Source organism: Terribacillus sp. AE2B 122, from assembly GCF_902497585.1.
Classification (GTDB): Bacteria; Bacillota; Bacilli; order Bacillales; family Amphibacillaceae; genus Terribacillus; species Terribacillus saccharophilus_A.
On record NZ_LR700942.1, the window covers coordinates 599,261 to 656,931 of the forward strand.

At 42.7% G+C, this 57,671-nt stretch carries 49 protein-coding genes and 2 pseudogenes (1 of these 51 cut by a window edge); 19 read left to right on the top strand and 32 right to left on the bottom strand.

The window, feature by feature from the left end:
• The 5 genes from msrA (AE2B122_RS03150) to AE2B122_RS03170 form a co-directional block, all read left to right on the top strand.
• Positions 1 to 928, top strand: a 928-nt coding sequence (gene msrA, locus AE2B122_RS03150; RefSeq protein WP_175073289.1) for a peptide-methionine (S)-S-oxide reductase MsrA, incomplete at its 5' end; no start/stop codon positions are given.
• Positions 929 to 1,004: 76 nt separating this feature from the next.
• Positions 1,005 to 1,763 (top strand): TerC family protein, encoded by a 759-nt coding sequence (locus tag AE2B122_RS03155; RefSeq protein WP_175073059.1) that lies wholly within the window; start codon positions 1,005 to 1,007, stop codon positions 1,761 to 1,763.
• Positions 1,764 to 1,768: 5 nt separating this feature from the next.
• Positions 1,769 to 2,839 carry an AbrB family transcriptional regulator gene (locus tag AE2B122_RS03160; RefSeq protein WP_175073060.1) on the top strand — a complete coding sequence of 357 codons (1,071 nt, stop codon included), beginning with the start codon at positions 1,769 to 1,771 and terminating at the stop codon, positions 2,837 to 2,839.
• Positions 2,839 to 3,042, top strand: a complete 204-nt coding sequence (locus tag AE2B122_RS03165) for a DUF6501 family protein (RefSeq protein WP_095217854.1) — start codon at positions 2,839 to 2,841, stop codon at positions 3,040 to 3,042. Before AE2B122_RS03160 ends, AE2B122_RS03165 begins: the two co-directional genes overlap by 1 nt.
• Positions 3,043 to 3,173: 131 nt before the next feature.
• Complete coding sequence (locus tag AE2B122_RS03170; protein WP_095217853.1) at positions 3,174 to 3,725, top strand: histidine phosphatase family protein; 552 nt, start codon at positions 3,174 to 3,176, stop codon at positions 3,723 to 3,725.
• On the opposite strand, the gene AE2B122_RS03175 is transcribed toward AE2B122_RS03170, so the two are convergent.
• Positions 3,722 to 4,909, bottom strand: a complete 1,188-nt coding sequence (locus AE2B122_RS03175; RefSeq protein ID WP_175073061.1) for a M14 family metallocarboxypeptidase — start codon at positions 4,907 to 4,909, stop codon at positions 3,722 to 3,724. The two genes, AE2B122_RS03170 and AE2B122_RS03175, sit on opposite strands and share 4 nt — an antisense overlap.
• A gap of 232 nt (positions 4,910 to 5,141) precedes the next feature.
• On the opposite strand from AE2B122_RS03175, the gene AE2B122_RS03180 reads away from it, so the two are divergent.
• Positions 5,142 to 5,381 (top strand): ferredoxin family protein, encoded by a 240-nt coding sequence (locus tag AE2B122_RS03180; RefSeq protein ID WP_095218085.1) that lies wholly within the window; start codon positions 5,142 to 5,144, stop codon positions 5,379 to 5,381.
• An 88-nt stretch (positions 5,382 to 5,469) separates the two neighbouring features.
• Entirely contained in the window at positions 5,470 to 6,981 is a 1,512-nt protein-coding gene (locus AE2B122_RS03185) for an FAD-dependent oxidoreductase (protein ID WP_175073062.1), read from the top strand.
• A gap of 36 nt (positions 6,982 to 7,017) precedes the next feature.
• Here the strand turns inward: AE2B122_RS03185 and AE2B122_RS03190 are convergent, their stop codons facing one another.
• A complete protein-coding gene (locus tag AE2B122_RS03190) occupies positions 7,018 to 7,290 on the bottom strand; it encodes an acylphosphatase (protein WP_095217850.1) in 273 nt (90 codons plus the stop codon).
• Positions 7,291 to 7,405: 115 nt separating this feature from the next.
• On the opposite strand from AE2B122_RS03190, the gene AE2B122_RS03195 reads away from it, so the two are divergent.
• The 4 genes from AE2B122_RS03195 (at position 7,406) to AE2B122_RS03210 (ending at position 12,530) form a co-directional block, all read left to right on the top strand.
• A complete protein-coding gene (locus AE2B122_RS03195) occupies positions 7,406 to 8,923 on the top strand; it encodes an FAD-dependent oxidoreductase (protein WP_175073063.1) in 1,518 nt (505 codons plus the stop codon).
• 120 nt (positions 8,924 to 9,043) lie between these two features.
• Positions 9,044 to 10,192: an NAD-dependent epimerase/dehydratase family protein gene (locus AE2B122_RS03200; RefSeq protein ID WP_175073064.1), complete on the top strand. Its 1,149-nt coding sequence runs from the start codon at positions 9,044 to 9,046 to the stop codon at positions 10,190 to 10,192.
• Between the two features lie 9 nt (positions 10,193 to 10,201).
• Complete coding sequence (locus AE2B122_RS03205; protein WP_175073065.1) at positions 10,202 to 11,356, top strand: glycosyltransferase family 1 protein; 1,155 nt, start codon at positions 10,202 to 10,204, stop codon at positions 11,354 to 11,356.
• Positions 11,357 to 11,558: 202 nt separating this feature from the next.
• Positions 11,559 to 12,530: an NAD(P)H-quinone oxidoreductase gene (locus AE2B122_RS03210; protein ID WP_175073066.1), complete on the top strand. Its 972-nt coding sequence runs from the start codon at positions 11,559 to 11,561 to the stop codon at positions 12,528 to 12,530.
• A gap of 501 nt (positions 12,531 to 13,031) precedes the next feature.
• On the opposite strand, the gene AE2B122_RS03215 is transcribed toward AE2B122_RS03210, so the two are convergent.
• The 9 genes and pseudogenes from AE2B122_RS03215 to AE2B122_RS03255 all read right to left on the bottom strand — a co-directional run bounded on the left by AE2B122_RS03215 (position 13,032) and on the right by AE2B122_RS03255 (position 24,260).
• Positions 13,032 to 13,664, bottom strand: coding sequence for a type 1 glutamine amidotransferase family protein (locus tag AE2B122_RS03215; protein ID WP_175073067.1), 633 nt, complete (start codon positions 13,662 to 13,664; stop codon positions 13,032 to 13,034).
• Between the two features lie 75 nt (positions 13,665 to 13,739).
• Positions 13,740 to 14,701: pseudogene (locus AE2B122_RS03220) on the bottom strand (helix-turn-helix transcriptional regulator).
• A 63-nt stretch (positions 14,702 to 14,764) separates the two neighbouring features.
• Positions 14,765 to 15,111, bottom strand: a pseudogene (locus tag AE2B122_RS03225) (helix-turn-helix domain-containing protein); the annotation flags it as partial.
• Positions 15,112 to 15,359: 248 nt separating this feature from the next.
• Positions 15,360 to 16,568, bottom strand: a complete 1,209-nt coding sequence (locus AE2B122_RS03230) for an exo-beta-N-acetylmuramidase NamZ domain-containing protein (protein WP_371809497.1) — start codon at positions 16,566 to 16,568, stop codon at positions 15,360 to 15,362.
• A gap of 58 nt (positions 16,569 to 16,626) precedes the next feature.
• On the bottom strand, positions 16,627 to 18,546 hold the full coding sequence (locus tag AE2B122_RS03235) for a glycoside hydrolase family 3 protein (RefSeq protein WP_175073068.1): 1,920 nt from the start codon (positions 18,544 to 18,546) through the stop codon (positions 16,627 to 16,629).
• Positions 18,547 to 19,486: 940 nt separating this feature from the next.
• Positions 19,487 to 21,121: a ribosomal protection-like ABC-F family protein gene (gene abc-f / locus AE2B122_RS03240; RefSeq protein WP_175073069.1), complete on the bottom strand. Its 1,635-nt coding sequence runs from the start codon at positions 21,119 to 21,121 to the stop codon at positions 19,487 to 19,489.
• 270 nt (positions 21,122 to 21,391) lie between these two features.
• Complete coding sequence (locus tag AE2B122_RS03245; RefSeq protein ID WP_175073070.1) at positions 21,392 to 22,810, bottom strand: amidohydrolase; 1,419 nt, start codon at positions 22,808 to 22,810, stop codon at positions 21,392 to 21,394.
• Positions 22,803 to 23,537, bottom strand: a complete 735-nt coding sequence (locus tag AE2B122_RS03250) for a small-conductance mechanosensitive channel (protein ID WP_175073071.1) — start codon at positions 23,535 to 23,537, stop codon at positions 22,803 to 22,805. Before AE2B122_RS03250 ends, AE2B122_RS03245 begins: the two co-directional genes overlap by 8 nt.
• An 18-nt stretch (positions 23,538 to 23,555) precedes the next feature.
• Positions 23,556 to 24,260, bottom strand: coding sequence for a DUF5058 family protein (locus AE2B122_RS03255; protein ID WP_254593401.1), 705 nt, complete (start codon positions 24,258 to 24,260; stop codon positions 23,556 to 23,558).
• Between the two features lie 414 nt (positions 24,261 to 24,674).
• On the opposite strand from AE2B122_RS03255, the gene spoVB reads away from it, so the two are divergent.
• Together spoVB and AE2B122_RS03265 are read left to right on the top strand one after the other, a co-directional pair.
• Positions 24,675 to 26,201, top strand: coding sequence for a stage V sporulation protein B (gene spoVB / locus AE2B122_RS03260; RefSeq protein WP_175073072.1), 1,527 nt, complete (start codon positions 24,675 to 24,677; stop codon positions 26,199 to 26,201).
• 65 nt (positions 26,202 to 26,266) lie between these two features.
• Positions 26,267 to 27,487, top strand: a complete 1,221-nt coding sequence (locus AE2B122_RS03265; RefSeq protein ID WP_175073073.1) for a DHH family phosphoesterase — start codon at positions 26,267 to 26,269, stop codon at positions 27,485 to 27,487.
• A gap of 39 nt (positions 27,488 to 27,526) precedes the next feature.
• On the opposite strand, the gene AE2B122_RS03270 is transcribed toward AE2B122_RS03265, so the two are convergent.
• Positions 27,527 to 27,676 (bottom strand): hypothetical protein, encoded by a 150-nt coding sequence (locus AE2B122_RS03270; protein WP_175073074.1) that lies wholly within the window; start codon positions 27,674 to 27,676, stop codon positions 27,527 to 27,529.
• Between the two features lie 199 nt (positions 27,677 to 27,875).
• On the opposite strand from AE2B122_RS03270, the gene brnQ reads away from it, so the two are divergent.
• Positions 27,876 to 29,225: a branched-chain amino acid transport system II carrier protein gene (gene brnQ, locus AE2B122_RS03275; protein WP_175073075.1), complete on the top strand. Its 1,350-nt coding sequence runs from the start codon at positions 27,876 to 27,878 to the stop codon at positions 29,223 to 29,225.
• Between the two features lie 217 nt (positions 29,226 to 29,442).
• On the opposite strand, the gene AE2B122_RS03280 is transcribed toward brnQ, so the two are convergent.
• A complete protein-coding gene (locus AE2B122_RS03280) occupies positions 29,443 to 30,573 on the bottom strand; it encodes an HD-GYP domain-containing protein (protein ID WP_175073076.1) in 1,131 nt (376 codons plus the stop codon).
• Between the two features lie 234 nt (positions 30,574 to 30,807).
• On the opposite strand from AE2B122_RS03280, the gene AE2B122_RS03285 reads away from it, so the two are divergent.
• Positions 30,808 to 31,650, top strand: coding sequence for an aldo/keto reductase (locus AE2B122_RS03285; protein ID WP_175073077.1), 843 nt, complete (start codon positions 30,808 to 30,810; stop codon positions 31,648 to 31,650).
• 123 nt (positions 31,651 to 31,773) lie between these two features.
• On the opposite strand, the gene AE2B122_RS03290 is transcribed toward AE2B122_RS03285, so the two are convergent.
• The 10 genes from AE2B122_RS03290 to AE2B122_RS03335 form a co-directional block, all read right to left on the bottom strand.
• Positions 31,774 to 31,944 carry a hypothetical protein gene (locus AE2B122_RS03290; protein ID WP_175073078.1) on the bottom strand — a complete coding sequence of 57 codons (171 nt, stop codon included), beginning with the start codon at positions 31,942 to 31,944 and terminating at the stop codon, positions 31,774 to 31,776.
• 207 nt (positions 31,945 to 32,151) lie between these two features.
• Positions 32,152 to 34,299, bottom strand: a complete 2,148-nt coding sequence (locus AE2B122_RS03295) for a type IA DNA topoisomerase (RefSeq protein ID WP_175073291.1) — start codon at positions 34,297 to 34,299, stop codon at positions 32,152 to 32,154.
• A gap of 100 nt (positions 34,300 to 34,399) precedes the next feature.
• Entirely contained in the window at positions 34,400 to 34,861 is a 462-nt protein-coding gene (locus tag AE2B122_RS03300; protein WP_095217834.1) for a CBS domain-containing protein, read from the bottom strand.
• Between the two features lie 106 nt (positions 34,862 to 34,967).
• Positions 34,968 to 35,945: a ring-cleaving dioxygenase gene (locus tag AE2B122_RS03305; protein WP_175073079.1), complete on the bottom strand. Its 978-nt coding sequence runs from the start codon at positions 35,943 to 35,945 to the stop codon at positions 34,968 to 34,970.
• Positions 35,946 to 36,247: 302 nt separating this feature from the next.
• Positions 36,248 to 36,769 (bottom strand): DUF2812 domain-containing protein, encoded by a 522-nt coding sequence (locus tag AE2B122_RS03310; protein ID WP_175073080.1) that lies wholly within the window; start codon positions 36,767 to 36,769, stop codon positions 36,248 to 36,250.
• Positions 36,766 to 37,089: a PadR family transcriptional regulator gene (locus tag AE2B122_RS03315; protein WP_095218081.1), complete on the bottom strand. Its 324-nt coding sequence runs from the start codon at positions 37,087 to 37,089 to the stop codon at positions 36,766 to 36,768. Before AE2B122_RS03315 ends, AE2B122_RS03310 begins: the two co-directional genes overlap by 4 nt.
• Positions 37,090 to 37,409: 320 nt before the next feature.
• Entirely contained in the window at positions 37,410 to 37,751 is a 342-nt protein-coding gene (locus AE2B122_RS03320) for a bh protein (RefSeq protein ID WP_095217831.1), read from the bottom strand.
• A 190-nt stretch (positions 37,752 to 37,941) separates the two neighbouring features.
• Positions 37,942 to 39,423 (bottom strand): D-alanyl-D-alanine carboxypeptidase/D-alanyl-D-alanine-endopeptidase, encoded by a 1,482-nt coding sequence (dacB, locus tag AE2B122_RS03325; RefSeq protein WP_175073081.1) that lies wholly within the window; start codon positions 39,421 to 39,423, stop codon positions 37,942 to 37,944.
• 127 nt (positions 39,424 to 39,550) lie between these two features.
• Positions 39,551 to 40,318: an exodeoxyribonuclease III gene (locus tag AE2B122_RS03330; protein WP_095268864.1), complete on the bottom strand. Its 768-nt coding sequence runs from the start codon at positions 40,316 to 40,318 to the stop codon at positions 39,551 to 39,553.
• Between the two features lie 27 nt (positions 40,319 to 40,345).
• Positions 40,346 to 41,317: a zinc-binding dehydrogenase gene (locus AE2B122_RS03335; protein ID WP_175073082.1), complete on the bottom strand. Its 972-nt coding sequence runs from the start codon at positions 41,315 to 41,317 to the stop codon at positions 40,346 to 40,348.
• 119 nt (positions 41,318 to 41,436) lie between these two features.
• Here AE2B122_RS03335 and shc point away from each other — a divergent pair, with 119 nt between their 5' ends.
• Positions 41,437 to 43,299, top strand: a complete 1,863-nt coding sequence (shc, locus tag AE2B122_RS03340; protein WP_175073083.1) for a squalene--hopene cyclase — start codon at positions 41,437 to 41,439, stop codon at positions 43,297 to 43,299.
• On the opposite strand, the gene AE2B122_RS03345 is transcribed toward shc, so the two are convergent.
• The 4 genes from AE2B122_RS03345 to AE2B122_RS03355 form a co-directional block, all read right to left on the bottom strand.
• Positions 43,296 to 44,090, bottom strand: coding sequence for an SDR family oxidoreductase (locus AE2B122_RS03345; protein ID WP_175073084.1), 795 nt, complete (start codon positions 44,088 to 44,090; stop codon positions 43,296 to 43,298). The genes shc and AE2B122_RS03345 overlap by 4 nt on opposite strands.
• An 11-nt stretch (positions 44,091 to 44,101) precedes the next feature.
• Positions 44,102 to 44,230, bottom strand: coding sequence for a hypothetical protein (locus AE2B122_RS19355; protein WP_255212160.1), 129 nt, complete (start codon positions 44,228 to 44,230; stop codon positions 44,102 to 44,104).
• Positions 44,231 to 44,296: 66 nt separating this feature from the next.
• Positions 44,297 to 45,388, bottom strand: coding sequence for a glutamate 5-kinase (proB, locus tag AE2B122_RS03350; protein WP_095268868.1), 1,092 nt, complete (start codon positions 45,386 to 45,388; stop codon positions 44,297 to 44,299).
• 116 nt (positions 45,389 to 45,504) lie between these two features.
• Positions 45,505 to 46,578 (bottom strand): branched-chain amino acid aminotransferase, encoded by a 1,074-nt coding sequence (locus tag AE2B122_RS03355; protein WP_095217825.1) that lies wholly within the window; start codon positions 46,576 to 46,578, stop codon positions 45,505 to 45,507.
• Positions 46,579 to 46,791: 213 nt separating this feature from the next.
• Here AE2B122_RS03355 and AE2B122_RS03360 point away from each other — a divergent pair, with 213 nt between their 5' ends.
• On the top strand, positions 46,792 to 47,109 hold the full coding sequence (locus AE2B122_RS03360; protein WP_095217824.1) for a hypothetical protein: 318 nt from the start codon (positions 46,792 to 46,794) through the stop codon (positions 47,107 to 47,109).
• 34 nt (positions 47,110 to 47,143) lie between these two features.
• Here AE2B122_RS03360 and AE2B122_RS03365 read toward each other — a convergent pair whose 3' ends face one another.
• The 3 genes from AE2B122_RS03365 to gltB form a co-directional block, all read right to left on the bottom strand.
• On the bottom strand, positions 47,144 to 48,433 hold the full coding sequence (locus AE2B122_RS03365) for a globin-coupled sensor protein (protein ID WP_175073085.1): 1,290 nt from the start codon (positions 48,431 to 48,433) through the stop codon (positions 47,144 to 47,146).
• 171 nt (positions 48,434 to 48,604) lie between these two features.
• On the bottom strand, positions 48,605 to 50,089 hold the full coding sequence (gene gltD, locus AE2B122_RS03370) for a glutamate synthase small subunit (protein ID WP_175073086.1): 1,485 nt from the start codon (positions 50,087 to 50,089) through the stop codon (positions 48,605 to 48,607).
• Positions 50,090 to 50,104: 15 nt separating this feature from the next.
• A complete protein-coding gene (gltB, locus tag AE2B122_RS03375) occupies positions 50,105 to 54,652 on the bottom strand; it encodes a glutamate synthase large subunit (protein ID WP_175073087.1) in 4,548 nt (1,515 codons plus the stop codon).
• Between the two features lie 132 nt (positions 54,653 to 54,784).
• Between gltB and AE2B122_RS03380 the strand changes: the two genes are divergently transcribed.
• Entirely contained in the window at positions 54,785 to 55,687 is a 903-nt protein-coding gene (locus tag AE2B122_RS03380; RefSeq protein WP_095217820.1) for a LysR family transcriptional regulator, read from the top strand.
• Between the two features lie 33 nt (positions 55,688 to 55,720).
• Here the strand turns inward: AE2B122_RS03380 and AE2B122_RS03385 are convergent, their stop codons facing one another.
• Positions 55,721 to 56,608: a 5'-3' exonuclease H3TH domain-containing protein gene (locus tag AE2B122_RS03385; protein WP_095217819.1), complete on the bottom strand. Its 888-nt coding sequence runs from the start codon at positions 56,606 to 56,608 to the stop codon at positions 55,721 to 55,723.
• Between the two features lie 113 nt (positions 56,609 to 56,721).
• On the opposite strand from AE2B122_RS03385, the gene msrA (AE2B122_RS03390) reads away from it, so the two are divergent.
• Positions 56,722 to 57,252, top strand: a complete 531-nt coding sequence (gene msrA / locus AE2B122_RS03390) for a peptide-methionine (S)-S-oxide reductase MsrA (protein ID WP_175073088.1) — start codon at positions 56,722 to 56,724, stop codon at positions 57,250 to 57,252.
• Between the two features lie 251 nt (positions 57,253 to 57,503).
• Here the strand turns inward: msrA (AE2B122_RS03390) and AE2B122_RS03395 are convergent, their stop codons facing one another.
• On the bottom strand, positions 57,504 to 57,671 hold the end of the coding sequence (locus AE2B122_RS03395) for an LLM class flavin-dependent oxidoreductase (protein WP_175073089.1). It continues 837 nt past the right edge of the window; only the last 168 of its 1,005 coding nucleotides appear in the window; the start codon falls outside the window, past its right edge; the stop codon is at positions 57,504 to 57,506.

A 57,671-nucleotide genomic window follows, 5' to 3' on the forward strand; every position in this document is an offset into this window, starting at 1 on the left:
AGGAGGCTGTTTCTGGTGCATGGTCGAACCATTTACGGAGCGCCCTGGGATCGAAGCAGTAGTTTCCGGTTACACAGGCGGCGACAAACCAAATCCCACATACGAGGAAGTGTGCTCGAACACAACTGGTCATGTCGAGGCCGTTCAGATTACTTTCGATCCAGATGTTTTCTCTTATGAGAAACTGGTGGAAACGTTTTGGCAGCAGATCGACCCGACAGATGCTGGCGGTCAGTTCCACGACCGTGGCGAATCTTACAAAACTGCGATCTTTTACCATGATGAACAGCAGCGGCAAGTGGCAGAGGCATCCAAAGCGAAGCTGCAGGAGAGCGGACGTTTCCAGAAGGATATCGTGACCCCGATCCTGCCTGCCAAGCCGTTTTATCCGGCAGAAGAGAAACACCAGGATTATTACAAGAAGAATAAGTACCATTATAAGATGTACAAGCGTGGTTCCGGTCGGGAGGATTTCATCAAGAAGAACTGGGCTCCTAAAAAGGACAAAGCGAAGCTGAGAGAAACATTGACTCCGATCCAGTATCACGTTACGCAGGAGAATGGAACAGAACGTCCTTTCGAGAACGAGTATTGGAACAATACCAAGGAAGGAATCTACGTGGATGTCGTATCCGGCAAAGCATTGTTTTCTTCCAAGGACCAATATGACGCTGGCTGTGGTTGGCCAAGCTTTACTAGACCGCTTGATTCATACGAAGTGAAGGAGAATATGGATCTTTCACACGGAATGGTTCGGACGGAGGTAAGATCGGCTGAGAGTGATTCCCATCTCGGTCATGTTTTCGATGACGGTCCGAAAGCGACAGGCGGATTGCGGTACTGCATGAACTCTGCAGCAATGAAATTCATTTCTGTCACCGATATGGAAAAAGAAGGTTATGGAGAGTATTTGTATCTCTTCAAGTAAATAAATACAGTAACAACAATGCTCTTGTTCGCTACACAATGGAACAAGAGCATTGTTTTGGACAAGGGGTAGGAGAATGGATTCTTCATTATTAATTGAATATGGCTGGATTTTGCTAGTCCTGATTGGACTGGAAGGATTACTAGCAGCCGATAATGCGCTTGTAATGGCGCTTATCGTAAAACATCTGCCTGCTGAACAGCAGCGCAAAGCTCTATTGTACGGTCTTGGAGGGGCGTTCATCTTCCGTTTCGCTTCCTTGTTCTTTGTCAGCTTCTTAGTGAACATTTGGCAAATCCAGGCTTTAGGTGCTCTTTATCTACTTTATATTTGTGTATCGAACCTTATTAAACTGAAGAAAAACAGCGGCGAGGAAGATGGCGAAAGTCCGTTCAGCAAGAAAAACTCCGGATTCTGGATGACAGTATTAAAAGTCGAATTAGCGGATATCGCTTTTGCGGTGGATTCTATTCTTACTGCAGTAGCACTTGCAGCTTCCCTATCAGCTACACCACTTCCTCATATTGGTGGAATGGATGGCGGTCAATTCCTTGTTGTATTAGCAGGCGGCATGATAGGCCTAATTCTAATCAGAATTGCGGCTTCTTATATCGTAAAAATCCTGGACAAGCGTCCTGGCCTTGAGGCAGCTGCATATCTAATCATCGGCTGGGTAGCAATCAAATTGGCTATCCACACATTGGCGCACCCTGCATTAGAGATCATTTCAGAACAATTCCCTGAATCTACGGGCTGGAATGCTACATTCTGGATTGTGATGGCTGTTATTGCCATTACCGGCTGGTTCTATAAACCTAAAAGCGAAAGAGCCTGACTTTGATGGGGGAAAACGGTCAATTACGTTCCATCGTAAAGTCTTATCTGATTGCCTTGATAGGCAGCGGCCTTTTCACTTTGCTGCATTTGCCGCTTCCTTGGATACTTGGTCCGGTAACGGGCCTTTTGCTTTCCAAAATCTTCTGGAATAACCGGACAGCTGCATCACAGCCGCTTCGTAAAGTGAGCTATTGGCTGCTTGGTATCCAGATTGGTAACACATTTACGGTGCATACATTCCATAATGTACAGCCTTATCTTTTGATCTATACACTTTTGACATTACTATTGATTGCAATTTGCATGGTCAATGCTTATATGGTGAGTAAATGGGTGAACGTGGATATGAAAACAAGCATGCTCGGCAGTATACCTGGCGGTTTGTCTGCTGTAACGGCACTGAGCGAGTCCATGAAGGCAAATACCGGCCTTGTGACCATATTCCAGACAATTCGTCTTGTCAGCATTCTATTCATCATTCCGTTTGCCGCTACGCATCTGTTCATGGATGCAGGGAGTCAAGGACCAGTACAGCTGCCACAGACAGAGCAAGGAGCTTGGTGGACAATCGGGTTATATGTCATCATGTACATAATCGCTCGTCTGACAAACAGAGTCATTCCATCATCGCTTGTTATCGTCCCGATGCTGCTTACAGCAATACTGCAAGTAAGCGGGATGCATTTGTATCAGTTTCCGCATCTGTTTTTTGTCGCGGCACAGTTGACAATCGGCGTCTACTTAGGTCATTCTATTTCTATAAGAGATTTAAAAAAAGCTGGCAGACTTTGTCTCTATTATACTGGTCTGTCTATACTACTTATTTTACTTTGCTTTGGACTAGGGCTTTTGTTCAGTAAGTTAACATCATTGAACATGGCTACCTCCGTGCTAAGCATGGCACCAGGAGGACTAGTTGAAATGGCGCTCACAGCACAGACAACTGGCGGAGACCCATCTATTGTCAGTTCTTTGCAGACGATCAGGCTACTTCTGGTCGTACTTATATTGCCGCTTCTGCTGCAATGGACGCTACCGAAGCTTGAGAAACATCAACGAAAGGAAGAAACGTAATGATCCATAAAAACTGGCAAGATACAGAAACAATCAAACAAGTGGAATGCATCCACACTAACGCAAAAAAATATGTTGTTAATACAACTCTGACACCAGGAAAGATCTACGATGTTAAAAATGAAACAGAAGAATTCATCTTCATCATCGACAACACGAACCGCGTTGGAGCTTTCAGGAAAGATTATTTCAAGGAAGTGTAATAAATTGACAGAGTAAAGGCTAACCTAGTAGAGGTTAGCCTTTTTTTGTTGGCTAGTTTTTTCCTATGCTTGTAATTGTCTAATGGTTAACCGATAATAAGGCTAAGCATAGCTAGAAGGAGATGGGGCTTGTGAAAAGGATTATTCTTGTTCGTCATTGCAATGCACAAGGACAGCATAAAGACTCGCCGCTAACGTATGAAGGAATCAATGAAGCCCGATTGCTTGCTGCTTTTCTAAAAAGGTTGGATTATCCAATTCAACGCATCCTCTCCAGTCCCTTCTTCCGGGCCGTCGAGACAATTAAACCTTTCGCCGATGCAGCAGATGTACCAATAGAGCTAGACCGGCGGTTGCAGGAGCGCATATTGAGCGAAGAACCTGTTGACGATTGGCTGGAAGTATTGGAAGAGTCGTTCGCTGACTTTGATATGCGGCTGCCTGGCGGTGAATCATCAAATGATGCCAGAGTCAGGGTACGTGCCCTGCTCGATGAACTGGAAGCAGAAGACAAACTGGAAAATGTAGTTCTAGTCACACATGGAAATCTTCTGGCAATCCTTATGAAGGAATTCCAGACTGATATAGGTTTTTCCCATTGGAAAGGTTTTTCTAATCCGGATGTATTTCTCGTGCAGCGCACTGGTGGCAGTTATATGGTCGAACGTATCTGGAATGCTTAAATAGTATCACTTGCGAGTATGACCATTAAAATGGTACACAGCTTTTCATAAATTGTATCAACTTGTTCAAGGGGCAAGGGATTTTGTCCTTTGCCCAGTTCAATCGTAAAGCCAGATCGCTGATAGGAACCAATGAACCAATCCTTGAATCCCGCATAATTATCAAGTTCCTTAACAGCTCTGTATCCGCTGATATGCTCCATTTGAGTCACTAAATCTTCCGTTGAAGGCGGCTCTTTTTCCTCAAAGCTCCAATAGATTTCCTCTCCTTGCGTATGCAGCGCCACAACAGAATCAAAATCTTCTGATACAACGAGCTCATACATACCGATTGATTCCGCTTCTGTCAAAGGCGTAAGGCCCGGAAAGTCGCGAGGTCCAGGCAATTTCGGTTTCCTCAGCTGCTCATATTCCCACTTGGCGGGATATTGTTTATTCAAATCCACACCTGCTATGTTTGCCTTCCACCCTTGAAAGTCATAAGAACCTTCGTTTAGGAAGTGGACAAGTTCTTCATAATCATACGCAGCCTTACTTCCGTGAATAACAAGATCAACACCATCCGGGTTAACCATTGGTACAATAGAGAGCGTCACATCACGATATAATTTGCTTGCAGGGTGCCCGAAAATCTTTTTGTCATGGGTGACTGCAAGCAAGTACTCATTTACGAACCGCATAAGAGCCAAAGAAGTGATCCATTCATTGCCGTGGAAACTCGCATTTATATGAATCTTTTTCTTTCCTTTGCCAATTTGGAGTTCCGTTACTGGTTTTCCCAGTATCGATTTGTATACTGTACGCATACGAAAAAATGGAAAAAGCTGATGAAGCGCTCTTATATCGTGAAGGCAAGTGGCATAATCATAGTGCTGACGGAAGCAAGTTACTGGATAGGTCACCCGCTGGGGGAGTACGAGCTCAGCACCTGCTGGGAAATAGGATGCGTTATACAATAGATGAACTAGTCGAAGCGGAAGCTTATAAGCAGATGCAAACACAGAATCTGTCATCTCCTTATCGAGTGTAACTGACTTGGGAGCATAGCCAGGGACCTGAATAGGGTGCTGTGATTTTACATGCGTGGAAAGAAACGGATTTGCAGCGAACAGGACATACGTCGGGAGGTGGAATAGTGTTGCCACCGTGCTTAACTGACAGCTTTCCTGTAGTGTTATTTCCATCTGAATCGCCTCCTTTGCTACAGTGTATGTCAAGTATGAAGTATTTAGGCAGAACGGGCAAGCTGTCAAATATTGAGTACGCCCGTTGTTATTATCGAATATTGTTGTTATAATTTGAATCGATAGGGTATAAATACATATAGTTCGTTGTATTTTGCGAAGTCGCAGTATACCTGGATAAAAACCGCGTCGAATGATCGGTTCATTTATAGTAGTAGAGGAGGCTGTACACATGGCTTTTGTCATTACTTCTCCATGTGAAGTGGAGAAAGCCGGCGAATGTATGGAAGTTTGCCCGGTTGACTGTATCGCGGAAGGCAAAGATATGTTCTATATCGATCCTGACATCTGCATCGATTGTGGTGCATGTGAAGCGGTATGCCCAGTTGAAGCGATCTTCATGGAAGATGAAGTTCCAGCGGAAGAAAGTAAGTATATTGAAATCAACCGCAAGTTCTTCCAGGAAAACTAAGCAAATCCACTGCCAAGAGGCAGTGGATTTTTTTGTTTATCTTTTCCTCAAATAGGTTAAGTGTAACAAAAAAAGGAGTTGTCGCTATATGTCGACTGGCAAGCATGAATCTTATTGGATTGAAACAAGCGCGTTTCAGAACTACGAGAAGCTGCAAGAGGATACGGAAACAGAGGTATGCGTAGTCGGCGGTGGCATCGCAGGAATCACGACTGCTTATTTACTTACAAAAAAGGGCTACAAAGTCACTTTAATTGAAGCCTTGAAACTTGGCCATGGAACAACTGGTTATACAACCGCCAAACTGACAGCTCAGCATGACTTGATCTATGATCAGCTTATCAGCAAGTTTGGAGAAGAAACTGCCAGGATCCATTATGAAGCAGCAATGGAAACAATCGACTTCGTAAGGGAAACAGAAAAGGAATTGCAAGCAGACTTTCAATTGAGTGTAGAGCCAGCTTACGTCTTCACTGATGAAGAAAAAAATGTCCGCCAAATTGAGAAGGAATGGAACGCATATAAGAAGCTCGGAATACCAGGAGCTTTAGAAGATGAAATGCCGCTTCCTGTTTCCGTACAAAAGGCAGTAAGGATGGAAAATCAGGCGCAATTCCATCCGCTTCGTTTCCTTCAAGCAATGACAGCGTACATCAGCTCCCACGGAGGCCGTATCTACGAAGACACTCGTGCAGAGACGATTGAAGAAGGTGAACTAGCTACTGTTAAGCTGAAGGATGGCGGGAGTGTAACAGCCAAGCATGTGGTAATAGCTACTCACTTCCCATTTTATGATTTCAAAGGAGCTTACTTTGCACGTTTGGATTTTGCACGATCTTATATTGTTGCAGGTAAAAGTCCACTTGCTTATCCAGGCGGCATGTATATCTCTATTGATAGCCCGTCCAGATCTGTGCGAAGTGCCCAGGATGAAAATGGAGATACAATTTGGCTGATAGGCGGTGAGGGACATCGCACTGGTAAAGGGAGCAGCATGAAGGAGCATTATAGCAATCTTCGTAGTTGGGGACACTCTGAATTTGATATAGGTGAGTATGAGTATAATTGGTCCTCTGAGGACTTTATGAGCTTGGATCAGCTTTTCTATATCGGTCGTATAACAAAACGAACACAAAATCTGTATGTTGCAACCGCCTTCCGTAAATGGGGAATGTCCGGGGGGATTACAGCAGCGAAGGAAATCACTTCCTTGATTGAAAAAGGCAAGAGCTTGTACAACGATATCTATGATCCAGCGCGGCAGGACGCGTTAAAAGGAATCGGCTCACTAGCTAAAAACATGGTTGAAGTAGGTAAGGAGCTCGTGTCTGGTAAGCTCGAGAAAACAGAGAAGACCATTGAAGAGCTGGATCGTGGAGAAGCAGGGAAAATCCGGCAGAGCGGAAGGCTTATAGGTATTTATAAAGATAACGAAGGTACTGTCCATAAAGTAGACACCACATGTACCCATATGGGGTGTGAAGTGCACTGGAATGATGCGGAAACGACATGGGATTGTCCTTGCCATGGCTCCCGCTTCAGAGCAAGCGGCGAAGTCATTGAAGGACCAGCAGTAAAAGACTTGAAAAAAGTAGATTGAAAGAAACGCTCGGCATAATAGCCGGGCGTTTTTAGGTTATCTTACTTCAAAACGTTTGAAGCCTTGTTGTTTTTCTAAGTATTTCAAATCTACTTGTTTCACTTTTACAAAAGTATTCGGACCTTTGCGGATCTGCTGGATGAATTGTTCCACTCGGTCTGGATCTCCCTCAGCATCAACTCGAACAGTACCATCTGCTTCGTTACGGACAAAACCTACTAATTCAAGATTTCGGGCTATTTCTGCAGCAGAAAGCCGAAAACCGACACCTTGAACCTTTCCGCCGACTATCATCTGTACACATTTCATCTCTATACCGCCTCCTTGCAGAAAGTCTTCCCTGATAGCGTATACAAAAAACGTCTGATTAACACATCATTTCTTTGGCAAAAATGGTGCTATTACAACAGATGGAGTGATAATCATGACACATAATAAAAGCTATTGGCGGGAGAAGACGGAGATTCCCCAATTTGAACCACTCCGTTACGACACAGAAAGTGACATCGTCATTGTTGGAGGTGGTATTACCGGTGTTGTCACAGGCTATATGCTTGCCAAGGAAGGTCGGCAGGTTACCATACTGGAAGCAGACAGTCTCTATAGCGGAACAACTGGCTATACGACAGCAAAGCTAACTGCACAGCATGGAATCATTTATGATGAATATATCCAGCATTTTAATACCGATACAGCTAAAACACATTATGAAGCTTGCATGAATGCGATCGAATTTGTCAAAGAGTCAACAAAGGACCATAACATTGACTGTCATTTAGCGGAACAGGACGCTTATATCTATACTAAGGAAAAGCAGAACATCAATAAGCTGGAGAAAGAATACGAAGCATATCAGAAGCTCGGAATCCAAGGAGAACTAACTGATTCGATTCCACTTGGCTTTGACATAGAGAAAGCATTGACTATGAAGGGACAGTATCAATATCATCCGCTGAAATTTCTTAATGGCCTGCTGCAAGTGTTTCTGGATAATGGAGGTAAGGTATATACAGATACTCCAGTCGACACTATTGAAGAAGGACAAGACCCCGTCGTCGTTACTAAGAGCGGATTGAAGCTAAACTGTAAAAAGGTAGTCGTTGCTTCTCATTTTCCATTCTACGATGGTAAAGGCTTGTACTTTGCCAGATTGTATCAAGATAGATCTTACGTAGTAGCTGCTAAGCCAAAAACGGCTTATCCAGGCGGCATGTATATCAATGCAGATACACCTTCCCGGTCTATACGCAGCATTGAAACAGAAGAACACGGCACCTTGCTTCTCATAGGCGGGGAATCCCACCGTACAGGCGAAGGTCATCCGGAAGAAACATACTATAAGGAACTAACGGACTTTGCTGCGTATATGGGTACCGAGACTCCTATCTATATGTGGTCCGCACAAGATATTGTCACACTAGATAATCTTCCTTATATAGGACATATCAGCAAAGGCAACGATAATATCTTCGTCGCAACAGGATATCGCAAATGGGGAATGACAAGCGGTATCGTTGCCGGATTGGAAATCACGTCGCTTATTACAGCAGGTACCAGCCGTTACAAAAATATTTATCAGCCATCGAGGTTTCAGGCTGACCCGGATTTGGGTAGTGTAACTAAGAATGTTATGGAAGTGGCGAAGGAATTTGTGATAGGTAAACTGGAACAGCCTTATGAGTATGTCCCTAACCTGAAGCGGGGCGAAGCGACCAAAGTACGGTTTAATGGCCTTCTGCTAGGTGTCTATAAGGACGAAAGTGGAGAAATTCACCAAGTCGATACAACTTGTACCCATATGAAATGCGAAGTCAATTGGAATAGTGCTGAATCCAGCTGGGATTGTCCTTGTCACGGATCACGTTTTTCTGGAACAGGAGAAGTTCTCGAAGGTCCAGCGAAAAAACCACTAAAAAAATTGGACCGTGGGCTAAACAGTTAACAACTTGTTTACAAATTCTCAAATCTTCCTTAACACCATATTGTTTTTCATTGCAGCATCGTTAGCATATAATTGTTAACGAACGTACCAAGAAATGTTGATGTCACAGGAGGATGAGTCATGAAAATTGTTGTAGCTGGTGGAGATGGTTTCTGTGGATGGCCGACAGCGCTTTATCTGTCCAAGCAAGGTCATGAAGTAGCAATCGTCGATAACTTAGTAAGACGTAAGTATGATGAAGAATTACGATCCAATTCCGTAACACCAATCTATTCCTTGGAAGAGCGGGTCGCGAAGTGGAAAGAGAAGACTGGCAAGGAAATCAAGACATACATAGGCGACTTAAATCATTATGATTTTCTAGCGGAAGTATTCCGTCAGACACAGCCTGACGCATTCGTTCACTTTGCGGAACAGCGGTCAGCTCCGTACAGCATGATCGATCGTGAGCATGCTGTCTATACGCAGCAGAATAATGTGATCGGCAACTTGAATGTACTTTATGCAATCAAGGAATTCGCTCCATCTTGTCATCTGATCAAGCTTGGTACGATGGGAGAGTACGGTACCCCTAATATCGATATTGAAGAAGGCTATATTGAAATCGAACATAAAGGCAGGAAGGATAAACTGCCATTCCCGAAACAGCCGGGATCTTTCTATCACTTATCCAAAGTGCATGACAGTCATAACATCATGCTTGCTTGTAGAATCTGGGGCATTCGTGCAACAGATTTGAACCAAGGTGTCGTATATGGTCTTCACACAGAAGAAACAAAACTCGATCCGGTTCTAGCAAACCGATTTGATTATGACGGTGTCTTCGGTACAGCATTGAATAGATTCCTCATTCAGTCTGCTACCGGCCATGACATCACTGTTTACGGCAGCGGCGGTCAGACACGAGGCTTCTTGAATATTACCGATACGATCCGCTGTGTGGAAATCGCTACAGAGAATCCAGCAGATGCAGGGGAATTCCGTGTATTCAACCAATTCACGGAGAGCTTCTCTGTGAAGGAGCTTGCTGAGAAGGTGCAGAAAGTCAGCCGGGAGAAAGGTCTTGATCCAGAGATCAAATCTATCGAAAATCCGAGGGTGGAAGCAGAGGATCATTACTATAACGCGGTAAATACAAAGCTGCGTGATCTTGGTCTCGAGCCTAATCTGCTTACTGACGATGTGCTACGCGAGATTTTGGAGACGGCTCTTGAACATAAAGATCGCGTCATTAAAGAAAATGTGCTTCCTACGGTTACGTGGAAATAGGAGTACACTTTGAAAATCGTCATTATCACCGAGACATTTCTGCCATCGACTGACGGTGTCGTCACCCGGCTCACCGAAGCGATTAAGTACCTGCGCAGCCAGAAGCATGAAGTCGTCGTCATTGCTCCGGATTTAGGTGTAACTGAATATGAAGGTGCGCTTGTGGAAGGGGTTGGGACAGTAACAATGCCATTTTACCGTTCCAAGAAATTCTCCATGCCGACAAGACGTATTAAAACTCTGCTGGAGAAGCACAAGCCGGATCTCGTGCATGTAGCGAATCCGGCCTTAGTCGGAGTAGCAGGAATCCATTATGCACATAAGAAAGGACTGCCGCTTTTGGCATCCTATCATACGCATGTACCGAAATACCTTGATTACTACAAGCTTTATAAACCTTTGAAACCATTATTCTGGTGGCATTTCCGAAGGCTGCATAATACAGCTGACATCAATCTGTGTACGTCTGCTGCTATAAAGCAAGAGCTTGATGCGCATGGCTTTGAGCGAATGCATGTGTTGCGCAGAGGTGTCGATGTAGAGAAGCGTCATCCGGGTTTTTATTCAGAAAGAATGCGTGAGCGGCTTTTGCAAGGAGACCATAGTAAGAAACTGCTCATCTTTGTCGGCAGACTGGCAATTGAGAAGGAAATCCATAAGATTCGTCCTTTATTGGATGAACGGGATGACTTAGCATTAGCTATTATCGGAGACGGTCCAGCACGTAAAGAATTGGAGAAGATATTTGCGGGGACAAACACGCTATTTACAGGCTTTCTTCATGGAGAAGAGCTATCCCAGGCGTTTGCTTCTGCTGATGCTTTTCTGTTTCCGTCTATTACCGAGACACTAGGTCTAGTCATACTAGAAGCAATGGCTTCCGGAATTCCTGTCATTGCTGCTAAAAGCGGACCGACATTGGAACAAATCGAGGAAGGTAAGACAGGGTTCCTCTTTGAGAATGAAGATGTAGCGAGTATGAGTAAAGCGGTTGGTAAACTTGATAATCAAGATTTAACAGCTAAAATGAAACAGAATGTACGAATTGAAGCTGAGAAGCATTCCTGGACGAATGCTTCTAGTGAATTATTCGATTACTATTTAGAGACTATTCAAGCAAGATCCCCCGTATATCAAGCAGTGCAAAACCCGAGCTCCAGATAACGGAGCCGGGTTTTTGCATGTTTAAGCTTTTTATCATATGGTTAACAATAAGAAAAAGCACACGAAATGAGGTGCAGCAGCATGAAATTCTTCAAAGGACTGCTAATCGGGATCTTGTTAGCTATACCATTCTGGATAGTGCTGATTTATTTACTTTTCTTCCGTAAAGGTTGAGAATGAAGAGTGAAAGGGAGTAATAACTATGAAAGCAATCACATTACAAGGTTTCGGCGGCACAGAGAAACTAAAACTGGAAGAAGCCGATAAACCCAAAATAAAACCAGACGAAATTCTTGTCTCCGTAAAGGCTTCAGCAATTAACCGTGCAGATATAGAAAAAAGAAAAGGAAATTACCCTTCAAGTGAATTTGATCCAATTTTAGGATTGGAAATTGCTGGTGTTGTGGAAGAAGCAGGAGAGGAAGCATACGGATGGGAAAAGGGAGAACGTATATTCGGACTCATTCCATCCGGCGGCTACGCAGAATACGCTGTACTTAACAGCAAGCTTGCAATGCCCATTCCGGAGCATTTGAGCTACGAAGAGGCAGCGGCGGTGCCAGAAGTGTTTATGACAGCTTATCAGACGCTACATTGGCTCGGTGAGCTTAAACAAGGTGAAACTGTCTTAATTCATGCTGGTGCTAGCGGCGTCGGAACAGCTGCCATTCAATTAGCTAAACAAGCAGGTGCAACAGTTGCAGTTACAGCCGGATCTAAAGAAAAGCTTGATTTCTGCAAAGAACTAGGCGCTGACATCACCATTAACTATAAAGAAGAAGATTTTGCTGAAAAACTTGCCGATACAGGTGCTGATGTTATATTGGATTTCATTGGAGCAACATACTGGGATCAGAATATAAAAACGCTCAAAACAGACGGCAGATTGATCTTAATTGGTTTCCTAGGTGGTACAAAGCTTGAAAATGCGAATATCACGCCATTACTTGCAAAACGCTTACATGTAAAAGGAACATTATTAAGTACAAGAAGCATTGATTACAAAGCCAGATTAACAGCTGATCTGATTGATAATGTATTGCCATTATTTGAATCTCAAGCAATCAAACCAATTGTCGACAAAGTATTTCCGTTAGCAGAAGTTGCAGATTCGCATGAGTATATGGAAAGCAACAAGAATACAGGCAAAATTGTATTACATGTAGCAGATTGATAAAAAAATCAGATTGTGCAGTAAACTCGTTGCGCAGTCTGATTTTTTATTTTGTCTCACTATCTTAAGAATACTTGGATTATGAGATGTGAAACAGCATTTTTCTATAACTTCCGATAATATATATTATGTAAACTAATTTATTTAAAATAACGATTACTAATAGTTAACTTACTTCGGCTTACTCCTTCATATCAAATATCAATGATTTGCAGTTGTGGATTCACCTGTACTTATTATAAATTTTCTTTCTCACAGTATTATCGAGCTCTGTTCTTTGATATCCCTTTAATTTCAGCTGTCGATAGCTACTGTGTTTCCAGATGATATTTCTTCACTTGTTCTGGATCAGAACTAATGTTCATCGTTACCTGCGTTAGTTTTATTAAACACTATTGTTCTTACTCCATAAGCATTATATTCAAATACCATGCTTTGACATTGTCTAAAGCATGGTATTTATTTAAACTAATATAAATCTGCTAAGTTGCTTTTTTTAGCTCATCTATTTATTGAATCCATTAACTGGAAGAAGTATTCGGGTTTATGAGTCTTATTTAGGTTATACCATGAATGTAATGCATCTGGTGCAAATACATCTATTTTTTTCAGTACCTCCATTGCAAATTCCAGAGGAGCTATTCCTGATGCAGTAACTAAATTCGCATCAGATACCGCAGATTCTAACTTATAGAACTTTTCTCCTTTATAGTTAGGACATACCATTTTAGTATATTCTAAGTTATTACTTGTATGCTTTCTAGTATCTAAGTATCCCATATTCGCAAGGCCTTCAGTTGCACCACAAATTGCAGCAACAATAGTGCCAAGCTTTAAAGCTTGGCCAATTCTATCCAAGATAGGTTGATGAATTTCTTCACTCCAAGAATTCCCTCCTGGTAAAATTAAAAGATCTGTATTATCAAGAGTACATTCTTCAAGGGAAATATCTGGTTCTATGCTCAGTCCTCCCATAGTAGTAATAATTTCTTTATTAGCTCCTACTGTAATTACTTTTAAAGGTGCTAAATCTTTTTTGAAATATCTTCCTGAGTTTAGTTCAGCAATTAAATATCCATATTCCCAGTCCGACATTGTATTAAATACATATAGAAAAACTTTTTTTGTTTGCATCCAATAACACTCCAATCACAATTGATATAGCCAAATATAACAATACTTCCCTGACATCTAGCGTCAGGGAAGTATTCAAATTTGATGAAATTTTATTAATTCCGACAAAACTTCAATCATTCTTTTCTTAAGGCTGATTGGCTCAATAACTCGAATAGATTTACCGTACGTTAAAAGTAAATAAGGTACATATGTATGTATCATATCTTTCTCAAGAAGAAATACTGCTTGATTTGAAGTCCACTCTTGTAAATAATGTCCTAAAAACCAATGTTGGCTGATATCTGCCAATACACTTTTATCCCCTTTAATAACCAAAGAAATAATCCCTTCTTTATTTTCGATAGTTGGAAGAAGATTTTTCATGAAAAAGTCACGTGCTGAAAAATTTTCTGGCCGGTTAAACTTATTTTCGGTTAGCATTAGATTTTCAATTCGATCTACTCTAAAACTACGGATATCATTCCTAAGATGACAAAATCCAATTACATACCACTTATTATTCCAATAGATAATTCTGTACGGATCGACCAATCTATAATTTAATTGCTTTTCGCCACTTTTACGGTAAAGAATTTTTACTGAGTACCCGTCAGCTACGACCTGCTCCAACTCCTTCAAAAAAGTTTCCATAGAGAGTGAACTTAATCGACTTATTACTTCAAGACTAGTTAAATGTTGGTTTATCTTTGTTTCCTGCTCTTGATTTGAGTAATTGCTTAGTTTTGAAATGGCCCTATTTAGTGCTTCACCTCCATAATATCCGGCTTCTTCTGCAAAAACAGCAGCGTGAAATAGTGAAGTTTGCTCCTCAAAATCAAAAAAAGAGGAGCCTCAATAAAATTGTTCAGTAAAGTGTATCCACCGTTATGTCCTGGTTCTGAAATTATAGGTACGCCACTTGTTGAAATTGTATCAATATAACGATACACAGTCCTTATATTCATCTCTAACTTTTCTGAAATTTGTTTTGCAGTAATTTTTTCACCTGAACGAAGCATCCATAGAATTGCTAACATATTGTCAATTTTAGCCATATAATTCCACCTCTATATGAAATTTATTTTCCATTTTATATTTCCGATTTTTGGTATAACTGATCAACTGTTCTTTTCCGATAGCTTTCTATATAATGAGTCCTAGACACATTTGTAATTTCACAAATTTGATTTACAGTCATATCTCCCTCTTTATAAAGCTTTACTGCACTATTCATTCCTGCATGATTTTTATGGTACTTCTTTAACCGACCTTTAAACTTTCCATCTTTCTTAGCCAGTTCAATCCATTCACGCTGCCGCATACGGATAAGATCACGTTCTAATTGGTTTATACCCGCCATAACCGTAATTAAGAATTGGCTATAGGGATTATCTTCTGATAAATCTAGCCATGTATCGTTTAAGGATTTTAAATTTGCCTTTTTACTCCGTATGTTATCGATTAAATTGTCGCTATTCCGCTGTAAGCAATTCTCTACCTCTCGCCATTTTCATACAGTATCATCTCGTTTCTGTGATTATTCAGTTAATTAGTTCAATTATATATCAATAGAGTGTACAAGTGATCGCTTCCCCATGTTAATACCCCTTGGAGACGTCCGCTTCAGCTGCCTTTTTCAAAGTCGATGGAGAAACAAGTATTTTCCCATACTAAAAAAGGGTGAATCTCAATGATTTCACCCTTTCGAAACAATTACTTATAAATTAAGTACTCTTTTCGAACCTTCTTAAATTCATACAGTTCTTTCTTATATCTTTTCATGATTTCTTCAACGGATGCTCCTTCAAGAATCATTGTTCTGACCCGATCGTTTCCAATCAATTTATCAAAGAAGTTGTTTGAAAGAAATTCGAAATCGTCCGGATACATGTCATGAATTGTTTTAATGATGTAAAGTCCTGTAGTTACCGCATCGAAATCAGCGCGATCTGTTACATAAATTTCAACACCATGGCTGAGTTTTCCAGCGTGTTTTGAAGATGTCGGTGTAAAGGATGCAGCCCTGAATTTCACACCTGGTAGACTAAGTGAGTTCAATTCTGCAGCAAGATTTGTACTGTTGATAAAAGGTGCGCCTATCAGTTCAAATGGCCTGGTTGTTCCCCGCCCTTCTGACAGATTTGTTCCTTCAATTAGACCAGTTGCAGGATAAACAAATGATGTTGATACTGTCGGCATATTTGGTGACGGTAGGACAAATGGAAGTCCAGTATCATCGAAATCCATGGAACGCCTCCAACCTTTCATTTTAACGACTCTCAAATCTGCTCCAATATTAAATTCTTCGTTGAAGAAGGAAGCAAGCTCTCCGACTGTCATTCCGTGCTTTGTTGGAATTGGATACATCCCTATAAAAGAAGAGAACTCAGGCTCAAGTACAGGACCATCAACTGTAAGTCCGCCTTGAGGATTCGGACGGTCAAGCACGACAATTGGAATATTGTTTTCTTTTGCTGCTTCCATGGCATAAGCCATTGTGTAGATGTATGTGTAATAGCGTGTGCCGACGTCCTGAATATCAAAGACAAGCACTTCTACGTTTTTAAGCATTTCAGGTGTTGGTTTTCTTGTTTGTCCGTAGAGACTGTATACAGGTAGTCCTGTTTTTTCGTCAATATAAGATTCAACATATTCCCCTGCCTGAGCATCACCGCGTACGCCATGCTCAGGGCCGAATAAAGCTGTCAGTTCAATATCCGAATCATCATGCAGCAAATCAACAATGCTGTTCAGTTTTGAGTCAATACCGGTCGGATTGGTAATTAAGCCAACTTTTTTGCCTTTTAAAAGTTCTTTCTGATCATCTAAAAGGACCTCAACACCAGGCGTTACTTTATTATCTTTCTTTTTTTTATGGGCAGCAACCTCTTTTTCTGCAGGAAAAGCACTTAGAACAAGCATCAGCATCATAACCAGCAACAATCCCCTTTTCAATGGAACTCCTCCCCTTTAAATCGGATTATTTAAGCAGCTTGCCTGAACGAATATCGAGTCCATAACCATATGGGTAAAGAATTTCTTCAGGTTGATTGACAGATGGAATATCTACTGGTAATTTACCTTTTGGCTTTGATTCACCAAAAATCGTTTTAATACCGGCCGGAATGTTCGGCTGTCTATATGCTCCATTTGAATAGCCTTTAAAACCATAGACCGCAAGCACAGCTTTTGCTTCTTCAAAATTTCCGACATCATAAGGATTGCGCAGACTCATTAACACAAACTTTTTATTCTTTGTTTCAGCATCTTTCATGACAGCTCTTGGAAAAGCCGTTGCCCATTTGCTTGAATCCTGAATACTATCATCAATGACGCCATCATTTACAGCAGGGTCATTTTTCACAACATAGGAACCGGTAATAACATAGTCTGCTTCATCAATCATGGCTGCCACCTCTTCATTGAAAGACTTTTCCGAGAAAGCATAGCCAGTAATTTCAACATCTTTCTTCTTGCCTTTTAATTCATTTATGCTTCTTGTCATCGCTTCTACTTGATCATCAAATGGAGCGAGCACAAGAACATTGTCACCTTTTTTCGGTTTAAAAGGGAGTGTCTTGTCTTCATTTTTCAAAAGAGTAACAGCATCCTCCGCCATGTTCTTTTCTTTCTTCAAATGTTCCTTGTTGCCTACTACTTTTAACGATTTAGCTACTTTTTCTTCAATTGGTGCTTTGGCAGGATCCAAAATACCGCGTTTTTCTTTTAATTTTAGAATTCTCTCAACCGATGCATTTACTTGCTCCATTGGGAGTTCTCCGGATTCGATTGCTTCTAGTACTGCGTTATAAACGGAAGCCAAATTCTTTTCCATTTCCAAAGAGTTTACTTGTGCAGGCATTAACGCAATATCTACACCTGATTTTAAAGCTAATATTACGGCTTCTTCCTGGCCAAAGTTATCTGAAATCGCTTTCATATTAAGAGCATCTGTGACAATGACACCCTCGAACCCCATTTCCTCACGTAGCAAACCTGTCAAAACTTTTTTGGAAAGTGTGGCTGGAACCAAAATCTCCTGACCGTCTTTTTTGCTGATATACGTTGTATCATCAAAAGCAGGAAATTGAACGTGTGCTGTCATAATCATATCTACGCCTTCATCAATTGCATTCTGAAAAGGCAGAAGCTCTACAGCCTGTAATCTATCCTTGTCATGCGTAACAAGCGGCAGACCATAATGACTGTCAGTAGCGGTATCGCCATGTCCGGGAAAATGCTTTGCCGTAGCAGCAACATTCTGGCGTTGCAGTCCTTTTATAGTCTGAATACCTAGCGTTGAGACGAGCTCTGGATTAGAGCTGTATGAACGGACACCGATTACAGGATTTTCAGGATTGTTGTTTACATCCAATGACGGGCCGAAATTTACATTCACACCAAGAGACGATAATTCTTCCCCAATGATTTTTCCAGTTTGATAAGCATATTTTTCACTTCCTGTTGCACCTAACGCCATGTTGCCGGGTAGGTTCGTTCCCGTTTGTAGACGTGTCACGATTCCGCCTTCCTGATCAATGGTGATGAAGAGCGGTAGTTCCGGGCTTGCGTTTTGCAAGCCATCTATCAAACGGACTGTTTGCTCAGTACCCACGACGTTTTCGGCAAATAGGATAACGCCTCCTAAATGATATTTCTGAATGATAGTTCCCACTTCATCATTCATCTCTGTAAAACCAGTTGCTTTGCTTTCCCCTTGCTTTTGCCAGTTGCGAAAGTCCGGCATAAGCATTTGACCCACTTTTTGTTCGACCGACATTCCTTCAACAATTGCCTTCACATCTGTTTCAGCCTTCACATCTGTAGGTTTGATTCCAACTAAAGCTGTAACTGAAAGAACTGCAACCAAAGCGGCCGCTGCCCATTTCTTTTTAAACATATTCCCATCCCCTTATGAATTATTTGATGCTAAAGCTTTGTAAATAGCTATCACTACACTCCGGTAGTTTCCTGTTGTGACAAGATCTCCGTAAATTGGATTGCAGTTTTCAGTAGGATTGACAGGCGTTAGTCAGGACACTTCCCAAGTCAATGATGGTTAGATCGAAAATGAGATACCATTAAGTGTTTGAAAATAGGTTCTGTTTTCCTTTCAGATCCTAGGGTCCTTTGAAGATACCTATTTATATTTTTTGTCTTGGATTTGATAGCTGCAATCGGGAAAAGAGCTTCATTTAAAAGATATTGAGGGGAACATCGCACATTGAAAAAGCGATCGATCAAAGTGAGTAAGCCCGATGGTTTTATCGCCACTCTCTTTTACAAGATTGAGCACTTAAAGGATTTTCTTTATTTTGTAGGAAAAAGAGGTAGCGGACTAGACATCGTCCAGATTTACATTGGCTATTAAGCTTGCAATTTGATACTTAATAGTAAAGCTGTTGTACCTTAATAAATGCGGAGTAATTTCTGTTGGGCATTCGCTATTGTATTTGAAGCACCTATACTACAAAAACGAACGATTTTTCTTTTATTAACCCTGAATATTGGTTCTTATAATTGAGAATTGGGCTATTCTAAAGCTGGGTGCTTTAATCAGCGGGAAGCTTCAAATATAATTGAAAACTCTGAGGAGGGATCGGCAGTAAACGATAGATACTAAAACTAAGTGGTAGTATTTTCTGTTATATTATGACCTCCATATTTATTTTTTTCCCAAGTTTAACATACTCCATTATAAGATGGTTCAATATTAGAATTTCTTTTAAATTCAGGAAAACTTGACTATTACCTATTATATAGGACTGAAGGTCTGCAATTCAGAATATATCAGGAAAGAAGAGTTGTGTTTTTGAATTCACAACTCTTCTATTTTTTACCTAATTCTTCAGTTGTCTAATTCTTTTTGTCAGTTGATTAAAACGCTCATCCAAATTCTTGTACGCCGTATCTCCAGGTGTCAGCATACTCAGCTTCCCTAACACTTCCTGACGTTCGTTTTCCAGCTGCATTTGAAGAACATCATCCTCTGTGTCTGATTCCGCTGCTGTAGTACCTAGATTCTTCCACATCTTGCCTTCCTGTATGATTAACTGTGTATCTGTCACTTTCTCTCGGAAATAGCGGTCATGCGAGATAACAAGCAATGTCCCGCTGTACGCTGCGAGTGTTTGTTCCAACTGCTCCCGGGATGGAAGGTCCATGTGGTTTGTCGGTTCATCTAGCAAAAGGACATCCTTATCTGCCAAGATGTGCTGCATTAGCTTCAGCTTCACCCGCTCTCCCATACTCATTTCTGCTATCGGAAGCGTCCAGCTTTCTGTCTCAAAACCGAGATGCAGAAGCAGCGTTTGTACCCTTCCCCTTTCTGCAAATGATTCCTGGTGAAAGATCTCTGCAGGTGCCTTATCTAAGGGGAGATCATAGACATCCTGTGAAAGATACCCGATGTTTGCTGTTGGCGAAATCCATATTTCTCCTGTATACGGTTCGTTATCCGTTATCATGCGGAAAAAAGTTGTTTTTCCGCATCCGTTTGGACCTTGCAAACCAATTTTCTCCCCATGTTTGATTGTGAAATTGGCTTCTTGAAAGAGTTTCTTACCATCATATTGCTTGGTTACGTTTTTGCATTCCAAAAATCGTTTCCCTTTTTTACGGACGGAGCTTAGTTCAAAGGATATGCCTTGCTCAGGTACGACTGCTTCGACCTTCTCTTTTTCCAATTCCTTTTCCAGTCTCTTATGCTTAGATTTTACTGCTTTATCCATTCGTTTTGCTTTCTTTCGGTAGTATTCCTTGGCGCCTTCCTGCTTGGTGGATTGTGCATGTGCTTTGGCGCTCCAGTTTTGCAGCGAAGAAATTTGGCCCTCTACTTGTTTGATGCGTTTCTGCTGTTTTTCATAGGCATGCTGCTGTGCCGCTTTTTCTTTTTGTCGATGATCTGCATAAGCAGTATAATTTCCAGCAAAAGTATAAAGCCTTTGTTCTTCTATAGACCATATCTTAGTAGCCACTTGATCTAGTAAATAGCGGTCATGAGAGACAATCAGAATTGTTTTGTCAGTTTTTTTAATTTCTTCCACAAGCAAGTTCACACTGTCTTCATCTAAATGATTAGTTGGTTCATCAAGCAGCAATACGTCTGCCCTACTTGAAAAGCCGTTCGCAAGCCTTGCTTTCAATTTCTCACCGCCGCTCATATTACGATAAGAAACATATGGAACTCGCCATTTGCCGCGCAGTATTGCTGCTTCGGACTGAACTGAATCAGTACTATAAATATCCATTTCCTGCTCTACCATTTCTATCTCAATTGAATCCTCTTTCCATACTGCCCCTTCGGTCACATGCTTCTTGCCTGCCAAAAGTTCCAACAATGTACTTTTACCAACGCCATTCCTTCCGGTTATACCGATCACATCACCTTGATGAACAGTTGCATTCGCTTGCTGTACAATAAGACGTTCCCCGTACATGTAGCTGATTTGCTGTAATTTGATTAATTCTTTCATAAATAACCTCTCCTTAACGATAGGAGGACAGAAAAAAATCCTCCCAAAATAAATTGGAAGGATTAGCCGTACCAGAAAGACACATACATCTGAACGAGAAGTATACGTTTCCGTTTGAGTTGAAAATGGGCAGACTAATCCTATTTTGTACGCGTTGAAAATGACTTTTCAATTCGTGAAAAAATAAGATTAATCAATCATCGGTCACCCATCATCCTCTCGTGTTTGTTGGTTACAGTATATCAAAAGTAAAATGGAAGTCAATTACAATTAGATTAATTGCTCTTTTCGTTCTGTTCCTGGCGCTAATACTGTCTCATCAAGTCCGACTTGATAAGGTTTATCAGCAGTCGCCTCTATGAATTCCGCTTTCGCTTGCTCGACGAATGCCGGTTCTGTCAGAAGATCATATGCTGTTAAAGCCATGATACGCGCAGCATAATGCATACCCTTCAGTCCAATACTTGTTCCGAATACTGCCGTAGCCTGCCATGCATGTACTTGGGTTCCAATCGGTCCGCAAGTTGTACCGATACTGGCAAGTGGTGTAATCCAGCTTACGTCGGCTACATCTGTCGAGCCAGGCATCGTTGTATCTTTCATTGCTATGTTATAGAAATTCTTGGTAGGAAGTATATCATTTGAATCAAGCTGCAGCTGACGACGAGATGCTTCGATGAGTTTCGGATCCATTGACTTACGCAGAATGGCAGCATAAGCAACTTCATCCGAAGTGAAGCTTTCCATAGGGTAATCCTCCATATTGCGATAGTTCAGCGTATCCATTGTGTCATTTGTCAGCATATGATAGCAATTCGCCAAAAGTTCATGAGAAGTTGTCGTGCCTGTGATCAATGCTGCCCCTTTGGCGATATCATGCATTCGCATCAGCATATCCTCTACTTGATCCCGGTTCGCTCCTCGCAGGTAATACCAAACTTCGGCTTCATCCGGAACGATATTAGGCGCTTGACCACCGTTAGTGATGCTATAGTGAATGCGTGTGCCGTCTACTAAATGCTCCCGCAGATAATTGGCACCGATGTTCATGATCTCAACAGCATCAAGCGCACTTCTTCCCGCATGCGGTGCACCTGCTGCATGTGCCGGGACACCATGAAAACGGAATTTGATGGAGATCATTGCTTGAGTGCTATAATTTTGAACCACATTGCTCGTTCCTGGATGCCAGGTGAGACAGCAATCCAAATCATCAAATACACCTTCTCTGGCCATAAATGTCTTTCCAGAGAGCACCTCTTCAGCGGGACAGCCATAATAGCGGATCGTACCATTCACCTTGCCTTGATCGATGAGCTGCTTAAGCCCTAGCACGGACTCTACACCAGCGGTCCCAAGCAGATGATGGCCGCACGCGTGACCAGGTCCGTTCTCACTGACAGGATCTTTGTAAGGCTTGCTCGATTGCGACAAACCTGGCAGTGCATCAAATTCGCCTAGTATGCCGATGGTTGGATACCCACTCCCGTATTCCGCATAAAAAGCAGTTTGCATACCACCGATGTTATCTGTAATGCGGAAACCAGCGTCAGCAAGTACGCTCTTCTGCGCAGCACTTGCATACGTCTCTTCATAAGCGATTTGAGGATGCTGCCATATATCTAGTGCTAAACTTCCTGTGACGTGCTCCAACTCCTCTAGATTACGAACCAGCTCTTTTTTACTCATGAATCATCTCTCCTTCATTTTTCGTTTTAGATCCCTGCTGGTTATCTAAAAGAACACAGATAATGACGGTCAGGAACATACAGACCAAGCCTTTAAAGAAGACTGGGATTGGCAGCTGTGTCATCATAATGCCGAAAACGATACCGATCACACCGAAAAGTGGTTTTCTCATAGCTAATTGAGCGATCATCCCACCAAAGATTGCAGGAATGATATAGGTGAATGCAGCCTGAACGGATTCCGGGATAACGGAAAGGATATAAGAACCTGCCAATATAACAGGAATGAGCACTGCAATATTCATAAAGCTGGCAGCTGCGATTGCGAGGGTTGCTGCTACCTCTCCTTTCCTTGTACCTGGCTCTGCGCCAATTACCTGCTGAGCTGCTGCTGCAGACGGCAGACACATATTAGCGATGTTTCCTGTAAGGAAACTAAGGTACGTTCCAGAGACTCCTAGTGTTGCGTAGTAGCTGACCGGCTCCACCACCCAAGCAAATCCAACGAGGGCGATATACGCAAGAAAGGCTGCGAATATGGCTTGCCAGCCGGGATGATAGCCTGCGACAAATGATAGGTAAAGAGGCAATGCTGCCGATAAGACGATCACACAGCCAATCGTGAGCCTGCCCCAGAAATGAGCGTTCACATGAAAAGCATCGAATGATTGCTGCTGCGTTTCAATCAGCTGTTCCTGTACTACTACCTGTTCCGCTGTTTTAGCCATTTTCTTCTCCTCCCTTTCTTATCCAATAAAGTAGCCGACTGTCAGGCCGCCGATGATAGCAAAGCCTAAAGCCCATTCTTTCAGCCAGTTCATTTGCAATTTGTTTGCCAGCAGTAAGGTTCCGATTGTTATTATGATGCTTGTCATGATGACTAAGGTATGGCCGCTGCTTTTCACTGCTTCATTTGCTGCAAAGTAACCGAACGCACCAAGCATGGCTGCGGTCGAAATAATAACCATCTTCTTTGTACCATTCTTACGTGCTGTAATCTTCTTTTGAAATGACCCTAACGACTTCGTAAAGAAAAATGTGACGATCAGCCAACCTGTACCGCCTATGCACAACGTCCAAGCGATAGTTGTGAAAGCCTCAGCACCGAAATTAGCTGATCCCAGCTCTGTGCCATAAGCTGTCGATGCCATCTGGGCACCAAGTGACTCGGTTGCGGAGGATCCGATAATTGCACTGCGCATCATCGTAAGCGGATTTCCGATCAAAGTCATCAGTGAGACGGCAATGATAATATTGCCTAAGGCAGGACCGATGGCTGCAATAGCACCTGTCTTCATCGCACTTCGGGCCTCACGATCTGTCATACCAACCGCCTCTTTCACCTGAAACGCTGATCGCATGAATACAACACCTTGAAAAATAACGATAGATACGACGAGCAGACAGAACACCCATAAAACACCGCTGTTCATGATCTCAGATATCGGCAATTTTTCGCCTCCTTTAATATAATTAATAATTCTGATTATTATGTTAATTGTGTTGTTACCCACTGTCAAAACCTTTATGAAAAACAGGCCTTTCTGAGTAAGGATGCAGATAAATCAATACGGAATCGTACCTACCACTTGTCAGTTTCTTTATCAAGAGACATTCGATAAGTAACAAGCATTGATGATTCTTTGGCTAACGACTATTAGGTGCTTCCCCTCATGCATAAGAGAGCAACTCCGGCTTTGTCCAGCAATGTCCTGATTTAATGACTCTAATTTAAATGAAAGTTCGATTAATAAGTACTTACCTTTATCTAACAATGGCATTTAAACTGTCCGCTTACTACTCCAAGACATAAACAAGCCCTTCCTCACATACATCTAAACCATGGACAAGTTGAGGTGACAAATGTGGGAAAACAATCATTATTGAAAGGTACGATCATTCTTGCAGTTGCTGCTTGCTACAGCAAGATGATCGGATTCATAAACGGAATCGTTTTGTCACGGCTTTTGGGACCAGAAGGAATTGGACTTGCGATGATGGCAATGCCGATAACCGGTCTGCTGATCGCGATCACAGGCTTCGGTTTGGAAGTGGCCGTAGCCAATTTGGTGGCAGAGAATAATGCGACGAATAATCGGACAAGACTTCGGCATGTCCTTTCAATCTCCTTTTTGATAACAGGGACATTAAGTATTGTCACATCCTTACTGCTGCTAGGACTGATCCACTATGTTCCAGGACTTTTATTTGCTGATGAACGTGCTATATACACATTCACAGCTATCATCCCGATTATCCCGATAGTTGCAATTTCATCCATTTTAAAAGGCTATTTTCATGGAAAACAGTATATGTCGCCTGGAGCCTTCGCTTCGATTCTTGAGCAGAGTGTACAGCTAGTCGTCACGTATATGCTCGTTCAATATTTGCTTCCTTACGGATTAGGCGTTGCCGCGGCAGGTGCAGTGATCAGCATGGTCATCGGTGAAGCAATATCTTTAGGTGTATTAATCGTAGCATTTAACAGGCAAAGAGAATTCAAATGGCGCTTCTTTCATATTATCCGGGATCTTGTCCGCGACGGAAAGCAGCATACAAGAGACTTGATCCGTGTCGCATTGCCGAATACCGGCAGTCATTTGGTCAATAGCTTTGCAGGTGTCCTATTGCCGATAATTATTACCCATAGTTTTTTAACAGCTGGGCTTACTGCCGAGACAGCTACTGAAACATACGGCCTCTTAATGGGCTATGTCATGCCATTGGTTTTCGTACCGACATTCATCACACATTCCTTATCAACCAATCTGCTCCCGTCCATCAGTGACTTGTATGCCCGTCGTCAATTTCAGCAGATGTACAGCAATATAAACCAAGTAATCAACGTTACGATGATGATCTGTATTCCCTGGGCGCTGTTTCTTTACTTCTTCGCAACCGATTTGACGAGTTTATTCTATCACTCTGAGGAGGCAGGTCTTCTTATTCAAAAGATGATCTTCTGCTTTATGCTCAGCTATTTACAGATTCCGCTGCAGGCAGTTCTGATTGGTATCGGGAAAAGCAGTGTCGTCCTTTACAACAATTTAATTGCTGCTTTTGCCAGTCTGGTGATGATCTACTTTGTTGCTTCTCAGCCGAGCATGGGTGTAAATGGAGTCATACTCGGGCTTAACTTAGGAGAGGTTCTCGGGACAGTGCTTCACTTTGCGAGTCTATACCAGGCTGTACGCTTTCCGTTTAGCTTTGCCAGGTTCTATAAGCTGCTTATTGCCATTGTTTGTATGGCATCATGTGCAATCTTCCTTTATATGACACTGGACTCGTACATTTCAAATGGTTATGTGCTGCTAAGCAGTGTACTACTCGTTTCTGCCAGTTTCTATATGCTCCTTCTTCACAGATTCCGCCTGTTCAAACAAGAGCTGTAAAGAATCATGCTTGAAGCCGATAATTACGCTGGGTTATACTTATACTAGTAATTGAGGTGAAGAAATTGTATAAACTATTAACACATAATGACCTGGACGGTGTCGGCTGCGGTATTTTGGCTACACTTGCTTTTGGAGAGGATGTTGATATCCGGTATAATTCCATCAGCAGTCTGAATGAAGAAGTAAAGAAATTCCTAGCCGATGAAACACAGCACGAGAAAGAACTTTGGGTAACGGATTTGGCTGTGAATGAAGAAAATGAAGCTGCTATCAGCAATTTCATTAGATCTGGCGGTAAAGCCCGACTTGTGGACCATCACAAAACAAGTGAGCATTTGAATGCCCATGACTGGGCGTGGATCTCGACAAAGGAAGATGATGGAATACTTACGTCAGCTACAAGTATGTTATATGACGTCCTTGTCAAAGAAGGATATATGGAAAAAACCAAGGCGGTAAGCGAATTTGTCGAGCTTGTTCGCCAATACGATACATGGGAATGGGAGAAACGCAATAATGAAGCTGCCAAACAGCTGAACGCACTGCTCTTCCTCCAAAGCATCGAAGAATTTGCTGATGAGATGATACAACGTCTGCAGCATAATGATACATTCGTTTTCAGCGACTTGGAGGAAAAATTGCTCCAAGTACAAGACGCTCAGACTGCTCGCTATATTCGAAAGAAAAGGAAACAAGTTGTTCCTGTTAAGACAGATACATATCTGGCTGGTGTCGTACATGCAGAATCTTATCTCTCTGAATTAGGTAATGATTTAGGTAAGACGTTCCCGCATCTGGATTTGATCATCATGATTATGATGGGGACAAAACGGTTGAGCCTCCGGACAATCCATGATGATGTGGATGTATCCGCTATTGCAGGTAATTACGGTGGAGGCGGCCATCAGAAGGCTTCTGGGGCTTCGCTAACTGACGAAGCTTTTGAATTGTTTGTGAAGAATGCTTTCGACTTGCAGACATTGCGACCTGATGCCGTAGATAACAAATTTAACGTACCAGAGAACGATCTTGGGACGTTGTATGTTAATGAGCAGAATGACAAGTTCCTCATTGTGCAGCAAAACCGCAAATTTTATATTATGAAAAATCAACAGCCTGCAGAGATTGGATTCGATTCCTTCGAAGAGGCTGAGAAGCATCTAAAACGGGAAGAGCTTGCTTTTCTCGTTACTGATCACCGTTATGTGAGATACTTAAGTGAACGAGTGAAGAAACAAGATCTCATAGTAAATCAGCCGATCCAAAAAAATCAAGATAACTAATAAAAAGGCGGAAGCACCTAAGTGTTTTCCGCCTTTTCTTTATGGTCCTTCAGCAGTTGCGATTGCTTGTTCTATTAAAAGGATATCATCATGAATCAAGCTCCGGATTTGTGGTTCAGGGCATCTCTTATACTCATCTTCCAGTCGCTTCAGTTCTGCGTAGAATATGTCCATCTCAGTATAGTGCACGATTCCTGCCTCCAAATGGCTTTTTTACTTATATATGCCGAATACAGCAGAAATTATACATCTTATGTAATATTATTTATAGTTGTTGCAATAAATGAACTATGGTAGAATCTTTAACATAGTTTTAAATATTTTCAAAATATTATCTATTAAATTGTCTAACTATTTAGAGAACTTCACTTGCTTGGAGGCATTTATCATGAAAAAATCAATTCCATTTTCTTATGTCATTATTACTGGTTTCATGCTCTTCGCTTTATTTTTTGGGGCGGGTAACCTAATTTTCCCTGCTCTGCTTGGCCAATCGTCTGGAACTAATGTATTAACCGCCAATCTTGGATTTATCATCACTGGTGTAGGACTGCCACTACTCGGTATCCTGGCCTTTGCTATTTCTGGGAAAAATGATTTGCAGGACTTAGCGAGCCGAGCTCATCCGATTTTTGGACTTGCATTCACGGTCATTCTGTATTTATCCATCGGTCCGCTTTTTGCAATGCCGCGTACAGGTACTGTATCATACGAAATTGGCATCCAGCCTTTCTTATCTGCTGATGCAGGCCCATGGCCATTGATCATCTATTCTGTCTTGTTCTTCGGGATTACCTGCTTCTTCTCTTTGAAGCCAGCTAAAATTGTCGATGTTGTTGGTAAATATTTGACACCCGCTTTATTGATATCCATTGCAGTTTTAATCATCACTGTCCTTGTCAATCCAATTGGCAGCCCACAGGAACCAGCGGAAGCATATAGCAGCAACGCTTTCTTCAAAGGCTTCCAGGAAGGTTATCTGACAATGGATACTTTGGCAGCGTTCGTATTCGGAATCATCGTTATCAATTCTGTTAAGAATATTGGTATCACTGATCGCAAAAGTATTCTTGGGTTCACATGGAAAGCAGCTGTAATTGCCGCTATCCTGCTTGCTATAATCTACACTTCCTTATCCTATCTAGGGGCAACAAGTGTAGCTGGAATCGGCCAGCTGGACAATGGCGGTGCCGTACTGGCTGGGGTTTCCGATTTCTACTATGGATCACTGGGCAACGTCTTGCTTGGTCTGATTGTACTCGGCGCTTGCCTTACAACAAGTATAGGGCTGGTTACAGCATGCAGCAGCTATTTCAGCCGTCTGTTTCCTAAAGTCTCTTACAATGTTATTGCTGTTGTTCTATCCGTCTTTAGTGCTGTTATTGCGAATGCAGGTTTGGCTAACATCATCACATTCAGCGTACCGGTATTGACTATCATTTATCCGCTGGCGATCGTTCTTATTTTCCTGACATTCCTGCATAATGTTATTGGTGGCAGCAGAGCCGTCTACTTGATTAGTCTGCTTTTCACTTTTGCAGTAAGCTTAATGGAAGGCTTGAATGCAGCTGGAATTCCGATTCCTGGTGTACAGGAATTTTTAATAGATAACCTGCCCATGTACAGTTTAGGTCTTGGCTGGCTCTTACCAGCGATTATAGGAGCGGTTATCGGGTATATCATTTACCTAGTTACAAAGCCGAGTCAGAGTGAACTTAGTAAAGTTGATGCAAGATAATTTGACATTGCATCAGTATTAAATTAATACATCGAAAGACGCCTGAAATCATATCCAGGCGTCTTTTTATGTCATTATAAATAGGGTTTATATACTGTTAGTACTAAGATATTTGATTCATACATACTAACAGGTCCAATAAAAAATGGTAGCTCAAATATATATATAGTTAAGCTACCTGGATATGATTTCTGAAATAATAATGAATGATCAGCTATTACATAGCACCAGTTCTAGGGAATGATTGAAGATCATAAGAACAATTTTCAAGAATTTCAATAAAGATGTCTACAATATCTGGATCAAAGAGTCTACCTTTGCAGCGAATCAATTCAGCCGCGGCCTCCCGAACTGACATACCTTCACTATAGGTACGTACTGTTGTCATCGCGTCAAATGCATCTGCCACGCCGACGATGCGGGCAAATAACGGAATCTCTTCTCCTGTTAGCTGCTTTGGATAACCGCTGCCATCCATTCTTTCATGGTGGAGCATCGCTGTATCGATTGATTTTTGAAAGAAACGGTTCGGCTGAATTGTGGAAAGAATACGGGCACCAATTTCAGTATGCGTTTTCATAAGTTCGTATTCGCTTTCATTTAATCCAGTCGTCTTGCGCAATATCCTGTCTTCGATGCCGATTTTCCCTATATCGTGCAAAATAGCTGCCTGATATAATTCGAAGCATACTTCGGCATCCAGTTTCATTCTTTTTCCGATTAGCCAGGCATAGCGAGCGACTCTTTCTGAGTGCCCCTTCGTTAGTGGATCACGTGCATCAAGCGCTTCTGCAAGCATACGTATCATACTGACAAACATCTTATACAATTCATCGTACATTTGACTGTTATGTAAAGCTAAGGCTGACTGCTCCGCCAAAATGACAGCAAGCTCCCTGTCTCTATTGTCGAACTGACTTCCATTCTCTTTATCCACGAGTTGAATGGCACCTAAGATTTGCCCTTTTGCATGAAGTGGTACAGTAAGGATTGATTTTGCATGAAGACAGGGATATGTTGCAGAGCTCTCGATAACATTCTCAGCATTTTTTATCAATTCTGCCTCACCAGTCTGAATCACTTTTCCAACGATTCCTTCTCCAGTTGTGAGTGTGGGCAAAGGCATTGAATCAACTGAAACCCTGCAGGATGCTTTTGCCACAATCCGGTTCTTCTCTTTTTCATGCACCCATAATGTTGCCTCTTTTGCTTCCGCGATCATTACCATTTGATCGAGAATTCCCTGGTAAATATCTTGCAGATCAATTGCAGCATTCAATTCCTTCAGGGCTTCTAGCAGTTTTGATAATTCTTTCACTTTTGACTCGAGCTTTGTAATGGTTGTCAAAACGCTTCCTCATTTCCCTGAAATCATACTTCTGTCATGGTACGTTCTTCCTGATATTCCTTGTTTTTAAGTATAAGCGAACACGAGGTAAAATAGAAGACGTATTGCTATTAAACTGGGGATTTTAGGGAGATTGATAATATCTATATATAAAAAGTTCATTTAAATGTTGACTTAGGACAATCTTTTCCATTTGTGCTACGCTGAAACTAGAATTGGAAAGGAGAAATTATAATGTATAACGATATCCCTACCAAAAAACTGCACGACGGCACGATTATTCCTGCTGTAGGCTTCGGTACATACAGCTTGAAAGGCAGTCAAGGTGTTCAGGCTATCCGCAGCGCTATCGATGCGGGCTATCGTCTGCTAGACACAGCATATAATTACGAAAATGAGGCAACTGTCGGACAGGCCATTAAGCAGCATGGGATATCGCGCGAAGAGATTCTCGTCACGTCCAAGCTTCCTGGCCGCTATCATCAGCATGAAAATGCAATCACGACGATCCAGGAATCACTTTACCGCGCTGGTCTCGATTATTATGACTTATATTTGATTCATTGGCCGAATCCGAAACAAGATCATTATGTAGAAGCATGGCAGGCTTTGCTTGAAGCTCGTAAATGGGGCTTAATCCGTTCTATTGGTGTTTGCAACTTCCTGCCGGAGCATTTAGAGAGACTGAAGGCAGAAACAGGTGAACTGCCTGTCATCAATCAAATTGAGCTGCATCCTTTCTTCAACCAAGAGAAACAAAGACAGTACCATGAAGAAAATGGGATCGTAACGGAGTCATGGAGTCCTCTTGGCAGAAAAACGAATCTGCTGGAACATCCATTGCTTGCTGAAATTGCCGAGAGTCGTGGCAGAACTGCCTCTCAAATTGTACTGCGCTGGCACTATCAGCTCGGGAGCATTGCCATACCTAAATCCGCTACTCCGAGCCGCCAGGTAGAAAATCTCGCAATCTTTGATTTTGAACTGAATCATGTAGATATGGAGAAAATCAACAGCTTGACCGTTTCAGACGGACGTATTGCCGATCAGGACCCGGCAGTTTACGAAGAATTCTAAAACAAAGATGTGTGGATTCTCAGAGCTTCTAATTTTGACGAATTTTATTATCCAGCTAAAAATTTATTAATAAGAGATATAAAGAAAAAACAACATCTTTTGGTTTATAGAGATAGATGTTGTTTATTTCTTTATATTATTTTCTTTTTCGGTTGTGTCAAAAGAATTTAATATCGATTCCTCGAAATTATTAAAAATCCCTTCCAACTCCTTCGTTATTTCCTTTACTTTAGGTTCCTTTTCACCATTTATCACTCCAACTCTAAATATCCTGTCTTTTTTCTTTCTAGCCATTTTCACACCCATTTCTTTTGTATTTTTTGAAGATAGCCTGCAATTTATAATTGCTTCATTTGTTTACTTACATATGTTTATTCTAATAATAAGCTCATGATTCCTTTAAATAAGTGCTAATTTAACGTTTCCCTCTCTATTTGTTAATAGTGGTTGAGATCTGACGTAAAAAATAGAGCGATGTGTGGAATCCACACGTCGCTCCCATCATTTCTTCTCAAATTCCATCTTCCAGCTGTAGTAATCATTGTCTTCATTCTTTTCATAAGAAAGATAAGCTGAAAATTTTTTACCTCGTTTACTTGTCATCCCTTTTACATGCGCTGTTCCGCTTTTCAGCAGGGCTTTCACCATCGTCTTTGTTGGTTTCTTCCGCACTGCTGCAAGGAATTTATCATTCTTCCAAATGATATAGCTGCATGTTTTTTTGTAGTTTTTACAACCAAACCCTTTATAGCCTTCTACAACTTCTCCGCCGCAAGCCGGGCACTTGCCCAGCACTTCATGGGTGATTGTTTGCTTTTCAATAGTTCGGATTGGTGCAGCTTCGTCTTGTTTCATCGTCTGCACCGCATCCTTCGTAAAGGAAAAGATCATCTCCAGGAAATCTTCCCGGCCAACTTTCGCATCCTCAATGTCTGCAAGTGTCTTCTCAAGTCGTCCGGTAAAGTTCAAATCAAATAAAGGCTTGACTGGGAAAGTTTCCACAAGCTTCTTGCCGGTATCCGTTACGTGCAGTTCTTTCCCTTTATTACTAATGTAGTGGATGTCTTTCAGCTTCTTGATCGTTTCGGCCCTTGTTGCCGCTGTCCCGATACTGAAACCGCGCAGCACTTCGACGACATCCTCTTCATCCTGCTTGCCTTTACCGCATGTTTCCATAACTCGCAATAACGTTCTTTCCGTATGTGGCTTCGGAGGCTGCGTCATATGCGATGTGACGCTTGTTTCCCATGTATCCACCATCATCCCTTCTTGTACATCCGGCAGCAATGTTTCCTTTGTCTGCTGCTTTTCGACTTTCTTCCAGCCATCTATAAGCTGAATCCGGCCTTTAGAGATAAAGCTGCCAGAGAGCGAGACATCAGGAATAATGGTTTCTAAAGTTGTCTCTTCATACACTGCGACAGGCATGAATTGCATGATAAAACGGTTTTTAATAGCAGTGTATACCAGCTCTTGATCAGGCGTAAGTCTTTTCGGCAGAACATAGGTTGGAATGATAGCACTATGGCTGGATACCTTAGTGTTATTGAACACCCGTTTTGACCGGCTGAATTTGATTTCAGCTTCATATGGCAATCCCGCCGCCACTTTCTTCAATACGCCAGCTGCCTTGGATACAAGGCTTTCTTCCAATGCCGTACTGGATGTCCGTGGATAGGTAATATACTTCTTCTCATAAAGCGTTTGCGCCACTTTCAGCACTTTATCAGATGTCCATCCGCTGTACCTTGCTGTCATATACCCTTGCAAACCGGAAAGATTGAACAAAGGCGGACAGAATTCCTTCTTCTCTTCCGTCTGTTTGTCCTTAATTTGTCCTTGTTTGCCTTGGACGCGCTGGAGGATATCCTGCAGCGGATCTCTTTCCTTGAATTTATCTGTTTTTCCTTCCTTATACACACCTTCGTAGAATTTCTTTTCAGGTGTGCGGAAGGTTGCGAGCAGCTTGAAATAAGGCTCAGGCTTGAATTCGCTGATCTCCTTATCGCGGTCATAAATGATTTTTAATGTCGGAAGCAGTACACGCCCGATGTTCAGGACTTGTCCGCGACCGCTCTGATAACGGAGTGTCGCTACAGAAGTAAGGTTAATCCCGATAACCCAATCTGCCCACTGACGGCCAATTCCAGCATCATAAAGAGGCTGCAGTTCTGTGTTCGGCCGCAGTGATTGAAGACCGCGAAGCACTTCTTGTTCAGTCCATTCATTTAACAGCAGTCGATAAACTGGCTTGTTTGGCTTTATATAGTTGATGATGCTGTCTCCGATCAGCTGTCCTTCCCGGTCATAGTCACAGGCTGACACGATACTTCCAACATCTCTTCTTTGCATGAGTCGTTTTACAATTGCAATCTGCTTCTTTGCACCAGGATCTGCAGCATCGCGATTGCGCGGGCTCGATTTGATTTTGTATTGGAAAGCATCCGGTACGAACGGAAAATTATCCAGCTTCCATCTTGCCATTGCAGTATCATAGTCTTTCGCATCAAACAACTGCAGCAGATGTCCGAATGCCCAAGTAATGATATAATCAGGACCCTCGTAAAACCCATCCTGTTTTGTTTTTATTTTCAATGCATCGGCGATATTCTTCGCAACCGAAGGCTTCTCCGCCAATATGACTGTCATACTCATATATAGATAAAACTCCTTTAAACTAACAAGCTCATAACTCCTATTCTACCATAAAAAAGCACTGACTCTTTCAGAAGAGTCAGTGCTATATTTCTCAAAGCGCATTCAATAGATTGGAATGAATTGTACGGAGGACATCCCCGCGGCTGATAACCCCAACCACCTGTTTTTGATCATTCAGGACAGGTATTTTTTTGAAGCGATGTTTTGCCAGAATGTTCACCACTTCTTCCATTTCATCCTCTTCATGGACTGTGACGATTCCTCTTTTTTTAGCAAGATTCAATATAGGATGATCTTTTAGTTCATCGACGATTTTGTCTATTTTCTCAGCTTTAAAGCTTACAGTCAGCAAATAGTTGAAGACGACTGTATCCTTGGGCTGGATCCCTCGCAGAATATCTCCGTCACTGACGACGCCTACAATACGCCGATCCTTATCCAGTATCGGCATTCCGCTGATCCTCCGATCAACAAACGTCTTCAAAACCTGCTTTACTGTCGCGTTTTCGCTCGCTGCTATTACATCTGTTATCATGAAGTCTTTTGCTTTCATAAAAAAGCCTTCCTTCTGTATGGGATGAATGCTACATCTTTATTATACGCTTCCATGACGAAAACTGCTAAAAAAAAGACATCCGCAATAAGCAGATGTCAGTTTATTATTCTTTTTCGAATTGCTTTGTGCTGCGTACAGTATCGATCGGACGGACAAGTTTTTCGATTTGTTCGCGCTTTGGCTCCAAAAATGGCGGCAAGGAAAGTTTCTCTCCAAGCGTCTCATATGGTTCATCACCCATGAATCCAGGACCATCAGTTGCAAATTCAAAAAGAATCCCTGGTGCTACCCGGGAGTATAGGGATTCGAAGAAGTGTCGATCTACGTATCCAGAAGTTTGGAATTGGAAGCTGTGCATCCGTTCGATCCACTCCTCTAATACGGATCTATCCTCAACACGGAAAGCAGCATGGTGTACGGTACCGAATCCTTGTCTTCCGTCTGGCAGAATTGTATTGTGCTCAAGAACGATGCTAGCACCATTTCCACCTTCGCCTACTTCGTACAAATAGTACGATCCTTCCTGTGCAACAGGACGGAAAACAAGTACTTTTTCAAGCATTTCCTTGAAATAATCAATATGTGCCGTCCGTACAAAAATCGGACCAAGACCTGTGATAGCAAACTCTAAAGGTACAGGGCCGTCTTGCCATGGTGTTCCGGAAGCCACACCTTTATCGTTTTCGTCACTGATTAATTGGTATTGCTGCTCATCAAAATCCTCGAAGGATAATGTCTGGATGCCGAATTGCTCTTTTATGCCGTGATGTTTTACTTCTAAACGATCAAATCGTTTTACCCAATAATCTAGAGCTGCGTCGGAAGGCACTCGGAATGAAGTTTTATAGATTTCATTCGTGCCGTGTGTTCCCTTCGGAATCCCAGGGAAATCGAAGAACGTCATATCTGTTCCTGCGCTGCCTTTGTCATCCGCGAAAAACAAATGATATGTTTGGATATCATCTTGATTGACTGTTTTCTTAACAAGACGCATGCCAAGTACATAAGTGAAGAATTCATAGTTTTTTTCTGCACTACTCGTAATTGCTGTTACATGGTGAATACCTTTTAAATGGTTCATCTTTATCACTCCAGCCTGCTGATGGAATTACCTCGAATTCGAGATAAATATATTATGACGTACTCTCTCCCCGATGTCAAATGGATAGAAATCAAAGAAACACCTTATTTTATTTCAATTGCATCAATGCATATCAATTTTATAATTAATTGAAATGAACTCCGTATTTTTGTTTCAAATTTTCTTTTTTATTTTTTGGCCTACCTCCCGCGGAGTGCCAGCAGCTTCGGTACCGTTGCTTTCTTTCAATTTCTACCCAAAACAATAGAGGCTATTCTGCTCGAACAGAATAACCTCTATTTCTATATTATAACCTCTTTCAGCTTCTTTGCTTTTCTTCTCAACATATATACAGCGAAACTACCTATTATGGCTAATGGAGCAACAGTTCCCTCTATCCAAAAAGGCATTTGACTGAAATTTATAATTGCCGGCAGCCAGAAAGATAGCACATGCATCGCCAAAATGAATAAAAGATAATTCGATAGATGAATGTATTTAGCAGCTCTTGAATGGGCATCTGTAAAAATCTCTAATTTATCTGTACCATCATCTTCTTTGCAGAAATAGTACCAGCCTCCAAATGAACTGACCAGATGCCATCCATCCATTTCAAATAAATCGAAATAGCTTCTTTCAGGATAGCCCAACCTATAATCCAGACGGTACACCATTTTAGAAGGCGCTGCCGCTTTAAAGGTATACTTGAACCATTTGTATTCTTCAAGCGCCCAGCCTTTCTGTGCCATTTGCTGGAGCCAGACTTCTTCTTTCTGGTCATCCCAAGCCCAGAACCATTTCCTTATCTTCTTTCTCTCTATCATAGTTCTCCCCCTAACTGCTTTTCACTTATTTCAACAAGCTTCCTAAGTCGCTCGTATTCTGCTATCAATAATCCTCCCCCGACATCCGTCAGCTTGTATGTCTTTTTTGTATCCTGCTGATCCACTTGACATATCAGCTGCAGTTTTTCAAGTTTTCTAAGGACGCCATATAACGTACCGGGCCCTAGTTTGACGGAACCTTCACTAATTCTCTCTACTTCTTTCATGATCCCGTAGCCGTGTAACGGCTGCTGGAGAACCATTAATATATAATAGGTAGTATGTGTCAGAGGCAGCAAGTCCTTCACTTTTTTCGACAGCATTTTCATCCCCCCTTATATCGTGGCGCGATATATATCGTACCTCGATATAGTAACATAATATTTACAATTATGGTTATCGATTTTTTCTATACCTAATCGAAAAAAGTGAAAAGCGCAATTCGCGATTGTGGATTTGTAATGTGGACCATGTTGTCATTGTTTACAAAAGTGACAGCTTTATTTGTGGCATTAAACGAGAAAGACTTTTACATCGTTTTTATCTTAATTAGCTTTGTGTTCACTGGGGTATCAATTAGAAGTGCCGACCGCTTCTATAAGACACAAAAAACAAGCACCTGAACAGTTGTCCAGGCGCTTTACCAATGCTTGACATCCTTGAAATCCCGCATGATAATGCGTGATTCTTTAATGTCCTGATATAATCGATATGGTTTGCTCGCCAGCCGGATCGGCAGCGTAAAGAGAAATTGGCTTAAGTCATCTTTGTACTCCGTCGTCATTCGAGAAGGTTTTGAAAGAATGCGATTTTGCCATTCCTCCTTGAATTCCTTTTGTAAATCCAGTCTGACATCAATAGCATGATGGCACTGCGTACAACAAATCGTTTTGAGCTTATCGTTGATGTACGTAATCGTAAATGGAGACTCCTTGCGACAATGGATACAATATAACTCTGCTTCCATGCGGCTTTGTTTCACCGTTATCTCCTTCTTTCCTAATATCTAGCCAAGAAACCAGAAACTGAGCCGCAAACGATAAATCCCAGAGCAGGATAAAGCTGCTTACACCTCACTAACTTCTCCGTTCCTACACGGTTTCTTCTGCTTTTATTGCCGTTCCTAAATAGAACATTTCGCTATCCGCTTGCTGATATCCTGTCTATATCGCTCAATTTGTATGCATACTTTTCAACTCTTCATAAACAATTTTCAATATATTGTCTTCAATGCCCGGTCCTTCTTCTTCATCCAGCATTCCGTTTAACAGGATGGAAAAAACAACACGATCACCAGATTTTGTTTCCATATAACCCGATAACGAACTAACGCCGGTAAGTGTGCCCGTCTTTGCTTCGATCTTTCCAGCAAGATCTGTGCCAACAAAGCGATTACGGAGTGTTCCGCCAACCATGCGTTCCGCCTTTCCTGCAACAGGCAGGGATGTTTTGAATGCAGGGAACCAAGACTCCTGTTGTGCTTTTGTAAGCAATGTCGTCAGCTGCCTAGCAGTTATTCCATTCACATGTGACAAACCAGATCCATCTCTTATGACCATTTTTCCCTTCGGAAACTGCATCCCATCGAGATAGTGTTCTAACTGGTTGATGCCATCTTCCCAGTTTCCAGCTTTTTCTCTGTTGCCAATATGCTTTAGAAACATCTCAGCATGTCCGTTATTGCTTAGTTTCATAAAAGGAATAAGCAGTTCCTTGAGCGGAGCAGATTCCTTCCGCAAAAGCTCGGTTCGTTTCGCTGGAGCTTTAGCTGTTTTGGTAGTGCCTTCTATCTGGATACCGGATGCCTTCACATAATCCTCAAAAAGTTGCAATACATACTCTGTTGGTTCCCAGACCGCTACCCATTCCTGCTCGTTTTCACCCCTTGCTATAGAACCCGATATTACAATGTCATTACTTCCATGAGTTCGCGTCACTTTTAGCTCAGCTTCTTCGTTATCAGATACTATAGCAGCATTGTTTTGAATCGTAATGTAATCCGTTTCCGGAACTACCCTTACCTCCGGTTTACCTGATGAGGCACTCGCCTTCACCATGACCTTTACTGTCCCTGTATCATAATCATTGTCAGGTGCTACTGTCAGGGCACTGATAGCAGCTCCATAATAAGCTGATTCGTCCTTCCAAGTTGTATCCTCACTGTAGCGTTCCTGATCAAAATACGTATCATCTGCGACGATATCGCCGTTGATCTTCCGTATTCCTAATTCATGGAGCTGATTTGCCAACCGCTCTATATCTTCATATGTAAGAGACGTATCTCCTTTACCGATCAAATATAAGTTCCCATTGAGTTGCCCGTTTTTTACTGGCCCATCTGTTGCAACTATCGTTTCGAAGCGATGCTCTTGTCCCAATTCATCCAGCACTGCGGCAGCAGTCAAAAGCTTCATATTGGATGCAGGGCGCATACGCTGGTCAGCATGTTTTTCAAAAATTGTCTTACCTGATTGCTCTTCCGTAATATGTATTGCAAAGGCCGCTCCTTGCAACTGTTCTTCATTTGCCAGATATTCTGTTAACCTATCTATCATTCTATCCTCTTTTCCGGCTACGTGGACATGTGTATGAGGTATCATACAAGCAAAAAGCAACAGTCCTGCGGATAAAATCCACATCACTTTACGAAGCATCAGTACTCCTCCTTTTGCATATCCAACTTAACCTGCACGTTATAATGTATATGTATGTATTCTTCCTTAGTTTAACAAACTATCAGATTATTTAAAATATTGTTCGGGACATAAAGAAAAGACGCCATTAAATGGTGTCTTCGTCCTTGATATACAAGCATACCGGACAATGGTCGCTACCCATTGTATCTGCATGTATTTCCGCATCTTGTATTTTGTTTTTCCAACGTTCGGAGACGATGAAATAATCGATACGCCAGCCGATGTTCCGTTCTCTTACTTTATTCATATATGACCACCAGCTGTAGGCGTCGTCACGATCCGGATAAAGGTATCGGAAACTATCTACGAAACCGGAAGCAAGGAAAGCAGTCATCTTCTCTCGTTCTTCTTTCGTAAAGCCAGAATTGCCGTGATTTGTCTTATGGTTTTTCAAATCAATTTCCTGATGGGCTACATTCAAATCGCCGCACAGGATGACAGGTTTCCGGTTATCCAGCTCCTGTACATAAGATAATATCTTATCTTCCCACTCCAAACGCTCAGCCAACCGCGCCAAATCTCGTTTAGAATTGGGTGTATATACAGTAACCAAAAAGAAATGGTCATATTCCAATGTGATGATTCTGCCCTCAGGCTCAATCACACCTTCATCCAATCCGTATGTGACGTGTAGCGGTTTATGTTTTGTGAACACAGCTGTACCTGAGTACCCTTTACGCTCGGCGTAATTCCAATACTGATAGTATCCAGGCAGATCTAATTCAATTTGACCAGCTTGGAGCTTTGTTTCCTGCAAGCAGAAGAAATCTGCATCTTGCTCCTCAAAATACTCGAGAAAGCCTTTCTTTACACAAGCTCTGATTCCATTTACATTCCATGATACGAACTTCATTTACACTATTTCCCCCGTTATTTGTCTCTAATCTGTGATGTGCAGAAGTATCTTTCCTGCATGTGTCCTGCTTTCCATAAGCTGATGTGCCTTATTTGCATCCTCGAGCTTGAATTCTTGTATGCTGGGGAAAGTGATATCTCCCAATTCAATTAAACTGATAACTTGTTCAGCAATACGTTTCAAATCTACTGGTCGTTTTTCACGTGTCGTTCCCAAGCTAAATCCGAGCAGCGCCCGGCAGCTTGCGTGCACATCAGATGTTTTAATAGAACCAGTAGCACCGCTCGCATTCCCGTAGTTTACTAATCTACCATAGGGAGCAAGACAAGTAAAACTCTCCTCCATTACAGAGCCGGCAAGCGAGTCTAATATAAGGTCAACACCAGCGCCATCGGTCAAGTTCCGTACAGATTGTGAAAGATTATTATAAGTTATACAATGGTCTGCGCCAAGTTCCAAAGGCAAAGCTGCTTTCTGGTCTGAGCTTACGGTTCCAATTATCTTGCCTGCACCTAGCTTTCTTGCAAGCTGAATCAATGTAAGGCCTGTCCCTCCCGATGCTGCATGAACAAGCACAGTTTCTCCCTTACTAAGTCTTCCAACGCGCTCGAGGAGCATGAAAGATAAAAAAGCAGGAACAGGACACGCAGCAGCGACAGCTGTATCTACATGATCTGCAATCGGATAGACGAGCAACGCATTCGCTATAGCAAACTCTGCATATGAACCTGTCTTTACGAATGCGATAACTTGATCTCCAATACGTAGCCCGTTGACGTCTTGTCCAACCTTATCAATGATTCCGACAGCATCGAGTCCAAGTATGCCCGGAATTCCAGAACCCTTGGCGCCTTTCCGCTTTTTTATATCTGCAAAATGGACACTCGCTTTTAACACCCTTATCCTTACTTCTCCTGTTGATGGTTCGGGTACTGTTATATCTTTATATTCCAATACCTCCGGACCACCTGTACTTGCCGCTACAATTGTTCGCATAATAAGCCTCCTACCTGAACGGGACATGATGACGAGTCATAATAAGCTATTCTACGCATATTTTATCATATTGCAGTATATTTTCCGTTCCATAACTCTCGGAAAAAAGGAGCTGTATCATGAGCCAGGTCAACATAGAAGATGTGAAGATGGCAATTGAGAAGCGTACAAATAAGCTAGAAGAGCTGCAGCAGAAAGATGGATCTTGGCGTATGTGCTTTGAGGGTGCGATTTTGACAGATTGCTTCTATATCATCACCTTCACTTCCTTCGGCAAGGAAACAGATACCGTAGAGAAATTAAAACTCCAATTATTAAAAAAGCAACGGGACGATGGCAGCTGGGCAGCTTACCCTGGTGAAAGAAACGGCAACTTATCAGCGACTGTCTTGGCATATGCTGCACTTCGTTTTTCAGGAGTCTCTGCTAAAGAGCTACGGACTGCAGAACGCTATATCAGCACTAATGGCGGCATCAACAAAGCACACTTTATGATACGCTTCATGCTGGCAGTCCACGGTATGATACCTTGGCCTCACTTTTTGAAGTTCCCGATGACCGCGCTGCTTGTTCCGACAACCTTCCCGATAAATTTCTTTCAATTCAGTTCCTATGCCAGAATACATTTTGTCCCGATGCTTCTATTGCTGAATAAAAAATTCAAACGAATCAGCATACACAGCGTGCAGCTAGAGCATTTATTGTTTGAGGATGAATGGGATGATTTAACGGATGCTCGCTCTCCTTTTCGTACGATCACGAATGAATGGAGCCGTCTGGCTCGCCTGCCAGCCCGTCTGCACCGTGCCGGCTATAAATATGCTGAACAATATATGCAGGAACGAACCGAATCTGATGGAACACTCTACAGCTATGCAAGTGCCACTTTCTTCATGATTTACGCCTACATGGCACTCGGGTATGAAGAAAACAATCCAAAAATACAACGGGCATTAAAAGGCATACATGGTCTTGTCAATGAAAACTGCAACGGCATTCATGTCGAAAATTCCACATCAACTGTTTGGGACACAGCATTGCTCAGTTATGCACTTCAGCAGGCAGGTGCCCCTGTTAAACAAAATATGATTCAATCAGCCAATCATTATCTGCTGCAGCGGCAGCATGTTCAAAAAGCAGATTGGCAAATCCATCAATCTACCGTGGAGCCTGGCGGCTGGGGGTTTTCTGATACTAACACCAATCATCCAGATAATGACGACACAGCTGCAGCACTTCGAGCCCTCACAAGACAGGCTCGTCATGATTTTACTGTTAAGCGCGCTTGGAAAAAAGGATCGGATTATTTGCTGGCGATGCAAAATAAAGACGGCGGCTGGGCAGCTTTCGAGAAGGATACAGACTGGTGGGTATTAGGAAAGCTTCCGATTGAAAATGCAGAAGATGCAGCGATTGATCCTTCTACCGCAGACTTAACTGGCAGGGTCATGGAATTTCTCGGAACATATGCTAGTTTGAAAAAAGACCATTCCAGTATAAAAAAGGCTGTCCGCTGGCTTTATAAGCATCAGCAATTAAATGGATCATGGTATGGGAGATGGGGAGTTTGTTATTTGTATGGGACGTGGGCTGCTTTGACAGGACTTGCAGCAGTTGGTGTCAATACGACAGAAAAACATGTCAAGCGTGCGGTAAATTGGCTGAAAGCTGTTCAGCATGATGATGGTGGCTGGGGAGAATCGTGCCGAAGTGCAGAAGTAGGAACGTACGTAGATTTACCGATCAGTACAGTCGTTCAGACCGCCTGGGCTGTTGATGCCCTTATTGCCAGCGGTGAACAGGATAGCAAGGAGGTACAGCAAGGCATCAGCTTTTTGTTGTCGGAGCCTTTGCTGCAAACCTCGATCGACTATCCGACCGGTATTGGCCTGCCTGGCCAGTTTTATATCCGGTATGATAGCTATCCGCATATATTTCCGCTGCTTGCTTTAAGTCATTACCGAATCAAAGCGAAGTCTTAACCAATACTTTTGACCATTCCGCCATCTACGACGAAAGCTTGACCAGTAACATACGAATTGGCAGAAGAACAAAGGAAAACAGCCACGTTAGCAAATTCTTCAGGTGTACCATATCTGCCCATCGGGATAGATGCTTGGCTCTGCTGCTGCACGTCATCCAAGCTTTTGCCTAGGTGATCAGCAGTCTTCTGATCCAGCTGATCGACCCGGTCAGTATGTATTTTTCCAGGGCCAAGCGTGTTGATCAGGATATTGTCTGGTGCAAGTTCCTGAGACAGAGATTTTGCCAAGCCGACAATTCCAGCACGGAAAGTATTGGATAACAGCAAGTTATCGATTGACTGCTTAATGGAAGATGAAGCGATATTAAGAATATGGCCTCCTCCATTTACCTTCATGATCGGAGCAACTGCCCGAATAAAACGGACAAAACTCAATAAATTCAGTTCGAAAGCTTGTTGCCATTGTTCGTCGGCAAAATCCATTAGTTTACCTGCAGGCGGTCCACCTGCATTGTTAACAAGAATATCGATTGATCCAGTATGTTGCTTAGCTGCCTCGATGGCTTGATTGATTGCTTGTGCATCGGTAATATCACAAACCGAATATGCAACCTGATCATTACCGGATTCTTTTATTATTACATCACTCGTTTGTTTGAGTGCTTGTTCATCACGACTGACGATATGAACAGAGGCACCTTCTTTGGCTAACTGCAAAGCTGTCGCCTTACCAAGTCCTTTGCTGGCTGCAACGACCAATGCCGTCTTGCCCTTTAATCCTAAATCCATATAATCACTCCTTACTCTGCTGCTTTTGCGATTTTACTTCTGATCCAGCGAGCTGCTGTTTCCTCCGGGATCTCGTATGTACCACCTTCGCGAAGCAGTTGATTTTTATACATCGTTTGGACGAGCATGATTACTTTCATCAGTGCAACTCCTTTCTGATTTCATTATACACCGAAGCCGCCTAGCTGGCAGGCTCGGCGGCTTTTTCATAAAAATACAATATAATTTCGATGGACAACGGCTTTATGCCAAACCGAGGACGGATTAGTCTCGCTGTTTGTTAGCATTTCGCGTAAATCAGCAGATGAAATATCACTGATCCCGCGGGCAATTGTATCCCCATCAGTTGTTTTGATTTCAACGACTGCTGACGCAGTAAAAGTACCTTGTATATCTGTAATACCTATCGGCAGCAAACTTTTTCCATGCTGCAGCAAAGCTTCTGCTGCACCTGCATCGATTGTAAGGCTGCCTGTCGCTCTGGCATGATGTGTGAGCCATTGCTTTGTTTTGCGCTGCACAACTGTCGCTTCGTCTCCGATATACGTACCCGCTCCATTACCTTGTGCAATCTCAAGAAGCGTTGATCTTTCATTAGTCGTACCGATGAAAACCGGCACACCTAACTCAAGCGCAGTCTGAGCTGCCAGCACCTTGGAATACATGCCTCCTGTACCGATGTTAGAACCGGATGTCTGTTCAATTGATGCTTGCATTTCCGGAGGAATTACTTCCAAACGCTGGTACCGCTTCGCATCAGGGTAGGTATTGGGGTTTTTGTCATAAATACCGTCCACATCCGTGATCAAAATCAGCAAATCTGCTTTGACGAGCCCACTCACATAAGCAGACAGCATATCATTATCACCAAATGTCAGTTCTCGGATAGAGACTGAGTCATTTTCATTGATGATCGGAATGATATTACGCTTCAGCAGTTCCTGCAGCGTATTGTAGCTGTTATGATACTGATCGGCATTTGTGAAGACATCACGTGTCAAAAGCAGCTGTGCACATTTCATATCATGTTTGCCGAAAGCTTCCGTATAAGCTTGGACGAGCAAACCCTGTCCAATTGCAGCCGCGGCCTGTTTCCCTTCAATAGTCACTGGTCTTGATGGATAGCCGAGCTGACGGAATCCAGCTGCTACAGCACCGGATGATACAAGTATTACTTCATGTCCTTCGTTTATTAGTGCAGCTATTTGATCCGTATGCTGGCGGATTTTCGTATCACTCATCCCCCCGCCAGATTCCGAAAGCATGCTTGAACCTATTTTTACGATTATTCTTTTCATTTTCCATTCACCTTTTCGTCTAACAACTCATTTTAGTAACGATTATATAGCAAAATAGCACAAGCTCCTAGTCTATAAACAAAAAACCTCCACCGCTATGTGTGGAGGTCCATTAATTAGTTGACTTCGATTGTCCAGCCGAATGTATCTTCTAGTTCGCCCTTTTGGATGCCGACAATTGTATCATAGACGCGCTTAGCAACTTCACCAGTGACACCATTGTTGATCTCGTATGTTTCACCTTCATAGAATAGCTTGCCAACAGGTGAGATAACTGCAGCTGTCCCAGTACCGAACGCCTCTTCCAGTTTACCTTCTTTCTGCGCTTGAACCACTTCTGCGATAGAAACACGGCGTTCTGTTACCGGATAGCCCCAGTGCTTCAGCAATTGAAGAACACTGTCGCGGGTAACACCTTGCAGGATGCTGCCGTTTAGCTGCGGTGTAACGATTTCTCCGTCGATTTTGAAGAATACATTCATACTGCCAACTTCTTCAATGTATTTCTTCTCCACACCATCCAGCCACAGAACCTGGGAGAATCCAGATGCTGCTGCTACTTCTTGTGCTTTAAGGCTTGCAGCATAGTTTCCGCCTGTTTTCGCATCGCCTGTACCGCCTTTGACTGCACGTACATAGTCATTCTCCACTGCAATGCTTACCGGGTTAATACCTTCTTTGTAGTAAGCCCCTACAGGAGAAAGAATGATGATGAACTTGTAGCTGATAGATGCAGCTACGCCAAGGAACGGCTCCGTCGAAATGATGAACGGACGGATATAAAGTGAAGTTCCTTCTGCAGTCGGGATCCAATCTTTCTCGACCGAAATGAGCTGTCGCAATGCTTCTAATGCCACTTCCTCATCCAAACGCGGAATACATAGTCTGTCATTCGAACGGTTAAGGCGCTCGAAGTTTTTATCTGGACGGAATAGCAAAACTTTTCCTTCTTTGGTCACATAGGCTTTCAAGCCTTCAAATACTGTCTGGCCATAGTGGAAACACATGGCTGCAGGATCAAGTTCCAGCGGTGCATATGGCACGATCTGAGGATCATGCCAGCCTGTTTCAGCTGTATAATCCATTGTGAACATATGGTCAGTGAATACCTTTCCGAATTGAAGCGTACTTGCGTCCGGTTTCTGTTTGAGATTCTCACTGCGTGTAAAAGCAAAAGTTTGTTGTTTCAAAGCTAGGACTCCCTGTCATTTAAGATTTTCATTCTCTTTTTTGGTTAAATTGTTCCTAATGATAGAATATTGCGACAACAATATCTTATCCAAAGATTATATAGGAGATTTCAAAGAGTTTCAACCTAAAATTTTAACAAAATTTCATTCTGTATGTTACGATAAACAAAGATCAGGGAAAAGAGAAGCAGACAAACGAAGGAGGTACGGGGTATGGAAACGGGTACAATAATGTGGATTATCTGCGGTGTTATCATCATTGGTGCACTTGTAATTGCCGCTGTTATGATCATGAAAGCTGTAAAATCGATGCTTGCAACAAAGAAAAAAATCGATAAGACAATGGCTCCAATGCAAGCTGATATGCAGACAATCAAGCAAGAGCAGACAGTTTTACAGCAGCATCAGAAAGATATCCAGTCTAATGTCCAGTCTATTTCAGAAGGCTCGAAGACTGTTATTTCTTCCATTAAACAAGCACCTTCCGCATTGAAAGAGCAATTCAAAAAAACACAGTTTGAAAGCAAATAACCAGCAGTCAACTGACTGCTGGGTTTTCTTTTATTTATGTAAGCTCATTTAATTGCCGGAGTACGCTTTCTGCTTGCTGCATAGCTCCTTTTACATCCATGAGCTCTCCTGTGAATTGTTTGATACTTTCCTCTGTACGACTGCTTATTTGTTCATTACTTTGAGAATGCGTCATGATGTTCTCAAATTTCGAGGTTACATCTCCTAGCTGTACAGTTCCATTGGCAATCAAATCCTCTGCTGTCTCCATGAATTTGCTCACATTACTAATCTGGGAATGCGTATCTTGAATCAACGCTGTAACATCGGAAACAGATGATTTTGTTTCTTCCGCTAATTTCCGAACCTCGCTTGCTACGACGGCAAACCCTTTCCCTTGTTCGCCTGCCCGTGCTGATTCAATCGAAGCATTTAGTGAAAGCAGATTCGTCTGTTCAGCAATACCTTCCACTAATCCTACAATACTGCCGATTTTAGCAGCCGCTGCCTCGAGCGCTGTCAGCTCTTTTTGCACCATACCCATTTGGTCTCCGATATGCTGCATCCGTTGCTGCTGGGACACTAGTCCTGCTTGACCTTCTTCGGAATGATTCACTACTTCTTTTGCTTTCTGTTTCGTTTCATTACTTTGTTCTGTCAGCTTTGAAGAGAATGCAACCAGCTCATCTACGGCTAGGTTCACCTTTAGGAATATGCTTGTAAGACTCTCGGAAGTTACTTGTATACTTTCATATAGTTTATCCTGTTTTTCAATGTGCTCAATATGCACGCTTTCATGTTCGGTATTATAAGCATCCAACACAATTTGCTGTTCGATGTTAAAAATCTTCGTCGTGGCAAGTACAGCTGTGCGGTAAGCTGTGAAATCAGTTATATGCTGTTCGAATAAGGATAGCATCTGCTGCAATAGATCCTGGAAAGCTCCCATATACCATTTCGGCTCCAGTCCGATTTTCGCATGGATCAACGCAATACGTTTGCGTTTCTCTACATAATCAATATCTACTTTTCCATCAAACATTTCCTGTATATGCCGCTTAAGTGTCTGCTTCAATTTTTCAACAGAACTATTACTTTCAATGATAGCGAGCAGATTATTCTGATTGGTGATGTTCTGATAAAAGCGGCTTACGATACTTTCAATCTCCGAACAGACTAGTGGCTGCAATCCTACTAACACGCGCAGATCGTCTTCTGTCAGGTGAATCATATCAAGCTGTTTTTTCAGTTCGCCTTCAATTTTCAATGTTACATTAGCTTCTCTGGATAAATTAGTTTGTTCCACTGTTTCTGCTTGTCTCTCTTTTTTGCGCTTCAATAACATGATGATCCTCCTCGTTGAATCCTCCATTCCTTGTATATCGGTTGAATATCAGCAATTTGAAGGTGTTCTGCCAAAATGCTGGCAGTTATTCTGACAAGTTACTGGCTTGCATTTCCTTCTGACGGCATAATAAAAGCAGAACCTCCGTTTAACGGAAATTCTGCTTTTTCATCAAGGTAATACAGTCTCACCCATAAGTTGAAGATCAACCTGTTTGGCAACGTCTCTGCCTTCGTTAATAGCCCAGACAATTAGACTTTGTCCGCGGCGGGCATCGCCAGCAGCGAAAACTTTATCTACATTTGTACGATAATCTCCATAGGCTGCTTCCACACGTTTATTTGGTGTTACATTAACACCAAATTCTGTTAGCAACGGTGTTTCAGTGCCTTCAAAGCCGATGGCGATCAATACAAGCTCAGCAGGCCAAACTTTCTCAGATCCTTCGACTTCCTGGTAGACGAACATACCTTTCTCATTACGTACTTTCTGCATATCAATAGTATGCAATTCTTTTAGATTGCCTTGCTCATCCTTGACGAATTTCGTTGTCTGGATAGAGTATTGGCGCGGATCTTCCCCGTAAACTGCTTTTGCTTCTTTATGCGCATATTCCAAACCGAATACATGGGGATATTCTGGCCATTGGTTATCAGCACTGCGAGCAAGCGGCAGCTGTGGGTGTTTTCCGAATTGCGTAACGCTTTTTGCGCCTTGACGAACAGCCGTTGCGATACAGTCTGCACCAGTATCCCCGCCACCGATGACAATAACGTCTTTACCAGCCGCATCAAACTCCGGCTGAATTGCTAATTTGTCATCAAGCAGCATTTTTGTTGAGACGGTTAGATAATCCATTGCGATATGAACACCTTTTGATTCTCTTCCTTTGATTACAAGGTCACGCTGCTGTTGAGCTCCTGTACAAAGTATCACCGCATCATATTGTTCACGAAGCTCTTCAGCAAGGATATCCTTACCGATTTCTGTGTTCAGGATAAAGTCGATACCTTCCTGACGCAGTAGGTTGATGCGGCGTTCTACCACTTCTTTTTCCAGCTTCATGTTCGGAATTCCATACATAAGCAATCCGCCAGCGCGGTCAGCTCGCTCGTATACAGTGACCGTGTGACCAGCTTGGTTCAACTGATCAGCACTAGCCATACCTGCAGGACCAGATCCGATGATTGCGACCTTTTTGCCAGTACGTTTTTGCGGAATACGCGGTGTGATCCAGCCATTTTCGAAACCTTTATCGATGATTGCACGTTCGATATTCTTAATGGCAACTGCCGGATCACTTATTGCTACGGTGCAGGAACCTTCACAAGGTGCCGGGCAGACACGGCCAGTGAATTCCGGGAAATTATTCGTCAGCATCAGTCTTTCCAATGCTTCCTTCCATTTACCCTTATACACAAGGTCGTTCCATTCTGGAATCAAATTGTAAATCGGACAGCCGGAAGTGGCTCCGCCAATCTCCATGCCGATATGACAAAACGGTGTACCGCAGTCCATACAGCGGGCTCCTTGTGTCTTCAGCGTAGCATCAGAGAAAGGAGCGGCGTATTCGTTCCAGTCCTGGGTCCGCGTCTTTGGATCGCGTTCATTTGCTTCTTCTCTTTTGTAGTCGATAAATCCGGTTGCTTTCCCCATACTTCCACCTCTTTCTTAATGTACTGCTGCAGGTTTCTCGGATTCTTTCACTGGTTTTGGCTGCTGGTTTTTTAATACGAATGCTTCCATAACAGCTTCTTCCTGCGATAGCCCAAGCTCACGCTGTGCATCGATTTGATGCATCATGCTGCGGTAATCGATTGGAATCACTTTGACAAAATAAGCTAGCTCCGCTTCCCAATTTTCCAGGATGAAGGATGCTTTCTCACTATCTGTGTAAGCAGCATGATTCTCAATGATGCTGCGAAGCTCAGCGATCTCTCTCTCATCAGACAATTGTTCAAAATCGATCATTTCCGTATTGCAAAGCTGCTTGAATGCTTCCCGGTCAGCTGTATGAATGTAGGCAATTCCGCCAGACATTCCTGCAGCAAAGTTCTTGCCTACTTCACCGAGTATGACAACCTTACCGCCGGTCATATATTCACAGCCATGCTCCCCGATTCCTTCTACAACAGCTGTTGCTCCACTATTACGGACAGCAAAACGTTCACCAGCCATACCATTGATATATGCTTCACCAGAAGTCGCTCCATAAAGTGCCACGTTACCAGCAATGACGTGCTTCGCAGCAGAAGCTTGGAATCCAGCCGGTTTCTTAACGATCAATTTTGCACCGGACAAACCTTTACCAACATAGTCATTGCTATCTCCCGTTACTTTCAAGGTCATTCCCTTCGGTGTGAAAGCACCAAAGCTTTGTCCCGCAGAACCATGGAAATGCAGATTCACTGAGTCTTCCGGAAGTCCTGCTTCAGCAAACTTTTTGCTGATTTCGCTGCCTGCAAGCGTTCCGGCAACACGGTTGATGTTGCGGATAGGAAGTTCCAGGTTTACTTGTTCTTTGCCAGATAACGCTTTTTCCAAATATGGCAGGATATCTGTCGTATCCAACGCGATATCAATCTTATGGTTTTGCGGCGTGCTGTAAGTACGAGCTCCGTCAATTTGATGCAGCAGTCTGCTTAAATCTAGCTGGCCAGCTTTCCAATGGGATTGTGCTCGTTCCGATACTTCAAGTACATCTGTACGGCCGACCATTTCTTCCATTGTGCGGAAACCAAGCTCAGCCATGATTTCTCTTACTTCCTGTGCGATGAATGTCATAAAGTTGACGACATGATCCGGATCACCCATGAATTTCTTGCGAAGCTCAGGGTTTTGCGTCGCAATACCTACTGGACACGTATCAATATGACAAACACGCATCATCACGCAGCCTAAGACTACCAGTGGTGCTGTTGCAAAACCATACTCCTCTGCGCCCAGCAATGCTGCCATAACAACATCACGACCAGTCATCAATTTCCCGTCGGTTTCCAAACGGACGCGGTCACGTAAACCATTCAGCATAAGCGTCTGGTGCGCTTCCGCTAATCCGATCTCCCATGGAAGGCCAGCGTGTTTGATACTAGTTTTTGGTGATGCTCCTGTTCCGCCGTCATAACCACTAATGACGATTACATCTGCAGCGCCCTTTGCAACACCAGCAGCAATCGTGCCAACGCCGCCTTTTGCAACTAATTTAACACTGATTCTGGCATCGCTATTTGCATTTTTCAAGTCGTGGATCAGCTGAGCCAAATCCTCGATGCTGTAAATATCATGATGCGGCGGAGGTGAAATCAAACCAACACCTGGAGTCGATTTCCGAACGTCCGCTACCCATGGATACACTTTCTTTCCTGGAAGCTGTCCGCCTTCACCAGGTTTTGCACCTTGCGCCACTTTAATTTGCAGCTCATTTGCTTGCACAAGATAAGAGCTCATGACACCGAAACGGCCAGATGCAATCTGCTTAATGGCACTACGACGGTAATCACCGTTTTCATCCGGTGTATAGCGTTTAGCATTTTCGCCGCCTTCTCCACTGTTGCTTTTACCGCCTAAACGGTTCATTGCAATGGCCAGTGCTTCATGTGCTTCTTCACTGATCGATCCGAATGACATGGCACCTGTTTTGAAGCGCGTCACGATGCTTTCGACCGATTCAACTTCTTCAAGTGGAATTGCATTGGACTTTTTGAAGTCGAATAAGTTACGAAGGAAACCAAGTCGTTCTTGATCAGCAGCTTCGGTATATTCCTTGAACAACTCATAGTTATCCCGACGGCATGCCCATTGAAGCGTATGGATCGTTTTCGGATTGAACGCGTGATGCTCGCCGTTTTTACGCCATTGGTATTCACTGCCTGTTTCCAAGGCTGCTGTTGTGGATTTATAACCTGCATGATGACGTTTTCTTGCTTCTTCTGCAATCGTCTTTAAGTTAATTCCATCAAGCTGGGATGTTGTTCCAGTGAAATACTTAGAAATAACTCCATGACTGATACCGACTGCTTCAAAAATTTGTGCACCGCGGTAGCTTTGCACCGTACTGATGCCCATTTTGGACATAACCTTGACGACACCCTCTGTCATAGCGGCAGCATATTGTCTGACAGCCTCCGGATAAGACAGTGCGATATCTCCGTTATCAATGCTTTCCTTCAGCGTCGCATACGCCAAATAAGGATGGATGGCATCTGCACCATATCCGAGAAGTGTAGCCACATGATGCACTTCCCGTACTTCCCCAGCAGAAGCAATCAGACTAACCTTCGTCCGAAGACCTTTCCGGACAAGATGCTGATGCAAGCCACTTACAGCAAGTAAAGTAGGAATCGGCACATATATATCCGACATAAGACGATCTGTTAGAACGAGTACGCTGACACCTTTGCTGATTGCATCTTCTGCTTCTTGGAAAATGCGTTCCATACTCTTCTTCAGATTTTCTCCGAACAAAGTGTGGATCTCCTGAAGTTTGAAGTCGCCGCTCTGCTCAGAAACCAACTGTTCCAGCTGATTGTTTGTTATAACCGGTGATGCTAATTTAATCCGTCTGCAATTCGTTTCATCCGGATGAAGAAGATTCCCTTCTTTTCCAAGATAAGAAAGAGTACTTGTAACGATTTGCTCCCGATATGCATCGATCGGCGGGTTCGTTACCTGTGCGAACAACTGCTTGAAATAAAAGAACAATGACTGCGGTCGGTCAGACAGCACAGCAAGCGGTGTGTCATTTCCCATAGCCCCGATTGGGTCCTTGCCTTCTGATACAAGCGGAACGATATACTTCTGCACATCCTCATACGTGTAGCCAAAAGCTTTCTGTTTCGTTACAAGGTCTTCGATAGCACTGTCATCAGACACTGTTTGATCATTGAGTTCCACAATATTCTCATCCAGCCATTGCTGGTAAGGTGCAGCAGCAGCCATTTCCTGTTTGATTTCCTCGTCAGGAATTAATCGGCCTTGCTCCATATCCAATAGAAGCATCTTGCCCGGGCTTAAACGGTCTTTCAATAGAACATTCTCTTCTTCCACATCAAGAACGCCTACTTCTGAGGACAGGATCAAATGGTCATCCTTTGTTACGTAATAACGTCCTGGGCGCAGACCATTACGGTCAAGGACCGCACCGATTTGTTTGCCGTTTGTGAATGAAATGGCCGTCGGGCCGTCCCATGGTTCCATCAATGTGCTATGATAAGCGTAAAAAGCACGTTTTTCCTTATTCATGTATGGGTTTTTATCCCATGGTTCTGGAATCATCATCATGGCAGCATGAGCCGGTTTACGGCCAGCAAGCACGAAGAATTCAAAAGCATTATCCATGATAGAAGAGTCACTTCCGTCTGTATCAAGAATCGGCAAGATCTTCGCCGTATCTTTGCCGAAAGCTTTTGATGCAAGCTGCTTCTGACGAGCACGCATCCAGTTGACGTTTCCTTGCAGCGTATTGATCTCCCCATTATGGATGAGATAACGGTTTGGATGAGCGCGTTCCCAGCTTGGAAATGTATTCGTACTGAAACGAGAGTGCACAAGTGCAAACGCACTTTCGAATAGCGGATCCTGTAAATCCAGATAGAACTGATCCACTTGGACAGATGTCAGCATCCCTTTGTAAACGATTGTCTCGCTGGAGAAGCTGGCAAAATACAAATGCTGGTGCATTTCTTTTGCTTCATTTTCCGCCTGTTTGCGGATAACATACAGCTTACGCTCGAATGGGAGTCCTTTTTCTGTTTCCTCCCCTTTGCCGACGAAAAGCTGACGGACGAATGGCTTTACATCCTTTGCCATTGTGCCGATGTGCGTGTCATCGACAGGTGCCGTGCGCCAGCCGATAACATGCTGACCTTCTGCTTCTACAAGAGCACTGATTTTGCTTTCCAGCTCTTCCTGCTGGGTGTCTTGCGTGTTGAAGAAGATCATGGCAACCCCGTATTCTCCAGGTTCAGGTAACGAAAATTCAGTCTTTTCGGAAAAATAACGGTGTGGCAGCTGCACCATGATCCCTGCTCCGTCTCCTGATGCAGGATCGCTCCCTTGTCCTCCACGGTGATCAAGCTGGCAAAGCAGCTGCAATCCTTTTTGGACAATATAATGGGCGGCTTTACCTTTCATATGTGCGTATAAACCGATTCCGCACGCATCGTGCTCAAATTCCGGTCGGTATAAGCCTTGCGCTTTTGGTAGGAAATGAAATGCCATTATTAATCCCTCACTCTCTGTCTCGAACCGACATGTTGTCTTATAGTACATTGTAGGTTTTCTAATTGATCGAAACAATATATAATTTAGATAGAATCAATCTCATTTTGAGATAGATCGGAGGATTACCACATGGAATTACGTCAACTGCGCTATTTTATCGAGGTTGCAAAGCGGGAGCATATGTCGGAAGCAGCCGAATATTTGCATGTCGCACAGTCCGCAATCAGCCGTCAAATCAGTAATTTAGAGGATGAACTCGGAGTGGATCTGTTTGAACGGGAAGGCAGAAACGTCAAACTAACCAAAATCGGCCGCACTTTTCTCTCTCATATCGAAACGGCCATGCAGGCAATCGATTATGCAAAAAAGCAAATCGACGAACATTTAGATCCGGAGCGTGGCTCAATTAAAATCGGCTTTCCAACCAGCTTGGCTGGTCAACTTTTGCCGACTGTCATTTATTCCTTCAAAGAAGCCTATCCGAATATCCAATTCCAGCTTCGCCAAGGAACATATCAATTTCTAATCGAACAAGTGTCTCGCGGTGATATAGATATTGCCTTTATCGGCCCTGTTCCAAGGGACCACGACCGAATTGAAGGAGAAATCCTCTTCACCGAGAGTTTTTCTGCGCTCGTTCCAGTCGCGCACCGATTTGCAGAACGGGAGCAGCTGCATCTGAAGGATCTGCAGAGCGAGCAGTTCGTTCTTTTCCCAGAAGGATATAAACTGCGCCAGCTTGTAATGGATGGATGTAAGAAAGCTGGATTTGTACCGACAGTCTCATCAGAAGGTGAGGATCTGGACGCTATAAAAGGACTCGTTGCAGCCGGCATCGGTATTACTATCTTGCCGGAAAGTACATTCTATGATGCTACGCCCAGGATGACTACGAAAATACCAATTACGTTTCCCGAAGTCAGAAGATCGGTCGGTGTCATCATACCGAAAGAAAGACAAGTAGCGCCGTCTGAACGATTATTCTACGAATTTGTCCGGGATTTCTTTTCCCGGTTGCAGCAATTCAGATGAAAAAAGCGATTGTGCATAATGCACAATCGCTTTTTAGTTTGCCAGTTGATCAGCTGCACGCAATAAACGGCTCAGCTTTGTCAGTTCAAATTCCTCAAGCATTGTCTGTTTCTGCTTCTCATCTACTGCCCAAACAGCATCTTCCAGTTCACAGCTGATTGGAACTTCGCAATGGATAGCAGCAAGCTTTCTGCTCAAATGCAGGTTATCCAAATCGGATTCGATTTTGTTTCGTACGCCGTTCGGCAACTCTGCAAGGTTTTCCAGCAGCTTGTCGATATTTTCATATTGAGTCAGAAGCTTAATAGCAGTCTTTTCACCAATACCCTTAACTCCTGGATAGTTATCAGAACTGTCACCCATCAAACCTTTCATATCTATGATTTGTGCTGGCGTAAGACCCTTCTGTTCGAAAAAGCTCGTTTCCTGGAATACTTCGTAGTTGCCCTCGCCTTTTCGCATAATCGCAACATCTATATTGGGCCGGACGAGCTGCAGCATATCCTGGTCACCTGTAAGAACGGTTACGTGATGTCCTTCGGCTGCATAAAGACTAGCCAATGTACCAATACAATCGTCAGCTTCGTAGTTTTTCAGACCGATATTCGGAATACCATAACCGGCAGCAACTTGCTTGACTGCTTCGAATTGAGGAATCAGCTCAACAGGCGGCGCTTCACGATTCCCTTTGTACGTATCCAGCATCTCACTGCGAAATGTCTTCGAACCCATATCCCAGCAAGCAGCAACATGAGTCGGTTCAAAATGATCGACAGCAGCAGCCAAATGACGAATGAAGCCATGTAGACCATTTGTCGGCATTCCCTTAGAATTAATCATGTAATAATTTCGGTAAGCAGTAGCATGAAATGCACGGAACAAAATTGCCATGCCATCTATTAGTAATATATGATTTTTCATAAAGATCTCATTGTCTCCTTCTTTTCTTTCATCCTTCTAGTTTAACATACTAGTACATGTCATTTATATAGGGTAAAATAAGTCATATGACACCAGAAAGGAGCTAGGAAGCTATGACAACAAACTTTGCTAAGGCAACATTCGCAGGAGGATGCTTCTGGTGTATGGTGAAGCCGTTTGATCAATGGGACGGCGTTGAATCAGTCATCTCCGGTTACACAGGAGGACATGTCGAAAATCCGACATACGAACAAGTGAAAACAGGTACGACAGGACATTATGAAGCTGTCGAAATCACTTATGACCCAACAAAAATAACATACAAGCAAATAGTGGACCTATATTGGCCGCAAATCGACCCTACCGATGCAGGCGGTCAGTTCCAAGACCGAGGAGATCAATACCGTACAGCCATCTTCTATCATGATGATGTGCAAGCAGAACTCGCACAGTTCTCCAAGAAAGCAATTGAAGAAAGCGGGAAGTTCAAGCAGCCGATTGTAACAGAGATTCTGCCTGCTTCTATCTTCTACCCTGCTGAGGACTATCATCAGGACTTCTATAAAAAGGAAAAAGAAGCCTACGAAGAAGACCGTGCTAAATCCGGTCGTGATGAGTTCATCGAAGAGCACTGGAATAAATAAGGTCTGAATATTACAGGTAACAAGTAAAGCAGAAGGCATATACCAGCTTGGAATGCCTTCTGCTTTTTAAATTCTTCAAAGGGATGGACGCTTACTTTCAATCAGCCCTTTTCAACTTCTTATCAAAGTAAAACTTCACTGCTCCAACAAAAAAATAGCCTGCCAAAGCGATTATAAAACAACTGATTGTTATTACTGAAACATCCAAAGTTGTTCACCTTTTTCTGATTAACTCATAACAATCTCGCAGTTTACATAATATTATTATGGTTAATTTCTTTTTTGATCAACTCATACGATTTCCATTTAGCTTCTTTATCGTAGATATTGGTAATCAGCATGAACTCGTCCGCTTTATATTCCTCCTGCAGCCTCTCTAGCTCTTTCCTAACCTTCTCAGGCGTTCCAATAACACATCG

Bases quoted from the DNA above. Each gene is read 5' to 3' on its own strand.
- AE2B122_RS03305 (WP_175073079.1), bottom strand. From the start codon at position 35,945: ATGAACCATTTAAAAGGTATTCACCATGTAACAGCAATTACGAGTAGT.
- gltD (WP_175073086.1), bottom strand. From the start codon at position 50,089: ATGGGGAAAGCAACCGGATTTATCGACTACAAAAGAGAAGAAGCAAAT.
- AE2B122_RS03235 (WP_175073068.1), bottom strand. From the start codon at position 18,546: ATGTTTAAAAAGAAATGGGCAGCGGCCGCTTTGGTTGCAGTTCTTTCA.
- AE2B122_RS03310 (WP_175073080.1), bottom strand. From the start codon at position 36,769: ATGATAGAGAGAAAGAAGATAAGGAAATGGTTCTGGGCTTGGGATGAC.
- AE2B122_RS03230 (WP_371809497.1), bottom strand. From the start codon at position 16,568: ATGCTTGTTCTAAGTGCTTTTCCTGCAGAAAAAGAGGTTGCTGCCCAT.
- msrA (WP_175073088.1), top strand. From the start codon at position 56,722: ATGACAACAAACTTTGCTAAGGCAACATTCGCAGGAGGATGCTTCTGG.
- AE2B122_RS03300 (WP_095217834.1), bottom strand. From the start codon at position 34,861: ATGAAAGCAAAAGACTTCATGATAACAGATGTAATAGCAGCGAGCGAA.
- AE2B122_RS03165 (WP_095217854.1), top strand. From the start codon at position 2,839: ATGATCCATAAAAACTGGCAAGATACAGAAACAATCAAACAAGTGGAA.
- dacB (WP_175073081.1), bottom strand. From the start codon at position 39,423: ATGCTTCGTAAAGTGATGTGGATTTTATCCGCAGGACTGTTGCTTTTT.
- AE2B122_RS03175 (WP_175073061.1), bottom strand. From the start codon at position 4,909: ATGGAAATAACACTACAGGAAAGCTGTCAGTTAAGCACGGTGGCAACA.
- AE2B122_RS03290 (WP_175073078.1), bottom strand. From the start codon at position 31,944: ATGGCTAGAAAGAAAAAAGACAGGATATTTAGAGTTGGAGTGATAAAT.
- AE2B122_RS03250 (WP_175073071.1), bottom strand. From the start codon at position 23,537: ATGGCTAAAACAGCGGAACAGGTAGTAGTACAGGAACAGCTGATTGAA.
- AE2B122_RS03180 (WP_095218085.1), top strand. From the start codon at position 5,142: ATGGCTTTTGTCATTACTTCTCCATGTGAAGTGGAGAAAGCCGGCGAA.
- shc (WP_175073083.1), top strand. From the start codon at position 41,437: ATGAGCCAGGTCAACATAGAAGATGTGAAGATGGCAATTGAGAAGCGT.
- proB (WP_095268868.1), bottom strand. From the start codon at position 45,388: ATGAAAAGAATAATCGTAAAAATAGGTTCAAGCATGCTTTCGGAATCT.
- AE2B122_RS03185 (WP_175073062.1), top strand. From the start codon at position 5,470: ATGTCGACTGGCAAGCATGAATCTTATTGGATTGAAACAAGCGCGTTT.
- abc-f (WP_175073069.1), bottom strand. From the start codon at position 21,121: ATGAAAGAATTAATCAAATTACAGCAAATCAGCTACATGTACGGGGAA.
- AE2B122_RS03155 (WP_175073059.1), top strand. From the start codon at position 1,005: ATGGATTCTTCATTATTAATTGAATATGGCTGGATTTTGCTAGTCCTG.
- AE2B122_RS03160 (WP_175073060.1), top strand. From the start codon at position 1,769: ATGGGGGAAAACGGTCAATTACGTTCCATCGTAAAGTCTTATCTGATT.
- AE2B122_RS03245 (WP_175073070.1), bottom strand. From the start codon at position 22,810: ATGAGTAAAAAAGAGCTGGTTCGTAATCTAGAGGAGTTGGAGCACGTC.
- AE2B122_RS03295 (WP_175073291.1), bottom strand. From the start codon at position 34,299: ATGACAGTCATATTGGCGGAGAAGCCTTCGGTTGCGAAGAATATCGCC.
- AE2B122_RS03215 (WP_175073067.1), bottom strand. From the start codon at position 13,664: ATGCAAACAAAAAAAGTTTTTCTATATGTATTTAATACAATGTCGGAC.
- AE2B122_RS03385 (WP_095217819.1), bottom strand. From the start codon at position 56,608: ATGAAAAATCATATATTACTAATAGATGGCATGGCAATTTTGTTCCGT.
- AE2B122_RS03285 (WP_175073077.1), top strand. From the start codon at position 30,808: ATGTATAACGATATCCCTACCAAAAAACTGCACGACGGCACGATTATT.
- AE2B122_RS03360 (WP_095217824.1), top strand. From the start codon at position 46,792: ATGGAAACGGGTACAATAATGTGGATTATCTGCGGTGTTATCATCATT.
- AE2B122_RS03335 (WP_175073082.1), bottom strand. From the start codon at position 41,317: ATGCGAACAATTGTAGCGGCAAGTACAGGTGGTCCGGAGGTATTGGAA.
- AE2B122_RS19355 (WP_255212160.1), bottom strand. From the start codon at position 44,230: ATGAAAGTAATCATGCTCGTCCAAACGATGTATAAAAATCAACTGCTT.
- AE2B122_RS03330 (WP_095268864.1), bottom strand. From the start codon at position 40,318: ATGAAGTTCGTATCATGGAATGTAAATGGAATCAGAGCTTGTGTAAAG.
- brnQ (WP_175073075.1), top strand. From the start codon at position 27,876: ATGAAAAAATCAATTCCATTTTCTTATGTCATTATTACTGGTTTCATG.
- AE2B122_RS03210 (WP_175073066.1), top strand. From the start codon at position 11,559: ATGAAAGCAATCACATTACAAGGTTTCGGCGGCACAGAGAAACTAAAA.
- AE2B122_RS03190 (WP_095217850.1), bottom strand. From the start codon at position 7,290: ATGAAATGTGTACAGATGATAGTCGGCGGAAAGGTTCAAGGTGTCGGT.
- AE2B122_RS03195 (WP_175073063.1), top strand. From the start codon at position 7,406: ATGACACATAATAAAAGCTATTGGCGGGAGAAGACGGAGATTCCCCAA.
- AE2B122_RS03365 (WP_175073085.1), bottom strand. From the start codon at position 48,433: ATGTTATTGAAGCGCAAAAAAGAGAGACAAGCAGAAACAGTGGAACAA.
- AE2B122_RS03345 (WP_175073084.1), bottom strand. From the start codon at position 44,090: ATGGATTTAGGATTAAAGGGCAAGACGGCATTGGTCGTTGCAGCCAGC.
- AE2B122_RS03200 (WP_175073064.1), top strand. From the start codon at position 9,044: ATGAAAATTGTTGTAGCTGGTGGAGATGGTTTCTGTGGATGGCCGACA.
- gltB (WP_175073087.1), bottom strand. From the start codon at position 54,652: ATGGCATTTCATTTCCTACCAAAAGCGCAAGGCTTATACCGACCGGAA.
- AE2B122_RS03380 (WP_095217820.1), top strand. From the start codon at position 54,785: ATGGAATTACGTCAACTGCGCTATTTTATCGAGGTTGCAAAGCGGGAG.